Below are 55,581 nucleotides of genomic sequence, written 5' to 3' on the forward strand. Positions count from 1 at the left end.
GCTTTACGGAGGAATAAGCAATGCCATTTGTTCAGCGCGACGAATCGGGTCGCATCTGCGGCCGGTTCGCAAATAAGCAGCTCGGCTATGCCGAAGAGTTTTTGCCTGACGATGATCCTGAACTGCAGCCCACCGCAGTGGATCAGAACACTGTGACTGAGCGCGCATGGCGCGACGCTGAGCTGGCGTCGCTGGTCTGGTTGCGTGATCGCCACCGCGATCAGCTGGAAATCGGCGGTGAAACGACGCTGACCGCCGAGCAGTTCCAGGAGCTGCTGGTTTACATGCAGGCGCTACGCGACTGGCCCCAGTCGGAACTGTTCCCTGTGATCGAGCACCGACCCGTGGCGCCGCCCTGGATTGCCGAACAACACCAATAGAGCCCCGCACTGTCGGGGCTTTTTCTTTTCTGCGCCCGCCTTGAGCGGGCTCTTTATTGCCTGGAGAAAATCATGGCCAAGATTTCTGACTCTCTGGCGGGTAGCAAGAATGCGCTCGCCTTCCTCGACATGCTGGCGTGGTCGGAGGGTACCTCTACGATCAAGTCCAGTGATGACGGGTACAACGTCCTTGTGGGCGGCACATTGTTCGTGGGTTATGCAGACCATCCGCGCAAGCTGGTTCGCCTTCCGCGCTACAACATCAGCAGTACGGCTGCTGGGCGCTATCAGTTCCTGTCGCGCACCTGGGATGCGATTGTGAAGAACTACGGGTTCAAGGGGCGTTTCATCCCTGAAGCCCAAGACCTCGCCGCTATCAAGATCCTGATCGAGTGCAGGGCGCTGCCGCACATTCATGCCGGCCGGATTCAGGAGGCTATAGCAGCGGCCGCCCCGATCTGGGCGAGCTTGCCGGGTGCGGGTTATGGCCAGCGTGAGCACAAGCTGGCGCGACTGCTTGAGGTCTACTCCGAGGAGCGTAAGCAGGAGGAGGTGCCAGAGCACGACCTGCTGGCGATGTTCACAGCTTGTGGTGGGGAGATGGCGGCATGACCTGGTCGAGTGTGCTTGGTGCGCTGCTGCTGATCTGTATGGGGGCTGCCGGGGCGGTGTGGCAAGCGGAGCGGTACTACCGTCCGCTGCTTGATGGCACAAACGGGCAGTTGACCAGTTGCAATGCGGCTCGAGGAAACCTTGAGGAACTGACAAATGAGCAGGGGCTGAAATTGGGCGAACTGGTGCAGGCTGGCCAGCGTCGGCAGGACCAGGCCGAGCAAGCCCTGAAGCAAGCTGCGATCCTGGCTAAGGATGAATTTGCAGCGGCCAACCGACTGCAGCGGGAGCTTACCGGCGGAAATGAGTGCGCGGCAGCCACGGAAGTCATCGATCAGGAGCTTGGCCTATGAGGTTCGCTCTTTTAGTAGCGGCTGCGGTGCTGTCTGGATGTGCTGGAAAGGTCGAGCCAGAGATCCGCACCGTGCGCATCGAAGTGCCAGTGCAGGTGCGATGCCGGGCCCCGGATGTTGTGTTGCCACTGTGGGCTGCCGCTGGATTGAAGAAGGGTGACAACTTGGAGGTGAAGGTGAGGGCGCTGCTTGCTGAGCGTAGGCAGAGAATTGGCTATGAGAAGCAGTTGATCGCAGCAGCGAGCGCCTGTCGTTGAAATTAAAATCTATCCTCCGGCTAGACAGATGGTCACTGATGGCGTAATGCTATCCTTGGTTGAGCGCCAGAGTTTCCTAATGTCCACGATGGATGCTGATACCCCTGTGCGCTACCCCTCAAGCGGCTGTACCGCAGTGTCCAGCCTGTAGTGATTGTTGTCTCTAGCAAAGGAAGACTGATATGGCGATTCACAAAGTAGTTGGAATTGGGTTGGCTGGCAATGAAATCTCGAAACAGATCACTGGATCAGATGAGGTGAGTGCTGGCAGGACCGTTGTTGCCGCTGGATCAGGCGCCGCAATTGGAGCCGTTGCAGCCGGAACACTGGCTATTGGGGCTACCGCTGTGGGTATCGCAACAGCGCCAATCACTGTGCCGCTTGCAGTGGGTGGCGCAATCATAGCGGGCATCGCAAGCTTGTTTGATTGATCAGGCTGATGAGGGCCGCCGGTAAGCTGGTGCGCCTTCATCCTTGAGCATATCGGGCGCCATAATCGCCCGCTCTAGCACTCGAGCGGGAGAGCTGGCGAAAGCGTATGACCGAGTCCGAATAGCCGGACTGACCTGCGAGGCGTCCTATAACGCCCTAGCCAACTGACTGGGGCAGGGCTTTGAAGCGTACGATTGACGGAATGATCATGGTCGGCGAACCACTGATGCAGCAGGCCATTGATGCCATACCGCAGTATCACAAGGCCGAGGAGGTAGAGCGTCTCTGCCTGCTGGCTGAGTCATTGTTCCAGGCAGTTACCGATTACCAGTTGCAGGCGCTTGGCCGCCAGAAGCTCCCGCTGCACTGATAGGCAGGATGATATCTGGACCCTGATTCCGGGTGTTGCCCACGGCAGTACCGACCCTGTACCACTCGAATGCCTCGGCGGGCTCGCCTAGGTTCAGCACAAGTTGTTCGGCATGTTCCCTGGATGTTGCCGGGTCAATCCATTCCCGTGCCAGCGCGGGCGCCAGGACCGCCGGGCGGCGATCGTGCACGTCGACCATGCCGCCCTGGGCGTCGGCGGTGATAATCACGAAGCCGTCATGATCGCTTCCAGCGAACTGGCCGATGCTGGCGCACAGTGCTGGACGCCTGTCCCGTCGGCGGATGTAGTATGGCTGCTTCTTCGGTCCGCCTTCATCCACCCACTCGAACCACCCGTCCACCGGGGTGATGGCGCGGTTGGGCCAGATAGCTCGGAAGAATGGGCCATGCGCAACCTTCTCGGCCCGGGCATTGATTGGTGGCGCGCGATCGGTTGCCCAGTGCGGTCGCCACCCCCATTTCACCAGATCGGCGCGTAGGCCGGCATCATCCACCCGCATAACGGCCACAGGCGTGGACGGGGCGATGTTGTACCGCATAAGGGGCTGGCTGCCGACGTTGTTCCGCCAAGCGCCATCCATGTTCAGCGTGTCGGCGAACTCGTGGAGCCCGCGGTACTGTGAAATTCGTCCGCACATAATGCTCACCTCCGAGCCATGAGCATAGTCAGGCTCTTGCTGGCCCGGTGAGTTTCCGGCGCAGCCCTCGGATTTCCCTATGCAGCTCCTCGACGCGTTCCTCCAGCCTGGCGTTTTCGGCTCGGAAGTCGGTGAGGATGTACTCGGCTTGCGCCCAGCCCGCCTTCTGGCGCGCGACTTGTTCAATGGCAGAGTCAAGCAGCCGCACCAGGTGCTCAATGTCCTTCCGTGCTTTCGTCAATGCCTCTACTGCATTCTCATACTCAGCCTGCAGCAGGGTCACTTGGTGCTCCAGCATTTCTTCGCGCGATGGTATGCCAAGCTCGAAGCCGGTCGTGTCGATTTCCATGGTGGCATCTAATAATTAACTGTGTGCATATACAGTATTTCGATCAGCGCCAGTCGACCAGTGTCAGCCGACGAGGTGTCGATTGAGGGAGGGTTTTGCGGTCGGCAGAACGCTGGAGGAGGGGGCATGCGAGCAGGCCTATACTGCTCTGATCGAATGATCGGGGCGCAGTCATGGACGACCTGGAAGAGAAGATGAAAGCCTGTGAGCCGTTATGGCTGCAGGCAATGGATGCAGTGCGCCGATACAACGAAGCCAAAGGCGTTCTCCCTCGGGAAGAGGTCGAGCGCCTTAACCTGGAGGCCGAGTCGCTGATGCAGGCCGTGATTGAGTATCAGCAGCGGGTACTGGGTGGTTTGGTGAGTACGTTGCACTGAGGTGGTGTGTGCGGTCGGCAGGATGCCGAACTGGTAGCCGCTGAAGTCTCGGCCTGCGCTATCCATTGAATCGAAAGAATAGTTTCGTTTTTTCTTCGGCGGGATAGCTTCCGTACCAAAACGAAAGTTTGTTTTCGTTTGGTGGCTCACGGCCCTGAGGCTGAGTGGGCCTGATAAAACTCGGGTGGCGATGTGTTGGTTCGGCAGGACGCCGGAGAGGTAGCGTGAACAGATCGTGAATCACGCTGGTTACCAGCGTGTACTTCTATTCATCTTTTGAGACAACGTGAACGGCTGCGGGCGGCTCAACGTGTTGATTTTACTGGCTTTGCCAGTGGCTATTATGATTTAGGTTCCAGCGGCGCAAGCTGAAAGGTGAACTCGGAATAGCCTTGGCTGGCACCCTTCGGGGTAGAATTGAAGGCCATTTGCCATCAGCAAGGAGTAGCCCTGTGAAATCGCTTTATGTTGTCTATCTGATGTTAGCGCTTGGTGTTGGAGCTATCGCGTGGAATCTCGTGGGCGCAATGAACGACGCCAACGAGGGAGCTGTGGCATGTGCCGCCCTGGAGGCGACCGAACAAGATCAGTGCTTCAAGGACGTGGAGAAGAAGCTGAAAGCAGCTGCAGCTGTGGCAAAGGCGCTGACTGATCCGGCCAAGCAAGACGCAGAAAAATAGTTCCAAAACTGAAAGGCCGACCCCTTTAGAATGCGGCCTGCAGCGCGGTCATGTCTGATTTGTTTTGGAACTGAAACCATCGCCAAAGCCGCATTCGACGGGCATTCTTCTATCGGATTGCAAATCCGTCTACGCCGGTTCGATTCCGACCTCGGCCTCCATATTTGAAAGCCCCGCAGATTAACGTCTGCGGGGCTTTTTCGTTGTGGTCTGGAAAGCAAAGTGTTCCGCGACTTTGCCATGTGTTCCGCAACTCAGCCCTGCCGAGTAGGGCTGACGATCTCTCCGACGCGCCTGTAAACGTCCTTTGTGATCTTCTCTTTTGAGTGCCCCAGCAGCCTGCGGGTAGCTCCTTTCACCGAGGCCGGGGCGGTGGATATTTTGTAGTGGCCTAATGCCTTCATTCCGTATGTGAAGAGAGTGAGCAAATCAAAGCTTTAGGTCTCCGCTGGTCGTGAAGCGTGTGAGGTCTTGAGCCACAGTCCCGCCGATTCCGGTTGTTCGGCCTTACGCACCCGACTAAGTCCGTCTAACAAGTGACCGGGCTTTTAGTATTCGTCGGTATATTGAATGGCTGGTCAATAATAATGCCGCAATGTCATAATGACATGATTGCATTAGGAAATGCTCTGAGGGGAAGGATCACAAGCTAACACCGCCGCGCTTCGAGACTGGGACCATTCAGGTAGCCCCACCCAGCAGCCCATGTTCTTGACGCCAGCATTCACACATCAAGGAGCAATCCAGTGCGGTTAAGGAATATGAAAATCGGCAAACGGGCAGCGACCGTGTTTGCGCTGTTAGGTGTCCTAGTGCTAACCATGGGGCTGCTCTCGCTGTACGAGACCAAGCAGATGGACTCGGCCATGGACGAGGTCCGCGTCAACTGGATGCCAGCGGTTGTCTCGCTAGGTGATGTCAGCCGCAACCTCGGCAGAGCCCGGGCACTGACGCTGCGCAGCGTTCTCGAGGAGCAGGCCGAAGCACGGCAGGCTACGCTGGTGAAGATCGTCAAGATCAACGAGGAACTGCAAAGCAGTATTAAGGCCTATGAAGGCACCATAATCGACAAGGACAGCCGTGCGCTGTTCGATGCCTTCATCGCACTGAGCAATCGCTACCACGGTCTGCAGAAGTCAATCCGCGAAGCCGTCGCCGCCAATCAGATTGAAGAAGCCCGACGCTTGGTCAACGGCCCCTTGGCTGAATACGCTGACAGCATGATGAAGGCCCTCTCTGCGCTGATCGAATACAACGCCCAAGGCGCCGAGCAGGCCTCACAGCGTACCAGCGATGTATTTGATCAGGCGTTCTCGCTCATTATTGTCTTGCTGGTTGTGATCATGCTCGCCCTGGTCGTGATCGCGACCCTGCTGACGCGCAGCATCATCGTGCCCTTGGCCGACGCTGTGGCCGTGGCCGAGCGAGTAGCTGTCGGCGATCTGACCTGCGAGATCGCGGTCACCGGTCGCGACGAGCCAGCCTTGCTGTTACGTGCCCTGCGCCAAATGCAGGAAAGCCTGCGCACTACAATCCGCCAGATTGCCGCGACCTCCGATCAGTTGGCCTCGGCCTCGGAAGAACTGCACTCCGTCACCGAGGATACCGGTCGTGGTCTTCACCAGCAAAGCGCCGAGATTGAGCAGGCAGCTACTGCAGTCAACCAGATGACCGCTGCCGTGGAGGAAGTGGCCAATAATGCGGTAAGCACCGCCGATGCGTCCAAGGGCGCCGACCAGACGACCCAGGATGGCCGAAGCCAGGTCAACCAAGCCTTGGCCTCAATCCAGCATCTGGTCAATGATGTCACTGGTACCTCTCAGGAAATCGAACAGTTGGCCAACAGCGCCAATGAAATCAGTCACGTGCTCGACGTGATCGGTGCCATCGCTGGGCAGACCAATCTGCTGGCCCTCAACGCTGCCATCGAAGCGGCTCGCGCCGGAGAAGCCGGTCGTGGCTTCGCCGTGGTCGCCGATGAGGTCCGTGCCCTCGCTCATCGCACTCAACAATCAATCGAAGAAATCGAGCAGATGATCGGCAGCATACAATCCGGTACCGAACGTGCGGTTAGCTCGATACACGCCAGTAAGGGCCGTGTCAACGGCACCCTGGAGGTGGCCCAAGCCGCTGGGCAAGCTCTGGAGGTGATCGCCGAAGCCATCACATCGATAAACCAGCGCAACCTGGTGATCGCCAGCGCCTCGGAACAACAGGCTCAGGTGGCCCGTGAGGTGGACCGCAATCTGGTCAACATTCGTGACCTGGCCACTCAGACCTCCGCCGGCGCCAACCAGACCAGCGCTGCAGCCCAGGATCTGTCGCGCTTGGCCGTGGAGTTGAACGGTATGGTCGCCAAGTTCAAGGCCTGACTTTCACCGCTACCAAAACGGCAGGCGCGTCAGCCGTTTTGGTTTCCATATTCGCTCCAGCAGCGTACCAAGGCTGTTGTTGACCTCATCCACTGATCAGCAGCAGATGGTGTCATGCAGAAACCACCCTGTTTTTGCCCATGCCCTTGGCCTCGTACAATGCGCGATCGGCACGTTTGAGCGTGTCTTCGTATGAGCGATCATCCGGCGCTATCGTGGTGACACCAATGCTCGCCGTGACGGCGATGCCATCCACCGAAAACCGGCTCAGTTGCTCTCTAAAACACGCCTGTAAGCGCTTGGCGAACTGCACTGCTTGCTCATGGCCCGTATTGGGCAGGGCAAGCACAAACTCATCACCACCTAAGCGGCAGGCGGTATCCGTTTTTCGTAGCACTGACCGACAAATGTTGGCAGCGGCCACGATCATCTCATCCCCTGCATGGTGGCCTTTTGTGTCGTTGATTTTCTTCAGCCCATCCAGATCCAGCATCAAAATGGACGTCGGCACGGCGTACCGCACGGATGATTCGTAGTGAAGAGCGAGGTCCTGCTCCAGTTTTCTTCGATTGAAAAGGCCGGTTAGCTGATCGGTATCACTTAGCTCCCTCAGCCTGACCTCCAGGTTGTGTCTCTCTGAGATATTACTCGCGACCCAGAGCACAACCGCTTCCTCGTCAGCCAGGAAATTCAGGGCCTGGATACGACCTTCAAACCAGATCGCTTCTTTGGGGCCTTCATCGGATAGGCCTTTCACATCCTTATTGCTCAGTTCGTACTCTTCGACCAATAACGTTCGCGACGCGAGCGCCCTGTTGATCTGTTCGAGAAACCAGCTTGCCTTCTCAGGCTTGACCAGGTCTGAAATGTACTGGCCGACAAGGCCGCTGCCATCGTGGTAATAGCGATTATCACGGCCGCCGAACACGGCGACATACTTGCCGCTGCGGGACAGGATGAAAGCCGGGTCCGGCAAAGCGTCAAGAATCAAGGCCATTTGCTCAACATTGATCATGAAGCGTTTCTTCATAATTATTAGGTAATGGCACATTAATATGATTGGAGGAAATTGGCACGTGTTTGCGCTTGGTCTGTTGGGCAGATTACAGTCCAGGCCGCGAGCATCAACATACCTCGCGTCTTGATTTTACGGGCCTTTCCAAGGGCTATTCATTCAGTCCTCATGCGCGTGCTGTGGGTTTTTTCTGGGGCGCGCGTCTCGCAACGGCCATCTGGACCACATCGTGTCGACTGCAATAGTTGGTTTCAAAGCTAAATCGATGGTCCTTGTAGCGTGCAGCTTTCAGGGCAGCGGCAGTCTAAAAGTTATGGTACTGAACAGCGGCTGAAGGCCGCAGCGGGCGGGTATCTTCCTGTCGAATTGCACATCCGTCTATGCCGGTTCGACCTCGGCCTCCATATTTGAAATCCCCGCAGATTAACGTCTGCGGGGCTTTGCGTTGCGGGCTGAAAAACCGATAGTCCCAACGCTATCTCATGTTGAGGGCCTGGCTTCGGTTAAGCATGGGGTTGTCAGGCTCCAGGCTATGCCCAAGAAACATAAAAGGGTTATGCATCGGTCGGCTTTTGCTGATTATAGAGAGCTGCAAGTTTAGACAAAAAATCCAACGAAGCGTCAGTTGCTCCGCGAAGCCCGATTTTTGGATTTAGCAAGAAGGGTATGAAATCACTACCCAAACCAAGATCACCTTGAATCTTGCTTTTTATTTCATCCGCCTTGCTGGTGATAGCCTCCGGCAACTGATTTTTTGCCGCCGCAATTTTATCAGGGTCAGTCTCGCTATAATCCCAGTCGTACGGGTATATATCACCCGCTTGCAGCGTGCTTCCATAATGATTTTGAATACCTTTTCGTAGCGCTAGACCCGCTACCTCGTCGAGACTTAGTCCATTTTCCTTGGCGGTAATGTAAATGTCAGTCAAGCTGTCTAGATCGGACGTAGACAAATCAGCGTACATGTTGTTGGGTCCAAGCTTGGACGTTCGATCTTGATCGTCCAGTGTGATGCTGGCGATGTCAGCATGATCACTTTTCAGTTGAGCCAAAACATCAGCTTTATCTAGCATGATCCCATTGTCTTTCGCCGCTGCAACCATGGCTGTAGCGGCTTTATCGAATACATAGTCATTGTATTTTCCGACATTTATATAGGCGCCGACTGTGACATTGCCATTGACCGAGCCTGAATAAGCTTGCAAGTGCTCACTTTTTACGTAATCGCTCGCAGATGCATACAGCGTTGAAAGCATCTTTGCCTGGCCGGAGACTTGCGGTTCGCTCTCAATCGTAGCGGTCGTTGTCGTGTTATCGACCCTGTCTGCGTTGCCCGGGGCTTCGCCCACCTTGTGAGTGATGAGGGTAGCGGGCTGATGGGTATTTGAGGTATGTATAGTTACCATGTTGCTCTCCTTGAGCATAAAACTGCCAAACGATTTAACCGGCATTCCTTGTTTGTTAAGTTATTGCTGATAATTTACAGTGATGGTGGTGTAGTGAGTTGGATAGGTCGGATAAATTACGCCGGTCAAAATGCCTGTGATTTTGAATTTACCCTTTGCATCTAATCCTTTGAAAAAATCAGATGAAGCGACCCGGTTCGAGGATACGTCGATGCCGACGTTATCAAGGCTCCTGCGGGAACCGTGGTCGGGGTCGTGAAAAAATTGGAATTCTCTATGCCAGCACCGTAAACGTTGGGCGCCAAACTTGTTTGCGTCCAGTTGGACGTAGTCGCGAACGCTGCGTGAGCCAAGATCAGTGCAGTAATACCGATAGGCAGTGTGATGATTTTCTTCACGTGTTTTAGCCTCTTGCTAAAATCAATGTGCCTCCATGGCGCTTAAACCTCTAAATGATTGCGTATGCTGTAACACAATCGCTCATTAATCGTTGAATCAGATCATGCCTAGAGTATGTCGGCGGTTCAGCGCGCAGCTTTAAGCATCCACAGCGTCGCGGCCCAACTGCATCCTGAAAATGATCAGATCAAGGCGGGTTCTGCCGTTTTAGGTCAATGAATGCTGGCTATGATTTAGTGTAATAAAATATGTAAATTTGCGCGGAACGTGCTCTTATGGCGGTCAGCATAGCCGAGTTTAAATAGCCTTCTGCCGTGCTGAGTACGGCGTTACAGCGTCGGCTGCGCGCCTTGCCAGGCAACGCTTACTTTTTCGCGACGACCTGTGCAAGAACAATCCGCCCCTCTTGCAGGTTTCGACCTTGATTCAACGCCATCGCTTTGAAGTCAGCGCCAAGCAGCAAATGGAATCCAAGGGATGGAAAGCCTTCTTTCTGGATTTTCTCGGCCAGGGTCACAAACCATGCACGCGCCGCTTCCGTTGTGTCAGACCAGTCGATAACCGTGAATGCTGTTTCTTCGAGAAGTGTGCGCAGCTCATGTGGCGACACGAGGAAGCTCGTATCCGGTGTGCGCGCCCACGGGACGGGAAACAGGACCGGGCCAGACGGACCAGCAAGTACATCGTAGATCGCCAGCGTGCCTCCCGGCTTTAGAACGCGGTGCATCTCCTTGTACAGCCGAGTCTTGTCCGGGATGTTCATGGCCACATGTTCCGTCCATACGACATCGAATGCCTGGTCATCAAATGGCAGCTTGGTGGCGTCGCCTTGGCGATAGTCGACGAGGTGTGAGAGACCGGTCTTGGCCGAGAGCATCGCAGCAGCTCTGCAGTATTCGTCTGTGAGGTCAATGCCGGTGACGCGGCAACCGAACTCCTTCGCAAGACAACGCGAGGTTCCGCCTACGCCGCTACCAACATCGAGTACGTGCTGTGTCGCATCGAGCCCTGCAGCCTGGGCAAGCTCAAGGGTCGCCGCCCGCCCGCGGATATGAAACTGGTCGATGGGCGCCAAGTCTTCGGGCGTTAGCCGGTTTACATCCTTGCCCGCTTTCTCCAGCGCCGAGAGTATGACGTCTCCTAACTCCGAACGGGTGTAGTGCGTCTGGATCGCTTCATTGATAGGCGTCTGCATAGTCACGATCCCTCTCATATTGGCGCTGCACGTAGGTGTCATGGGCGCACCGGTTCGTTGATCCACAGCACCTGCCGCAGTGAATCCCGGTGTGGGCGTTGCTGCACTCTCGCCGCGTTCTCAAATGCCAGCTACTGGCGATGAGCTCTATTGATGATCACGTTAGGTTGGCCAACCTGTCATCTCAAGTGCCACCCGTCACGTGATAGGTGCGCCTGTACTAGGCCAAAAACCTGAAGTGTTCAACAGCGTCGGCCACTAGCTGCCGGTCATGACTGACCGATCAGAGCGACGCCGCCCGTGGGGATGACGTGGAATGCGCAGCCAGTTGTATGGCCAGGTCCTCCGCAAGGTGTTGCGCGTGCAGACGAAGTTCAGGCGCAGCGATGGCTTCCCAGTAACGGGCTTTGAGCATTGGCCCTATGTACCAAAGGCCTTGCACGGCACTTCCCTGAGCGCTGGTGACCTGATGCCGATCATTGACTTGCAAGCCCAGGCCACTCGGATCAGGCACCAACAGTCCGTCCTGAGCCAATTGTTGAAGCAAGGGTTGGGAATCCGGGCCGACGGTCATGTTGGGGCCGGTGCAATTGATGATGGCTGCCACGTTCAGGGTTTGCGTCGTCTTTTGTCCGCGAGGTTTGAACTCAAGCGCCAGGCTGTCATTGCTTGCTTTGTGAACCGCCAACAGCCTTCCTGCCAGCACCTGTACCGTTCCAGCCGCAAGCAGTGACTGCAGTCGCTCGGCCGCCTGCGGAGCGAGTCGGTGGCGGTGAATATCCCAGAAGGCTACTGCATGACGCAAAAAGCGCTGGCGCTCGGTCAACGACAGTGCTTGCCAGAGTTGCGGTGTGTGGGCGCGAAGCTGGTTGAGCACGTCGCGCCAATCTAGGCCCCGGTGCGCCTGGCGTGCCACTTCTTCTTGCAGTCGTTGCATCAGCTCGCGCGTGCGTAGTGGGGGGGCGCCCAAATAGGCGGGGCTCAGGCGGGTCGGTGGTGGATTGGTACTGAGCCTATGCGCCTGCGGCAATAGCCCGCGACGTGAAGCCATCCACACCGAGCACGGTCGGATCCGTTTCGTCAGGTGAAAGAGCACATCGACGGCGGTGTGACCTGTACCCAAAATCAGAATCGGTAGACCGCTTGGCAGGCGATTCAACCGATCGAAATCCCAGGCATCTATTATCCAATCGCGCTCCACCGGCTCGAGCGGCAATGGAAAGCGCGGTGGTTGATGCCCCAAGGCCAACACCACATGTTGCGTCGCTAGGCAGTGGCCAGACAAGAGTTTGACCGTAAAACCGCCGTTCTCTGATAGCGCCTGTACTTCACAGGCTTCGCCCACGATCGTATGCAGCCGCCCGGGGTGCGCCATCTTCGCTTCTGTCAGGCAATGTTCCAAATACTGCCCGTAAAGACGTCGCGACATGAAGCTACCCTCATTGACCGAGGGGTCGATGCATTGGCAAAACTCCATGAAATGCGAGGGTGCATTGGCAAACGCGCTCATGTTGCCGGCGGGCACATTAAGGAGTAGATCGTTATCGTTGTTGCGGTAAGCCAAACCACGGCCAAGCGTGGCTGTGGGGTTGAGCAATGTTATAGAGACACCTTGCTTCGCTGTGTAATGCAACAGATGAATCGCCGTAAGCGTGCCACTGAGCCCGCCCCCCACAATGATCACTGACGTCGAATTGCTGGCCATCCTGAGTCGCGCTCCTGCTGTTGTCTTTTCCATAGACCCTGCGGTGTCGCAACCTTGATGCTCAGGTTGCGCACGAGACAGGCTATTTGCTTTGAGTTGAAAGGCGCAGTCAGTTGATCGGTTTGGACGTGATCCGCCACTCGGGATCCAGCGGGCTGATGATTTCCAGCAACCGCTTGTAACCGGTCCGGGAGATGAGCCACTCGCCCTTCACCTTGACGTAGTGGTCTTCGTAGATTGCGCTGCCGTTAAGCAGGGTTTGTTGATCAAGGTTGATGAACACGTCATTGAGGTACCAGAGGCCAGTGGCTTCATCGCCGTTGACGGTGATTTCCGGCGTATGGCCATTGTGCATGCCGAAACGACGGTGAGTGAAGCTGGTGCGGTAGAATGCCAAGGCCTCGTCCAGACCGTTGAGTTCGAGCTGATAGGTCGGGCTGTCGAAGCGGATCTTCACTTCAGGGGCGAGTAGGGTGCGCAGCAGTTCGAGGTTGCAGGTGTCGATACCACGAAAATAGCGGGCCTTGAGTTGTTTGATGTGCTCGATGGCAATGAGGTCTAGCATGTCAGTAATCTCCAGGGCGGGGCAGGGCCATCGGTGAATAGCTGAAAGAGGGACATCCCTGTCGCCAGTGCTATTCAGTAGGGCAGGAAGTGACCGCCGTTGACGTCCAGTTGCGCGCCAGTAATGACCTTGGCGTAGTCGCTGGCGAGGTACAGGGCGGCCATGGCGCAGTCGCCGTCATCGGGTATCTTGCGCAACGCGATCTGCTGGGCGACCTGGTCGACCAGCGACGCCATTGGGACCCCCAGGCGCTTGGCTTCACCTTCGAAGTAGCTGATGACCGGTGCGCCCCACATCCAGCCCATGAAGGTGGAGTTGACGCGGATGCCGAACGGACCGAGATCCTGGGCCAGGTACTGCACGGCGGTTTTCAACGCGCCCTTGGAGACGGCATAGCCGGACTCCAACTGGTTGGGGGTGCGGGTGGCCATGGTGTTAATCATGACGATGCTGCCCGACTTCTGTTTCTTCATCTGCGTCAAGACGGCTTGAGTCATCTGCAGGGTGCCGAACAGGTTGACGTCCATCGCCTTGCGCCAGTCGTCCATTGACGACTCGGAGGCGCTGCCCCAGGCGCCATGGGCGTAGGCCGAGTTGATCAATACGTCGATCTGGCCGAAGTGCTCGATCGTCAGGTCGGCGAGCGTCTGGCACTGTTCGGCGTGGGCAATGTCGGTGGGTACCTTCAGCACCGGGGTGCTGTAGCCGGCGTCGCGGATGGCCTTTTCAGCCTGATCCAGTTTGGCGGGGGTGCGGGTGGCCAACACCACGGCCTTGGCCTGGTACTCCGCAGCACGTACGGCCAGCTTGATGCCAAGGCCTGGGCCGATACCGGAAATGATGACGACTTTATCTTTCAGCAACATGGCAACTACCTTCTTATTGTTTTGGCAGGGAATGAGGCGTTCAGGTGCGACTGGCGTGCAGTGCTTCAGCCCGTCGTTTCAGATCCAGGGCCATCTGGTCGAAGCCGATTTTTACCCAGGCACCGTGTTCGCGCATGATCGTGTCCTGGTTCAGGCCCAGGAAAATATCAGTGGTGAAGTAGCTGCAACGGTTGTCATCGATGGCCGTGATGTACTGATCGCGGCGGGCGGCGTCCATGTTTTCCGGGACGGGGCGTTGCTCCCAGGACAACAGTCGCTCGGGGTCGCAGGCCACGAGGTATTCGAACACCGGGACGGTTTCGCCGGTCTCGGGGGTGCGTACCAGCATATGCACCGGGTCGCCTATCTGCAGGCCGCACTGAATGTTCGGACAGAAGCTGTTCCACTGGTGGTAATTGTCCAGATCAATGAGCACTTCCCAGACCACTCGGGCGGGGGCGTTAATTTCCACCGTGTGGGAGGTCACTATGTTTTCTGCTCTGGCCATGACGGTCTCCTGTCGTGCATTCAGTTGATGGGTCTGGAGGTGATCTGCAGGTGTTCGCTCAACGGCTGGACAGTTTCGAGCAAGGTTTCGTAGCCCGTTTCGGCGATCATCCAGCGTTCGCCGCGCTTGATGTAGCGATCCTGGTAGATCGCGCTGCCGTGCAGGTGGGTGTTGTCCTCGAGGTTGATGAACACGTAGCTCAGGTACCACAGGGCCTTGGCCTGGTTGCCATTGACTTCGATTTCCGGGGTGTGGCCGTTGTGGGTGGCCAAGCGGGTCTTGGTGAACGAGGTGCGGTAGAAGTCCAGCGCATTGTCCAGACCGTTGACGTTGAACGCGTAGGCAGGGCTCTTGAATGACAGGACGATGTCCTCGATGAGCATGCCTTCGAGCATCTCTATGTTGCAGGTGTCGATGGCGCGGAAGTAGCGCGCCTTGAGCTGTTTGATCAGCTCGATTGCTTCTAGATCCAACATGGAAAGCCTCCTTGTGGGCCACTCACGCGCTGAGTTGGTACTCGCTGGTTTGGATGCAGTCGATCTTTTCGAAGTCGATAAACCTGCAGGTCGATTCGTACATGGCCTGTTGGCGCTGTGCGCATTTGTCCGGGTCGCCCAAGGCGGCGAAGAAACCTTGCGGATTGCCGATGGCCTCGGGCGGGAAATTTTCTTCGACGATGGCGTGCAACACCGGCGCACCGAACGAAAGCGCCCGCACTACCGTGTTCTGCCGGTAGCCGAAGATCGATTGCAGTGGATAGGCATTCGGTCCGTGGCCGTCGCGCCAGGTGTCGTGCCAGTGCTCGTAGCTCAATCGGTGCGGCTTGTGCAGTAACGCCACCTGATTCATGCCGGGCGTGCGCTGGCCGACCGGCACCCGGTATTGGGCTGCGCGGACCTCGCGCTCCTCGGGGTAGGGCTCGGACTCCACCACCAGGTAAGCCTCCAGGCGGCTGGTCAACGGTGCCACGAGCGCCTTGATGGAGGGCCATTGCGAGGCACTGTCCAGCCACAACGAAAGCAACCCATCCAGGGGCACGGCGCTGTTGGTGATGCGCTGTGCGTGCGCGGCGGCCACCGCCGCATCGACCACCATGACGCGGATGTGTTTAGCACCGGCGCCAATCAGTTCGTCGCGCAGGCCGAGCAAGTCCGCTCGCCATTGCTCGGCGTCGGGTTGCGTCGGCTTCCACAAGGTCAACATGATTTTTTCCATGATTGCTTCACTCCGTGTTCAGTGCGTGACGCTCAGGTGACGGGCGCGATATTCGCTGTAGTCCTGGACCATCTGCGCCTCGCTCAGACCGAAGCGCTCCAGGCTGTAGTCGTGGCTGGCGCGCTTTTCCCGGCTGTTTTGCGACAGCCAGACTTGCGCGTCGGCGCGGGCCTTTTCGGTAAACGGCAGATGGGCAAAGGCGTAGACCTTCTCCAGCACGTGCAGCGGCTGAGTCACGGTGTCGGCGAAGTGGATATCAAGGAAACGCTCGGGCGCGTGCTGTTCGCGGACCTGCATGGTGTGACGGATACCTCGCGCCATGCGGTTGTTCCACTGCTCGCCGGCGGCTTTCGGGTCTGGGTTGTCGCTGTACATCTGCCACAGGGTATGGGCCATGCTGGCCATCGACGGGATGGTCTGAGCCGGCTCGCGATGGGTCAAAATGACCTGCGCGTCAGGGAAAACATCCAGCAAGATATCCAGGGTGTGCAGGTGTTGCGGGGCCTTGAGCAGCCAGCGTTGACCGGCTGGCTCGCCGCGCTGGATTTTCTGCCATTGCAGGAACTGCAGCATTTTCTTCAGTTGGGTGTAGACCGGCCGCTGATCTTGCCGGTCCAGCCAGCGGGTGTAGCTGGGTACGTTGACGTAGGCGTCCATGGCGCACATGAACGAGTGCTCCATCAGCATGAACTCTTCGTCGCAGAGCATGGCATCCAGCGGGTGGATGGCCAGGATCTGCGGAATGACCTGGGCCATCAGCTCGACTTCGGCCTTGGCCTGGGCGATGCGCTTGGCCGGTAAGGCCAGGGTTTCGTCTGCCAGTGGTGCCGGGAAACGGGTCTCCCACCAGGCCGCTGAATAGAAGCGGGGATCAACCGCCAGTGTGCGTTGCAGCATGGTGGTGCCGGTGCGCGGCAGGCCGACGATGACCAGCGGATCGTCGATCGGTATTTGGGTGATTTGCGGATAGCGGCTCAGGTAATCCTCGATTACCAAACGGTTGACCAGTTGTCCCACCAGCCTTTCCTGGAGCAAATACTGGCCGCTCTGAGACAGCTTGGCTTCGCTGGCCAGGGCATCGAGCAGCGAGTGCAACGACTCGCGATAGTTGTCCTCGCCAAAATTGCTCAGGCCATTGGTGCGGGCGATTGCGCTGGTCAGCAGGTTGTCGACGCTCAGCTCTTCAATCAGGGAATGCGCATTCATAGGATGGCCTCCGCGACGGCAGATACGTTGATGACTCGAGTGGTTGGGTGGCATTGCTCCTTGGCACCGACCCAGCGCAGGCACATGGTGCCCTGGCGGATGCCGGCAGTTTGCAGCCAGTTGTTCACGCCCGGGTTCCGCTCGCTGAGGACCAGGGTCACGCCGCCGTTGTCATCGTAGTGCGCCTGATGCTTGTTGAGGCAGATTTGGTGGTAGCGGTAATCCAGCGACTCCATCCAGTAGTTGTTGATCTGCACGTTCCAGAACTCGCACGCTGGGACCTTGTCGATGTGAATGACCAGCGCCTCGTCTTCAGCCAGCGCCCAGTGCGAGTGGTAATAGAAAATGTTCGGGTCACCGCCCACTGACTGACAGAGTGCCTGGTCGGCTGGTGGCAACTGGTTGCTGTGCGGCAGGTAACTTTGGCTCCAGTCGGCGAACAATCTGGCGGTGTTCTCGACGAAACTCGACACCCGCGCCAAGCCTTGCTGGAAGGTCGCCGGGTCAAGGGCCTGCGGCTTGGAATCGGTGCCGATGCGCTCGATGCTCAGCTTGGCCGGTACTTCGTTGCGACGGTCGAGAAAGGTCTGGCGCACGATCAGGGCGTTGGTCGCGTCTTCCATCTTCAGCCAGTTGCTGGGTTGCGGCTTGCTGCTGAGGATGATTTCGAAATTGCCTTTGGCATCGACCTGCAGCTGGCTGTCGTCGATGAAGCCGGTCTGGATCAGGGTGCCGTCGGTTTCATAACCGCCTTTCTGAGTGCCGAAACTGAGGTAGGCGACACTGCCGCGCTGACCCTTGATGCGGTATTCCAGCGTGCCATCCAGACGTGAGTATTCGTAGAGGTTGTCCGGGTTGTCGGCACCGATCTTCGCGGTTTCGTGGGAGGTCTTGAAGAAGCTGGGAAATGCCGGATCGGCAAACTCGATGTGCATTTCCAAACCGATGCGCAGCAGGCGCGTCAGGTAGCGGAACCCTTCGGCACGGGTGGTTGCATCGGCTGGCGCTTCGGGTCGCAGAATCTGCTCGCCGCAGCGCTTGAGGTGATCGCAAAATGTGGCCCAGGTCTGGCCACTTAACAGCGTTTGTTCGTCAATAGAGCTTATTGTCATTGTTAGACTCTCTTGATCAGGTGAAGCCGGACCGTGAGCGCCCCCGTAGAGGCGTTCGCGCCGGACTCACCTGCCCACAATGGGTGCACGGTTATAGTTGTTGTTAAACGGCCGGCGAACCGGGCGCTGGGGCTATTCCTTATCGATGATGCCGCGCTCGATCAGTACCGTGATGATGCGATCCACTGCCTTCTCCGGCGTCAGCTTGCTGGTCTCGATATGGATGTCCGGCTTAATTGGCACTTCGTAGGGTGAGTCGATGCCTGTGAAGTTCTTCAGTTCGCCACGACGGACTTTTTTGTACAGGCCCTTGGGGTCTCGTTCCTCGGCCACAGACAGCGGCGTATCGACGAAAATCTCGATGAACTCGCCTTCCTGCAGCAACCCGCGCGCCATCTCGCGCTCGGAGCGGAACGGCGAGATGAACGCCGTCAACACAATCATCCCGGCATCCACGAACAGCTTGGACACCTCGGCCACCCGGCGGATGTTCTCCACGCGGTCGGTATCGGTGAAGCCCAGGTCGCGGTTCAGGCCGTGGCGCACGTTGTCGCCGTCGAGCAAGTAGGTGTGCCGGCCGCGGGCGTAGAGTCGGGTCTCCAGCAGGTTGGCGATGGCCGACTTGCCCGCTCCCGACAACCCGGTGAACCACAGCAGCACGGGCTGTTGGCCCATCTGTTCGGCGCGCGCTTTCTTGTTCACATCCACGTGCTGCATGTGGATGTTCTGTGAGCGACGCAGGGCGAACTCGATCAGGCCCGCGCCGACGGTGGCGTTGGTCAGGCGGTCGATGAGGATAAAACTGCCGGTTTCGCGGTTGTCCTTGTAGGCATCGAAGGCGATCGGCTGACTGGCGTAGAGGTTGCACACGCCGATCTCGTTCAGCGCCAGCTCTTTGGCCGCCAAGTGCTCCATGGTGTTGACGTTGACCTTGTACTTGGGCGCCGACAAGGTCACGGACAGGGTTTTTCCGCCGACTTTCATCAGGTAAGGACGACCGGCGAGCATGGCCTGCTCGTGCATCCATATCAGACTGACCAGGAACTGGTCGGCCACGCTGGTCGGGTCTTCTGCGGTGGACAGCACATCGCCGCGACTGCAATCGACTTCGTCGCTCAGGGTCAGGGTAATGGACTGTCCGGCCACGGCTTGTTGCAAGTCACCGTCGAGGGTGACGATGCGTGAGATATGGCTCTCTTGTCCACCCGGCAAGACACGCACGCGGTCACCGGGACGAATCACGCCGCTGGCGATGGTGCCGGTGAAGCCACGGAAATCCAGGTTGGGGCGGTTGACCCACTGCACGGGCATGCGGAACGACAGTTTCTGCTGGCGCGCCTCGTCAATCTCGACGGTTTCCAAGTAACCCATCAGCGTGGTGCCGCGGTACCACGGCATGTGCTCGCTTTGCTCGGTGATGTTTTCTCCGCGTAGCGCGGACATCGGTATGGCGGTGACGTCGTCAAGATTGATCTGCTTGGCGAAGGCGCGGTAGTCATCGACGATGGTCTTGAAGACTTTCTCCGAGTAGTCCATCAAGTCCATCTTGTTGACGGCCAGAACCACCTTGCGAATGCCGATCAGCGACGCCAGATAGCTGTGACGCTTTGACTGAGTCAGCACGCCGCGTCGTGCATCGATCATCACCACGGCCACGTCGGCTGTGGAAGCGCCAGTCACCATGTTGCGGGTGTACTGCTCATGGCCGGGCGTGTCGGCAACGATGAACTTGCGTCGGTCAGTGGAGAAAAAACGGTAGGCCACGTCGATGGTGATGCCTTGTTCGCGCTCAGCGGCCAGGCCATCGACCAACAGGGCGAAATCCAGCTCGCCGCCCTGGGTGCCGTCTTTTTTCGAGTCGACTTCCAGCGCTTCCATCTGGTCCTCGAAGAGCATTTTCGAATCGTAGAGCAGGCGCCCAATCAGCGTGCTCTTGCCATCGTCGACGCTGCCGCAGGTAATAAAACGCAGCAGGCTCTTGTGCTCGTGGGCCTTGAGATATTGCTCGATATCCTCGGCAATCAGGTCAGATACGTGTGCCATTAGAAATATCCCTCTTGCTTTTTCTTCTCCATCGATGCGGCCGAGTCGTGGTCGATCATTCGCCCCCGACGCTCGGATGTGCGGGTCAGCAGCATTTCCTGAATGATCTTGGGCAGGGTGTCGGCATCGGACTCGACGGCGCCGGTTAGCGGGTAGCAACCGAGGGTGCGGAAGCGCACGTTGCGAATCATCGGCACTTCACCCGGATTGAGCGGCATGCGTTCGTCATCGACCATGATCAGCATCCCGTCGCGTTCGACCACCGGACGCGGCGCGGCAAAGTACAGCGGTACGATTGGGATATTTTCCAGGTGGATGTACTGCCAGATGTCCAGTTCGGTCCAGTTGGACAGGGGGAACACGCGGATCGACTCACCCTTGTGTTTACGGGTGTTGTAGAGGTGCCACAGCTCCGGCCGCTGGTTCTTCGGGTCCCAGCGGTGCTGCTCGGAACGGAAGGAGAAAATCCGCTCCTTGGCGCGCGATTTCTCCTCGTCGCGGCGTGCGCCGCCGAAGGCTGCATCGAAACCGTAGTGATCCAGCGCCTGCTTCAACCCCTCGGTCTTCATGATGTCCGTATGGATTTGCGAGCCGTGCTTGAACGGGCTGATGCCCATTTCAATGCCTTCGGGGTTGGTGTGGGTCAGCAGGTCCAGATTCAGTTTGGCCACCATCTGATCCCGGAAGCGGTACATCTCCTTGAACTTCCATGTCGTGTCGACATGCAGTAAGGGGAAGGGCGGCTTGGCCGGGTAGAAGGCCTTCATCGCCAGGTGCAGCATGACCGCGCTGTCCTTGCCAATCGAGTAGAGCATGACCGGGTTTTCGGATTCGGCGACAACCTCGCGCATTGCCTGGATGCTTTCGGCTTCCAGTCGTTGTAGGTGGGTAAGCGTCATGGATTTGCCTCTCGCTTTTTGTTGTTCTCGTTTCCCAACGTACAACTGCTGCGATTCGGACTTATGCGCGACTTGATGTTTTAACATCAGGCGCAACATCAGCAACATGGGGTCTCGCGGCCGGCTGGTCGCAACTGCAGCGGGCGCGTTGTCGCGCTCATCGGCATCGCTGGCGCGGGCGACTTGCCGATTGATGAGGGTCGCCAGCTCGCGGGCGCCGTTGAGCATGTCGTTGGCTTCGGGCAGGTGGAACAGATGCAGTCGGTCGGTGCGTTCGCCGGCCCAGGTGATGAAGGTTGCGGCGCGCTGCCAGTGCATGCCCGAGAGTAGGGCGAATACTTTGCGTTCGGTGCAGCGATAGAGGCGTTCGAAGAACGCTTCCAGATGCGGTGCGCGCAACCCGTCTTCGTAAGGCATCCAGAGCACCTTGCCGCGATTGCTGACCGCTCGCAGCAAGCCGTAACTGAGCTTGCCCTGATCGTTGGGTGCGCCGTAATCATCGATCCAATAGATTTCGCCGTTCTGTGCGCGAGCCTGGTCCAGGATGTCCCCGTAGGTGCTGCGGTACCAGCGCTGAACGGCCGGCTGAGCCTTGGCGACACGTTTGGCCGGGCGCTCGGCGTTGAGCTGCCAGCGTTGTAAATAGTGGGCGGCGGTGCGCTCTGGCAAATCGACATCGTGCAGACGTTTGGCCAGTGCCTGCATGGCCTCTAACTGCCAGAGCTGGAACGGTAACTGGTGTCGTTCCGGCAGTGTACTGACCAGCAGTTGGTAGATGTTTTGTTCCTGCGGAGCAGAAAGGCTACGGCCTTCGCCTTGCTTGCGCCCGCGTTCGCGTACGGGTACCGCATCCCATCCCCCGGCTTGCCAGGCCTTGTAGGCAGCGATGATCGTCGGGGGCGAGAGGCCGGTGTCGTGACTGATGGCTTTGAGCGTGCTACCGGCGATGCGCAACTGCACGGCGCGCAGACGGAGGCTGTTGATCTGAGGCACGGATAACTGATTGCCGTGGGACACAGGAACTCCTGTTAAACATCCATTTGCTGATTGGCGGTGTTGTGGATGTCAGTACTGTTCCCGGATCCGGAAAACGGCGCATAGGCCGAATGGACCATACGAAGAACAAAAACAGGAGAACCCCCCATGAACGAGTCAATGGCTGTTCTGCTCGACGATGTCATCGGTATTGCTCGCGCTGCGGGCGAGCTGGTGATGGAGGTATATCGCACGGATTTCAACGTGCGCGGGAAGGTCGATACCTCGCCGGTCACCGAGGCTGACGAGCGTGCCGAAGGCTTGATTCTGCAGGCCCTGGCGGCGCGCACACCGCAGATCCCGGTAATTTCCGAAGAGGCCGCCGCGGCCGGCCACGTGCCGGAAGTGGGCCAGCGATTCTGGCTGGTGGATCCTTTGGACGGAACTAAGGAATTCATCAATCGCAACGGCGAGTTCACCGTCAATATCGCCCTGATTGAAAACGGTGAACCGGTGCTGGGGGTGGTGCTGGCGCCCGCGCTGGAGCGACTGTTCGCTGGTGCGCGTGGGTGTGGTGCCTTTATCGAACAGGCTGGAAAACGTCAGACCATTCACTGCCGAGCAGTGTCGGAAGAGGGGCTGGACGTGGTTGCCAGCCGCTCCCATGGCGATGCCGAGGCGTTGGACGAATTCCTCGGTGGGCGCAAGGTGCGCTCACTGAAAAGCGCAGGATCTTCGCTGAAAATTTGTCTGGTTGCTGCGGGTGAGGCGGACCTCTATCCACGGCTGGGACGTACCATGGAGTGGGATATTGCTGCGGGGCATGCGGTACTGCTCGCAGCCGGTGGACAGATCTTCACCCTGGCCGGTGATGTGCTGGGTTACGGCAAGGCCGGTCTGGACAACCCGCATTTCTACGCCCGCGGGCTGTAGCCCTATAGCCCCGTTGTCGGGCCGACCTTTCTGTTTTTTTGTGGTGGATCATTAATTGGGTTTCGTCACTGCTTTGACTCCAAGGGAGAAAAAGCAGTGGCCTTCGACGTTGTAGTGGAGGCTTCCCAAATCCGTACGGGTGTAGTGCGTCAGTGAATCCCGGTGTGGGCTTTGCTGCATTCTCGCCGCGTTCTCAAATGCTGGCTAGTGGCCGATTTCTGTCTACCATGACCTGCTGAAGCCGACCCAAGGCTGACGCAGGCAACGAGCAGAAATTGGCCAGCGGCTAAGGTTCAGCATGTTTCACCGGCACCATTCGGTGGCGCTTTGTCGCCCAGACCACTCCACTCACTAACAGCACGATTGAGATCACTTCCATCAAACCAGGCACACGCTGGCTGAACAGAAAACCGTATACACAGGCAAACAGCGTTTCGAACACGATCATCTGACCACTCAACGATGTGGCCATTCGACGCGAGCAGGCGTTCCACAGCCCATTGGCAACCCACGAACCACAGAGCGCAAGGAACAGGCAGACCCACAGCAGAGCCATCCAGCGGCTTTTTTCAATCTGAGCGGGTACCAGGTTCGGGAATAATATCAAGGCAGCAATGCCGAACACGACCGCCACGATGCCGGTCACAATGCCCAACAGCGTCGACCATTCGCTACTGTTGAAATGGCTTTGTTTGAGATAACGGGCATTGTGGGTGGCGTACCATGACCAGCAGACTACGCCGCTGAACCCGCAGGCCAGGCCTAGCAACTGGGATGATAGTGAGCTACTTGCCGCCCGCACGCCTGAATGTTCCAGACTGACCGATACGATGCCCAGGAATACCAGCACCAGGGGAAGCTTGAGCTTTGTCAGGGGTATGGATCCTGCATCGCCACGCCCTAGAAAGGTGATGGCAACCGGCATCATGCCGTTGATAAGGGCGGCCGCAGTCACCCCGCTCAGTTGTACGGATGCGCCCAACAGCGCATAGTTCAGGACATTTCCGGTCAATGATAGACGCAGCAGCAGGAATGCATCACTGCGTGTCAATCGTGATAGCAGGCGGGGTGCAATCGGTAATGCCACGAGAAGCGAGAGCAGCCCGTACATTGCAAACCGCACACTGCTGATCAGCACGGCATTGAATTCCGGCAGTAGCGAAGGGGCGATAATCACTCCTCCCCAGATGGCACCCGCCAATATCGCAAATACAATCCCGCTGTTCATCATCTCGGCTCTGACACGCTATTTGGCGGCATTCTAGCCATGGTATATAAGCAGCCACCTGCGATAAAAAGTTGGTCACCCATTCCAGAACGGAATGTCGTGCCACAGTTACCAGTTCAGGAGAGCCCACATCAACCGCTACTTGCGTACCTTGCCCCCATTGGAGACCCTGATCACGTTTGAGGCCGTGGGACGACATGCCAGCTTCACGGGTGCGGCTGGCGAGCTGTTTCTTACCCAGAGTGCCGTGAGCAAACAGATGCGCCAGCTCGAAGATAGTATGCGTGTTCCGCTTTTCGAGCGTAAACCACGGGGTATCAAGCTGACCGCCGCAGGAGATGAGCTGCTGATGACGGTCAATGTGCTGCTCGCCACGATGTACCAAAGCGTCACGCGAATTCGCAATGTCCATCAGTCCAACGCCGTCTCGGTGCTGGCGACCCATGCCCTGGCCCAGTTCTGGCTGTTCCCGAAGCTGATCGAATTCAACAAGGCGTACCCCGACATTGCTGTGCATGTTCACGCGATCAACGAGTTCGATGAGACTAGCCTCAATGATTTCGACGTGGGCATCCTCTATGGTTCTGGGGAATGGCCCTCGCTGGACAGCGATTTCCTGATGCCGGAAATCGTCTATGCGGTGGCTCATCCTTCACTGGATGTCTCGGGGATAAAGACGCTGGAACAACTGGCGCAGGCCAATCTGGTGCAGATCGACACTTGCGCCTGGCAGTGTTTGGACTGGCATCAATGGTTCGGCCACTTTGGCATCAACTACATGCCGCAGGACAAAGCCCCGGTCTTTAATCAATTGACGTTGGCGTATCGTGCCGTGCAGCAAGGTATGGGCATCGGTCTGGCGTGGACGTTCATGGCTGATGAGGCGCTGGCCAAGGGAGAGTTGCAGCGGGTTACGTCTTTCGAATGTGTGACAGGCAATGGCGAGTTCCTTGTATCGCTGAAACATCGCAAGCGTTCTGCCTCTGCCGAGATTTTTCAGCAGTGGCTCCTGGGGTCGATGGGCAACTGACGATCCAAAGCGATTCGTCGAGCGTGAAGCCGGGAATCCATACCAAGGCTAGAGCGCCTTCAGATGCCATGTTTGTCATCCTCAGGGACGTGGGGCGGTCCATCGCAGAGCGGGTCGCGCAACGTCTCGGCAACATGTGCGTACAACGCATCGACAGCACGTGAGCCTGTTGAATCTCGGCTTCTGCTCAACACGACTTCAGCCACCGGCAGTTCCGGCAGGCCATGCCGTGCATCCAACACCTTGAAATGCGCCGGTAGACTGCAGCGGGTTACCACCGCCACCGCCAGGCCACTTTCCATCGCTGCCAGCTGGCCGCTGACATTGGGGCTGTTGTACACCACCCGATACTCGCGTCCCAACCCCGAGATAGCGTCAAGTATTGCTGTGCGCAGGCGCTCGCTGAGTCCGTGCACGGCAATTGGCAGCGGGCTGCGCTTCCAGGCTTCATGTTGCTCAGCACCGCCCCATACCAACGCTTCCCTGAGTAGTAGCTCGCCCCGCGAGGGGCCGTCGCGGGTGACCAGAGCAAGATCTATCTGACCACGATCGACCTTTGCCCAGAGGCTTGCAGAGTCTTCACAGACCAACGTGACCTCGACCTCGCCGAAGCGGGTCAAGAAACTGCGCAGGGCCGGCATCAGGTAGGTCACTGCGTAGTCATCCGGGACTCCCAGGGTAACGCGTCCGGAGACCGAGCCCCCGTGCATCGCATCAACCATCGTCGAGTGGGCTTCAAGCAGCTTGCGGGCATGGGCGAGCAGGTCATATCCCGAAGGGGTCAACATCAGTTGTCTCGGTTCGCGCTTGAACAGTGGCCGACCGAGGCTGCCCTCCAGCTTCTTCAACTGCATGCTTACCGCAGACTGGGAGCGGGCGACCTGGCGCGCCGCTGCGGTCATGGAACCCGTATCGACCACGGCCAAAAACGTGCGCAACCAATCGATCTGCATATCTTTGGAATGCATTGTCGTATTCATCCATTCGAAAATCGAATGCCTTGTATAACAGATATTCGCTTTTCTGGACGAACCCTTGGTATCCACAATTACCGCCACCCGACAGCAATAACGATGCAGTGAGTAGCCGCCAATGACCCATACACACACCAGAAGCGAGATTCTGCGAGGGGCGAAGGACGCTCTTCCGATCATGTTCGCGGTCGCCCCGTATGCCATGGTCCTTGGCGCGCAAGCCTCTCAGGTCGGCCTGTCGCTGGTTGAAGTGGGGGTCATGACCGGCCTCAACTTCGCCGGCGGATCGGAATTTGCCGCTATCAAACTGTGGGCTGCAGTGCCACCAATGCTCACGATTGTGCTCATCACTCTGTTGATAAACAGCCGCCATATCGTCATGGGTGCAGCGCTGGCGCCTTATCTTCAGCACTTGCCTAAACGTAAGGTGATCCCCGCTTTGTTTTTCATGGCGGACGAGGGCTGGGCAATCAGCTATGCCGACACGGCGCGGCGATCTCTGGCGCAGCAGCAACCCGCCTTCAGTTGGCCGTACTACTGGGGCGTCTGTTTGCCCTTTTACCCCGTTTGGGTCGGCTTTGCCTTGGTCGGCGCGGCGATCGGACCAGCGCTCGGCAACATTGAAGCCTATGGGTTTGCTATGGCATTCCCGGCAGTCTTTATCGTGCTGCTCAGGAGCATGTGGAAAGGGCCGCAACTGGCCTGTTCGTGGCTGGTCAGCCTGCTGGTAGCGATCCTGGTTTATCTTACGGTGCCAGGGGCCTGGTTCGTGTTTGCCGGTGTCATCGCCGGGATGCTGTTCACGTATCTACGGGCGGTGGCGCAATGATCAGCATGGCGGCTTTAGTGACGATAGTGGGCATGGCATCTGCCACCTATACGACACGTCTGGCGGGTTACCTGCTACTGCGTAAACGCAAGCTCGGGCCGCGTGCACGCGCGGTCATGGAAGCAGCACCCGGGTGCGTGCTGATCTCGGTGATCGCTCCGCACTTCGTCTCGCCTCATCCTGAGGAGTTGATCGCGTTGGGCATCACATTGGTTGCCGCCTGGCGCTTACCGATGCTGTTCACCGTCGCTCTTGGCGTAGCGTCGTTGGCGGTGCTCCGATTGATCCTGTAGGAAATGAGTAACTTGAATCATTTCGCACCCTGGCTTTCTGTAACATTCGCTTTTTTTCTATGAGGCTAAAACCATGGACCCGAATACTGTACTGGGTTTTACCCTGGTAGCCGCAGTTGCCATTGCCAGCCCAGGGCCTGCGACATTGATGGCCATCAACAACAGCCTTGCCCATGGCCAACGCAGCGCCATTTGGTCCTCGTTGGGCAATGCCAGTGGCCTGTTCTGCCTGTCGGCAGCGGCGATGCTGGGGTTGGGGGCCTTGCTTGCCAGCTCCGAATGGTTGTTTAGCATGGTCAAGATCCTCGGTGCCGGATATCTGTTCTATCTCGGGGTGAGGCAGTTGCTTAGCAAGACTCCACTGCTGGCTGATAGCATTCACGAGGGACTGAACACGCATCGGCCCACGCGCCTAAAACTGTACAAGTCGGCGTTTTTTACCGCATTGTCCAACCCAAAGGCGACCCTGTTTTTTACGGCCCTTTTCCCACAGTTCATCGATCAAGGTGCAGCCCTGTTACCGCAGTTTCTGATCCTGACGGCGATTTTCATGGCGCTCTCGGTGTCGTCTTTGAGCCTGTATGCTGCGCTTGCCTCGCGCGCCAAAGGCATACTGAAACGGCCCGAACTGTCCTGCTGGGTGAGTCGGGTGGTGGGTGTAACCTTCATTGGATTCGGTGCTGCGATTCTCGCTATGCGCAGACAGACCGCCTAGGTTCAACATACCGTTAATTGACTGTCTGCAAGACGGGACTGCCCTCATCTCCGGGATGATGGCCCTGCTCGTTCGTGATTGCCTGGCCCGTAGCCTTCGGATTTTCCCTGATAGTGTCGCCGGTACCGGCCTGTAGCCGACAGGTGTTCACACCGCGAACCGTTAAGGAACATGTGGCGGTATTTCTGACGTAGTATGGCTACAGATGATCAGCATCCGATTTTATCGGAAATCGCGGTTGGGCCACTGAAAGGGATAACATTTGGCTACCCCATCACCTGCTCACACGCTGCGTGCACTGTCCGATCTTGATTACTATGACATCAAGTCGGTTCTGCTCCCTGTTGAAATGACCGCTCTTGACGCTTGGCACATCATGACGGCCAAATCAGGACTGCTCATGCGGTTGGCTTTTCGAGCGAGGGACGCGATTTCCTCGTTGTTCGGTGTGAGACGGATCGGCGGGTTCTCCGGCGCGAGGCGAGAAACAGTACACGCTGGCGAAAAGTTGGATTTCTTTCTGGTGGAGCACTGTGCCCCTGACATGCTGGTTCTGACCGAGCGTGACCTGCACCTGGACGTCATGATCTGCCTTTCGATAACAGATCGTGTGTTCACGATCACATCATCTGTCGTAACGCATAATGCCTACGGACGTATCTACATGGTGCCGGTAGGTCTAGCCCATAAGCTGATCGTCAATCGTCATATCAGGCGACTGAAACGAACGTTTGGAGGGCAGTAGATGTGGGTCGTTTGCGCTTGCTTACAGCGCCCGCTACTGGCCAGCTAGTCAGATTTCCTACCGGGGGCCATGAGTGAATTGGCCTCGCGGAAGCTGATGGCGTTGCTGGCGAAATTGAACGTCCCCATGGCTTTTACCTCTTCTGCCGCGCGAATGAACTCGCCCAGTGCGGCCCTGGCCAATGAGCTACCCAGGCTGATTCTTCGGACGCCAACCCCTGCGAGGTCATCCACTGTGAACGTAGAGCCTGCCAAGCCCATTACCACGTTCACTGGTTTCTGTAACGCCTCACAAACCCGCTGGATAGCCTTCAAGTCGGGCAGGCCGGGAGCGAAGAGAACGTCGGCTCCAGCCTGCTCAAATGCTATGAGTCGGCGGATTGTGTCGTCCAGATCATGCACGCCGGCACTGAAGTTCTCCGCACGCGCCACAAATACAAAAGGCAGTGGCAGACTGCGTGCAGCCTCAACTCCAGCAATAACGCGCTCTAGCGCATGGTTGAATTCGTAGATCGGCGCTTGCGGGTTACCCGTAGCGTCTTCGATTGAGCCGCCAACGAGACCAATGTCAGCAGCCATATGGATCGTTTTGGAAACCTCCTCAGGTGAGTCTCCAAATCCGTTTTCAAGGTCGGCGCTGACCGGTAAATGAGTGGCCTCGACGATGCTTTGGGCATTAGCCAGTATCTCTGCCCGCGACAGAGCGCCCTCTGCATCTCGACGACCCAGGCTGAACGCTAGACCGGCACTGGTCGTTGCCAAGGCCTCAAACCCCATGGATGTCAGAATTCTAGCGCTACCAGCGTCCCACGGGTTTGGCAGGATGAGGGGGTGTCTGCGCGAGTGAAGCGCTTGAAACGCCAACGCTTTATCCAGACTGTTCATTTAGGCTCCAGTAGTTGGTTTGAGTAACAGCCAGGTTAGCCATCCTGAACGGAGCTGCCAGGGGAGTGTTTCGCTCAGCCAGGCGTAAGCACCTGGCTGAGCCGAGCGTCAATCAGGTGCAGTTGCGCAGGGCCTGGAAGTCGAAATCTTTCATCTTTGCCCAGCCAAACACTTTACCTGCGTCGCGCTCCGGGTCCGCGGCATCGTAATCAGGAACGGTCAGGAGTTGCACGAAGCCGTTTGCTTCTGCGCCAATAGTGAACGCGCTGAACGTCTTCAGGACAGAATTGCCAGCCTGAGCATTAGGTTCGCTGAAAATCACAACCTGTTGCTTGAACGTGAGGCTTCCATCTTTGGCAACGGTCGTTTTAGGGTAAACGCACTGGCCAACATTGCTGGATGCAAAGGCCATGGCGGGTCCAAACGCTGCCAGTGCCGCAACCAGAATAAGCTTTTTCATTCTCGATCCTTGACGCTTGAAAGTGGAGTCGCCAAGGCTATCACGGTGATGTCTATTTGATATCCCTGTTGGGGATAATTGAAGTGATGATCGTTCGGCAGGACGCCGGAGAGGGCTGAAATTCAGGCATCAAGCGCCATTGCGGAACAGTCCTCTGCCGCTCACCCGGGTAGTAATTTGAAGGTGGATGGGGTATTACGGGTAACCGGCATTGGGCCGGGTCAAGGAGGTTGTTGTGAGCCTGAATCAAGCGCAAGTCGATGCGGTAGAACACCTTCTGATGGCTTTTCTGAAACACTCCGAGAATGCCCAGATTGTTGCGAAGGTGTACGAGGATGCATATTCCTCCATCATGGGTAGCGATGGCCCGGCGGGCACAGCGGAAAAGATGGCCTCCCTTGAACACTTGAACAACCTTCGGTTGCAGCTCAAGTAGTCTGCGTTTCTGGCAGATCCTCAGCACTTCGTGTTTGCACAGATGCCCACGCTTCCGCGCCACAATTGGCGATACTGTTGTTTTGTGGCGCGGAACGGCTGCTTTTCGGCAATCGCAGTGCTTTTACCAGCCTGTTTACAGGCTGATTACCCCTTCCAGATATTGCACGGCATGCCCCGATACAAACACCCGGCCTTCCTCAACACGGCAGTCCAATACACCGCGACGACGTGAGGCCTGCAATGCTGACAATCGCGTTTTTTTCAAACGATCGGCCCAAAATGGCGCCAACCCCGCATGAATGGACCCGGTGACCGGATCCTCGTCACCGCCGTTGGCGGGCCAGAAATAGCGCGAGACAAAGTCGTATTGCTCACCCGGTGCAGTGACCACCACATCACGCGGGCCCAATTCGATCAATTTGTCGAGCTGCGGTACTACGGTCTCGACCTGCTGTTGATCGGCATAGATGGCAAAGTAGGCTTGGCGGTTGACCCAGTATTCGCTGGGTATGATCGAAAGGCCTTCCCGCAACTGGGCGGGCACATCAACCAGCGGACGCGGAGCGAGCTCAGGAAAATTCAACTCGATCTCACCGCTTGGTAACTGCGTCACCGGGATCTCTCCCACCGCCTTGGCCCAGAAGGTGATGGACTTGGAAGCACCTGGTAGGTTGAACAGCACAAAAGCGCTGGCCAAGGTTGCGTGGCCGCAGAAGTCGATCTCGGTGAGTGGTGAGAACCAGCGAATCTCATACTGCCCGTGTGCGTTAAGAACAAAGAACGCAGTCTCCGGAAGCGAGTTTTCAATGGCAATGGATTGCATCACCTCTACGGGAAGCCAAGACTCAAGGGGCACTACGGCTGCCGGACTGCCGGAGAAGACTTCAGAGGTAAACGCGTCGACTTGGTAGAGTTTGAGGCGCATGGGGAGTCCATTCAAAACAGTGGAACGGTACGTTAGCAAGAGAGCCCGGTGCCCAGTAGTGACAGACCTGTGTTTTTTGGGGCATACAGCCATCAATCAGGCGGCGGGTTGACAGTGTGTTCTGTGGCTGCTGAGGCGGGCCAAGGTTGTGTCTCTCAACGTTGATCCCGTACCTGTGCAAGTGGATCGTGGCGCTCGCGCGCCACTGGATTGCAGGAGCAGCATTGGAATCACGTCAGGGCTTTTGGGCCTACAGTCTTAAATGTCTGCCACTGGAAGGAATTCAAATGAACGTATTGTCGCTGACCTCGCCGCCAAGGCATGTCGCTTTACTGGGGTATGGCGGCTTGCTGCCGTTTATTGGTCTGGCACTGCTGATCCTGGGCTTTTCTGAGCATCGGCTCTTGTGGGCGACGGCGTTGGTCACGTATGGCGCGGTCATCCTGAGTTTTGTGGGTGCTTTGCATTGGGGGTTTGCCATGACCGCGCAAGGCATGAGTATCGAGCAGCGCCGTGATCGGTTCATCTGGAGCATCATTCCGGCCCTCATCGCTTGGGCTGCCACGTTGCTGCCACTGTCATGGGGGTGTTTGTTGTTGGTCGTCGGGTTTGTCGTCCACTTCTGGCAGGACCGGCACCTGCTGCAGGTTGTGAGTTTGCCTGCCTGGTACCTGCCGATGCGATTGCGGCTAACCAGCGTCGCGAGCGTCTGTCTCCTGCTTGGCGCGGTTGTCATGGCGATCAACTCGTGAAACCGCGGGAGCCCGGCTCGTCTCCTGTGCCGGGCAGTCGCTTGTCGCGGCTGATGCGTTTTGGCAGTTTGGCCTCGGGTGTCGCGAGCGGTATGTTGGCTGAAGGTGCTCGGCAGTTGGCGCAAGGCAAACGTCCGGCGTTCAGTGATCTGCTGTTGACGCCAGGCAATGTGCGGCGGGTGGTCGAGCAGTTGTCGCAACTGCGTGGCGCAGCCATGAAGGTCGGGCAGTTGTTATCGATGGATGCAGGTGATTTGCTGCCGCGTGAGCTCAGCGAAATCCTTTCTCGTTTACGCTCCGACGCGCATCCGATGCCCATGAGCCAGTTGGTGGCAGTGCTCAACGAAAGCTGGGGCAAGGGGTGGGAAGGGCGTTTCGAACGTTTTTCCTTCACCCCTCTGGCGGCGGCGTCCATCGGCCAGGTTCATGCTGCGCAAAGCAAAGATGGCCAACGCCTGGCGATCAAGGTGCAGTATCCAGGTGTGCGTGAGAGTATTGCCAGCGATGTCGATAACGTCGCCACGTTGCTGAGTATCTCCGGGTTGCTACCTAAAGGCAGTGACGTTGCACCTCTGCTCGAAGAGGCCAAGCGTCAGCTACAGGATGAAGCGGATTACCTCAAGGAGGCCGAGCATTTACGGCACTTTCATCAGTTGCTGGCCGACAGCCCTGAGTTTCTGGTTCCTTGCGCGTATGCCGAGTTCAGCTCGTCAACCATTCTGGTGATGTCCTTCATCGACGGGGTCGCGGTGGAGTCACTTGAACACGCGCCTCAGGCCGAGCGTGACCGGGTCATCACGTTGTTGTTTGGCCTGCTGCTGCGCGAGGTGTTCGAGTTCCAGTGCGTGCAGACCGATCCTAACTTTGCCAACTACCGTTATCAGCGAGACACCCGCCAGATGGTGTTGCTCGACTTCGGCGCTACACGCCGTTATGTCCGCAGCAGCACTGAGGCTTATCGCCGCTTGCTGATTGCAGGCTTGCGTGAGGACCGCGCCGCCATTGGCGAGGCCGCGCTGGACGTCGGTTACTTTCGACCTGAAACCCTGCCCAAACACAGAGTGTTGCTGACGGACCTGATCGCCCAAGCCTGCGAGCCACTGCGGCATCAAGGTGTCTATGACTTTGCGACCTCTGACCTCGCCTTGCGTTTGCGTGATGCGGGGTGGCAACTGGGTACTGACCGCGACTTCTGGGGCGCCCCCCCAGTGGATGTACTGTTTCTGCATCGCAAGGTGGGAGGGTTGTATCTGTTGGCCGCGAAGCTGAAGGCACGTGTGGATGTGCGACGTCTGTTCGAGCCTTACTTGATTTGAGCGTTTTGCGTGCAACAATACCCCTGACAGGCCTGATGCCTCTATTACGTTCAAGGATGATTACCGTGTTTCCACTCGATACCTGGCTTGCCTATACCGCTGCCTGCTTGCTGTTAGTGGCATCCCCCGGCCCGGATAACCTGCTGGCCATTGGCCGCGGGCTCAGCCAAGGCCGTATGGCTGCCATCGTTTCGGGTCTGGCTTCTGGTGCGGGGATTCTGTTCCACGTGACCGCCGCCTCGTTGGGGTTGACCCTGCTTATGCAGACCTCGGAGGTCGCGTTCTGGTTCATCAAGCTCCTAGGCGCAGGTTACTTGCTCTGGCTCGGTATCAAGGTATTGCGTTCTCGCAGCCTGATCAGTTTTCGACCGGCCGCCCGGCAATCGCTGCCGAGCATTTTCCTCACAGGTTTTCTCTCTGCTGCACTCAATCCCAAACCGGGTTTGTTCGTGCTGGCATTCATCCCGCAGTTCGTCGATCCGCAACGTGGTTCAGTGACCGTACAGATGTTGGTGTACGGCATATGGTTCGCTGCGCTGACGGCGGTGGGTTTTGCGCTCATGGGGGTGTTTGCCACTACGCTATCCCAGTGTCTGCGTCAGCGACCACGACTCGTCAATGGGCTGAACGTGGGGGCGGGTTTGACCTTTGTGGCGTCAGGCGTGTCGATTGCGGCGCTCAGCCAGAAGTAGCGTTCGATAGGCCGGGCAGGCTGGGTGGGCTATCCGGTCTACGGGTGGTCAATGCCCGTGCGTTTCAATAGACGGATGGTGCATGTGTACGGGTCCAAGTGGCAGGCATGAAAACCCGCCACAAAGTAGGGCTTAACTTTATAATCGCGGGCTATGTCCAACGATGGCTATTGTGGGGTTGCCTCCTATGGCGTCCGTTGTCTGGTTATTTCTTGAGGCATGCCATGAATGATTTTGAGAGTGTGTCGATAAGAGCACTGGCCTTTTTACGCCGAATACTTGGCTTCCAGCTGTGCATGGTGACCCGAACCGAGGGTAACGATTGGACGGTCTTACACAGTGACGATCAAGGTTATGGCGTCGTTCCTGGCGATGTATTCAATTGGGACGACTCCTTCTGCAGTGAAATGGTCAAAGGGTTTGGGCCGAATGTTGCTTCGGACTCACGTCAGATACCCGCGTATGCGGCGGCTGAAATTGGTCGAAAAATACCAATCGGTGCCTACATCGGCGTGCCACTCCTGCTGTCCGATGGACGCCTGTTTGGGACCTTGTGTGGCATCGACCCTGAGTCCAAGCCGGATAGCATTTCCGAACATCAGGAGCTGATTGAGTTGGTGGGCGAGATGCTCAGCACCATTCTGCAGATGGAACTGAGGGTCGACGAGGAAGAGCGACGGGCTGAGCGGTATCAGGCTCAAGCGCTTACCGATGCATTGACGGGGGTCTACAACCGCGCGGGATGGGTCCAGCTTCTTGCCAAGGAAGAGGCGCGTTACCAGCGTTACCGCCAGTCCTCCGTTGTGATAGTCGTCGATCTGGACGAACTGAAGGCTGTTAACGATAGCCATGGCCATGCAGCCGGCGATGCGCTGATCAAGCGTGCAGCTTCTGCCCTGCAAAAGGCGTCCAGGGCTGACGACATCGTTGCCCGACTGGGCGGTGATGAGTTCGGCATCATTGGCGTCAATTGCGACTTGTCTGGCGGTCAAGCGCTGTGCGAGAGAATTAAAGAAGCGCTTGAGGAGGAGGGGATCAAGGCTTCCTGTGGGCTTGCTGTTACCAACAAGGCAGTCCGTATCTCCGAGGCCCTGACTATTGCAGACCGGGCAATGTATGAGCAAAAGCGCCAGAGGAAATCCGGTGAAGTCGAAGGCGCTGCGTCGTAGTCGTTGATCCTCGCGCCCAAGAAAAAGCCCGCTAACCACACTGCACGGGTTCTTTGGTCAAGAACAATGCACATGCAACGGCCTGTGCATTTCCTGTGGGATGCAGGCTTGCCTGCGATGGAATGCTCATGGAGCCAAAATCATCTGGAGCGTCTACATTCCTGAGGAACATCATTTTCTGAGAGTACGGATATGTTCAGATCTTGCTCGTTGATTGCAGTTGTTACCTGTGTTGCGCTGGTATCCGGTTCAGCGACTGCATTGGCCGATCCCGGTAACGGGAAGGGGCAAGGAGGTGGTAAGGGAAATCCGCACAGCAGCCAGGACTATGACCATTCAGGTGGTCATGGAAACAAAGGGAAGAATTCAGGCGGCGACTGGGATAATGGTCCCCGCATCAATCGGCTGAGCATTGCAGTGTGCTGCTTGAGTTTCAGGCTTCAAGAGCCCCGCAGGCTAACGTCTGCGGGGCTTTTTCGTAGAGGGGCGGGTTTTTTCTTGTCTATGCGCTAGCACTGGGTGAGGGCGCGGTTTTCAGTCTGCGCGGATAAATTGAGGACAAGCGGGGCCGTTTGATCGCGCATGGGTATCATGCACTTCCCTGTGAGGGATAGCCGTTGTCGAGGTACCACTGCAAGGTGTCACGCAGGGTGTGCGCTACGGGACGGAATTGGCAGCCGAGCTCGCGCTGGCTTTTCTCATGGCTGAAGTGGGTGCGGTCCTGTTCCTCGGCAATGAGTTTGACGGTGGAGCGACTGAGCAGTATCGGCTTCCCAGTCAAGCGGTAGTAACCTTCGTAGAGCAGTGCAATCAGGCGCAGCATGAACAGTGGCACCTTGCGCGTTGGTGCCTGGACGCCGCTGATGGCAGCCACCTCTTCGACGAGACGGGCCATTTCCATGTGCACGCCAGCGGCCAGGTAACGTTCACCGCTGCGTCCGTGGGTGATCGCTGCGATTTGGTGTTCGGCGACGTCCCTTGCATCGACCACGGAGAAGCTGCCCGGAGGTGTGCCCGGCAGTTTCTGAGCGATGAAGTCGAGCAGGAACTGCCCTGACGAAGTCGGACCGATGTCGCCGGGACCGAACATCCAGCCGGGTAGGACCATGGCGATGAACATGTCTGGATGACTGGCAAGAAACGTGCGCACGACTGCTTCGCTGAGGATCTTGCTGCGGTAGTAGTCGTCGGCTTCCTGCTCGGGGCGGGACATGCTCTCGTCGATCAGCTCACCCTTTTCGCCCTTGAGCACGGCAATTGATGAGACATGTACGGCACGGCGGATGCCCGCGTCATAAGCGGCTTGCAGCAGGCGTTCGGTGCCCAGGACGTTGGTGTCGTATAACCGCTGCCAGTGCTTTCCGCCTTTGTAGCTGTCGCGAAAATAGGCGGCGGTATGGAAGAGGGCGTCACAGCCCTGCAGATGCTGGCGAAACGTGTCGATGTTCAGCAGGTCGCCTTCGACCCATTCGACTGGCAAGTCGCCAAACTGCACCCGCGCTTTGGTTGCCGAGCGGACCAGGGCTTTTACGTTGATGTGGCGGTTTAGAAGGGCGCGAACAGTATTGTTGCCCAACAAGCCCGTTGCACCGGTGACAAATGCACATTCCATGGTGATGTCCTGCTTCCTGCATGTTCTGGATGATCCCGCCATGGTACTGGCCAGTGGACGGGAGCTAGGTCGTCGCCTGTGAAGGTGGTCGATGGTGGCTATTGGATACCAGTTGGTATCTGAATATCAATCGGTTTTTGTAACCCGCGGTTCCAGGGGCTGCACGACTGCGCTATTGATCAATGCGTTATCATGCGCGGCGAAAGGGCCGGTTCCACGCTATTGGGTGAGGTGCCGAGCGTTCCTGGCACATGTGCAGTGCCCCGGGGGTTGGGGCTGGAGTTCAAGCGTGATCAAAAAAAGGATGGGGCGGGAAGAGAAGCAGCACATCACGCGCGAGAAGCTTTTTGAGGCGGCTCTTGAATTGATGGTCAGCAAAGGCTTTCACGCTGCAAGTGTCAGCGATATTGCCGAAACAGCCGGCTTTTCCAAAGGTGCTTTTTTTTCGAACTTTTCCAGCAAGGCGGATTTGTTGCTGTGCCTGGCCCAGCGGTTCAAGGGGGCGGAAATCGAGCGTTTGAGCGCGACGGTCAATGCCAGCGAGAGCGCAGAAGCGCTTGAACATGGCCTGAGCCTGTATATAGACAGCCTCAAGCACAACAAAGCCTGCGTGATCATTGATGTCGAGCTGCAATTGCTCGCGGCCCGGGACACAACGTTCGCACCGCATTATCACGCGCTGCACAAGCAGCACAGCGAAGCGCTAGGTGTGCTGATCGAGCGTATCTTCAACCAGGCCGGCAAGCAGGTGCCATTGGAACGCAGCATGCTGGCCAGGGTATTCACCTCACTGGTCGAAGGACTGATTCTGCAGTGCCATGAGGACCCCGCTCAGGAGATCAAGTTGGTCTGGAGCGCCTTGATGCAGAGCGCTCCAGCGCTTTGACAGCACTGCCGCAGCCGGTCACCCCTGGCGCTGAGCGGCCCAGTAGTCATGCAGGGCACAGGCAGCCGGTTCGATTGCCGCTACGAGCAGGCGGTGTTGAGCCACATCCAGGTCCACCGGTAGTTCAAAGTTGTCTTGTTCGGCACAGGTGCTGATTGCTTGGAACAGTGTGGCTTGAGGTGCTGGCAGCTCGGGCCAGTTGCCCACCGCTACCCCGCGCAGGTAACCAAAGCACCATTCTTCAGCCAGGGTGAGTGCCTCGCCCTGGTGTTCGGTCTGTTCAAAGCGTGCCTTGAAGGCCTGCACGTCGAGGGCCAATTGGGTGGCCAGCGTGTTCATGTGGCGTACGCTCAATTCAATGAACTGCCTGCATTCCTCAGGGCTTTCCCAGTCCGGGTTTTGCCCGCCCCAGATGGCTGGGAACCATTCGGCGATATCCACCTGCACAGGGCTGGAGACCAGCGCGGTGAAGTAACCGTCGAGCTCGGAGGGGTTGAGCACCGAGTGATCGTCGCCGTACTTCAGCAAGGTGTCTTCGATAAACGTGAAGTCAGCGGCATCGAGGGGTTGGGTGTGCATGGGGCTGTTCCTTGGTATACGCGCGTAACGCGAGGGCGGCGCTTGAAAAGGCGTGGAGGATGGCGCTTCTTGCGGTTTTTATCCAGCCCGGCTTGTTCAGGCTTCGCTGGCCTGCAGCGTGCCCCGCCCGCTTGAAGCAACCACCGCTCGATGGACGCGGTGGTCATGTGATGTGGGCCGTTAGAACGGAACGGCCACGGTGAGCTGGCTGTAGACGTTGGTGCCGTTGCCGCCCACCTGGTTGCCGCCGTTGGTCTCATCCTTCTTGGGTTGGTAGAGGCCAACCAGAGGGCTGATGACCAGGTGTTCGTTGACTGCCCATTCGACGTACAGGTCCAGCTCGCGTGCGTCCAGGTTCAGGGCGTTGCGTGTGTGCAGGGTGTTGAAGTCGAAGTACAGTGCGCCGACGGTGACGTTCTCCAGCGGGTTGGCCTTCAGGCCCACGTGGTGCACGTCGGTGTTGCTGTTGAACGGGCCGGAGTAGTTGGCGGCCACTTCACCCTGGAACCACGTGCCGTAGCCGGTGCTCAGGCCGTTGAACAGTGGGTCCCAACCTTCGGAGTAACGGCTGTAGCGGTAGGTCAACTTCGGTGCCCAGGCGACATCGGCAAAGGTGTAGCCGGCTTCGGCGTACCAGGCTTTTTCGGCGCCTGCGTCCTTGTCCTCCCAGGCGTATTCAAACGCGAAGCTGGCGTTTTCGATACCTGCGTTGCCTTCGCCCCGCAGGCTGTAGACATCCATGCCATCACGCTGCTTCTGGAAGTCGCTGGCCCATTGATCAGTGACACCCAGGCCATGAATCCAGGTCAGGCCCAGGGTGCCGACGTCAGCGGTGTAGTCCAGGGTGCCGGCGGCCAGTTCGGTCTCGGCTTGTGCGCGGTTGTTGGACTTGAGCCAGAGCATGCTGCCATGCAGGCCGTCCTTGCCACCCAGGCGCAGTACGGCGGTGCGGTCAAAGGCATGGCGGGCGGCGAGGTAGTAGGCTCCGCCACGGTTCAGCGCGCCGTCAGCCGGGCCGTTGCCCAGGTTCGGGCCGTCGTCGTTAATCAAGAAGCCGCTGCCGATCTTGACCACCTGGCGGCCAGCGGAGACATCGACGCCGTCCTTGCCCAGCACAGGGAACAGATCGGCCGAACGCCAGCCCAGGTACGCGTCTTCAATCTTGGTGGTGCGTTCGGAGCCGTCGGTGTTGCCGGCCGCGTCGCCGTCACCCCACGTGCCAGAGCTGACCCAGTTGAGTGCGCCGTAGGCCGTACCGTTGCCGCCCAGCCCTTGATCGCCGCTGACGCCGTACTTGATGAAGCCTTCACGCCAGGTGGAGCCACCCGATGTGCCGTCGTAGTTCTTTCGGCTGTTGAACAGGCCATAGACCGCGAGAAAGTCGGCGTTCAGGTGCGTGTCGTCGTCGGCATACAGTGCGTAAGCCGTGGCGGTCTGGCTGGCGGCGAGTGTGGCGACGCCTAGGCCGATGGCCTGTATTAACGGCAACAGGTGAACTTTTCTTCCCATGAGACTCTCCCTCGTTTTTTCTTCGTAGCACGGACGGCTGCGTTTTTTGTTCAGACAAGATCGTCGTCGCTTGCTGGCTGGCGACGGGCTATTAGCGCGTTGTTGTGGGGGGCAAGTCTTGTTCGTGGCTGCCAGTGCCCTTGATCCCGGCGGCCAGTGCCGGCAGTTGTTCGTCTGCCGACATGGCCGCGCGTCGCTCAGGGTTGTTGTGGGGCGGTGGCCTGGGTTTCAGGCAGCGTTGCACCGCCGTCGACGATCAGGGTTTGCCCGGTGATGTAGCCGGCGCGCTCCGAGGCCAGAAACAACATGGCATTGGCGATGTCCTGCGGTTCGCCCAGGCGGCCCAGGGGAACACCTTGGGCAATGCGCGCATTGAGGGATTCGTCGCCCAGGTTGGTCATAGCGGGTGTACGCACCATGCCCGGCTCGACCCCGTTGACTCGCACGTTGAAGGTGGCCAGCTCCAATGCCGCGCTGCGAATGAAACCGTTGACCCCAGCCTTGGACGCAGCGTAGTGGCTCAACCCTGGAAAGGCGACCCGTGGGCCGGTGACCGATGAGGTCACCAGGACCGTGCCGGCGCCTTGGCGCTGGAACAGCGGCAGGGCGCCCTGGGTCAGCCAGAACAATGCCGAGAGGTTCACCGCCAGTGTGCGCTGGAGAACCTCTGGGGTGATCTGGTTGAACGGTGTCAGCGGAAAGTAGCCCGCGTTATGCACCAGCACATCCAGCCGCTCAAGGCCCGCGAGCAGGCTGAAGATTGCGTCAGGGTTTGCCAGGTCGATGCCGATTGCGTCGACCATTCGGCCTTCGGCCTGCAATGAAGCCGCCAGGGCTTGTGCCTGAACCAGGTTGAGATCAGCGATCACCACCTTGGCACCACTGGCGGCGAAGCCCTCGACGATGCTGCGGCCAATGCCTTGGGCGCCACCGGTGACCAGCACGGTTTGCCCCTTGAAGTCGAAGTGAGTGCTCATCAGGCGCCCTCCAGATGGGTGTAGGCCAGCGTCGGCACATCGACGATGCTTGAGCCGCCGTCTGCAGGGATAACCGCCCCAGTGATGATCGAGGCTTGCTCGCTGATCAGAAACTGGCAGAGGCTGGCGATTTCGTCGGCACTGGCCGGGCGTCGCAGCGGCACATCGGCGGTCACCCGGCGGTAGGCAGCTTCCAGGTCTTCGCGGTAGTGCTGCATCAGGGGCTGCATTTCTTCATCGGCCATGGGGGTGCGCACCCAGCCAGGGCAGATGCAATTGACTCGCACGCCCAGCGGGCCGTAGTCACGCGCCAGTGACCGGTTGAGGCCGATAAGCGCGTGCTTGCTGGTGGTGTAGCCGCACACCTGCGGGCCGGCCGAGAGGGCCGCAATCGATCCCATCAGGACGATGCTGCCGCGTCGCTCGATCAACAGCGGCAGGCAGGCGCGAGCGCTGTGGAAGGCACTGTCGAGGTTGCTGCGCAGTGCTGCATGCCAGGCGTCATCGTGGGTGTCCAGGGCCGCGCCGAGGCCGTGCCCACCGGCGCAGGCGATCAGTGCGTCGAGGCCACCGAAGCGCTTGCGGATCTGTTCGATGAAACCGACCCACGCCTGGCTGCTGGCAGCATCGCCGACCAGTACCTGTGCGCCGGTTGCGGCCGCGACCTGTTCCAGCGCTTCCCGGCGACGGCCGACCAGCACCAGATTGGCGCCCTGGTCGGCCAGGCGTCGGGCGCAGGCAGCACCGATCCCGGTTCCACCACCGGTAATCAGGATCGTCTTAGTCATGCGCGTGAACCGTGATGTTGATCAGGTTGCAGTAGGAGGACACCGGAAAGTTCGACAGTTCGTCGAAACTGCCACCTGCATAGCCAAAGATCTTGCCGTCGCTGCGGTGGTTTTTCAGGTCGATCATCACCAGCCCCAGTGTTGGCACGATCTTCTCGCGCCAGACGAACAGGTAGAGTTCATCGGCGATCTTGTAGTAGTGAGCGCGGTCGGTGTCGCACAGACCCTGCTCGACACCTTCAAGGCACTGCCAAGCGTAGTAGTGCTCATTCAGATAGATGTGTTCGTAGACTTCGGTCGGGCTATAGCGGTAGCGGTTGCGGATACCGACCAGCTCTTGTGTCGGGGCATGCGGGCAGCCGCCATCGCGCCACGGCGTGTCCAGGCTGCCGTGGAAAAACTGTGCGTCCACGCGGGTCAGGCTCTTGCCGGCCAGGGCCAGGTGGTAAAGGCCCTCATGGGTTTCCGATTCGCGGGGCAGGCGACCGATAACGGCGGTGAAGGAGTGTGTCAGGGTGTCCAGTACCAGTGAGATCGACCTGTCCTGGCCGTGCTCATGTTTCAGGAAATCCACCAGGTAGATCCCCGGGCGTATGGAGGTCGCGCGGTAGTTGGCACTGCCACTGGAGTGGCCGTCGGCGGCGCTCCAGTGCACCTGTTCGGCATCGAAACGGTGGGTGATTTCCCAGCCATTGGCGAAGAACAGGTTGAATTGCTTGCCGGCCAGTTCGGCGAGCTGCGGCAGGATAAATGCTTCGGGGGCAAAACCCTCGGCCAGGGCGCCTACGGTGATCCATTCGGCGTGTGGAGTAGTCATGGCGGTTGCTCGTGCGATGGAAGATGCAGTGATGGTGCATCCCGCTGGCGCACGGCGGTATCAACCAGAGGGTTGAGTCCTGGCGTTTTCTGGGAGGAACAGTGCCCCGACCAGCTCGGTACGGTTTTTCACGCCGACCTTGCGGAACAGGTTGATCAGGTGGGTTTTCACCGTTGGCAGGCCAAGGTCGAGGTGGCGTGCCAGTTGTTTGTTGCTCACGCCTTCCCGCAACAGCACGGCGATCTCGCGTTCGCGTGGGGTCAACCGTTGCAGGCGATCATCCCTTGGTGCGCTGGGCAGCTGATGCGCCGCCAGTTGCATCAGGCCGTGCAGCGGCAACAGGCTTTGCAGCTCGTGCGCCTGAAACAGCCCCAGGCCGCTACAGCGCAACAGCGACAGGCCGGCGGCGGGGCGTCCTTCGACGTGGGCAATCACCTCGACCACATCCACCACCTGATGCTGGTTTAGGAAACGTTGGTACAGGCGACCGCTGGCCTCACTGTGGTGAGCCAGGCCCTGGCGCAGCGACACCACCGGCAGGCCGATGGCCAGGCAGTTGCTGGGTTGCAGTGGGTCGAGGTGACGGTAGTGTTCCAGGTAGGTGTGGTGCATGGGCGCTTGCATGCCCAGCAACTGGAAGTCACAGGCCTGCAGCTGCGCGTCGATGCGATAGAACGCACCCAGTGACGCCGGGACCTGCTGGCTGAAGGCGTGCAGGCAGTGTTGGCCGAGTGCTTTGGTGCAGGCAGGCATGGTGCGGTTATCGTCCAAGGCGGGGGTTAACGGCGGCCAGACCAGAAGCCTGACAGTTGGTGCCAGCTCTTACCGGCACTGAGCAGCAGCGGCCGAAAATGATCCTTGCCGTACACCTGAGTGCGTTTGACCGAGCTGATCAAATCGTAGCGCGCCGAGCCTTCGCTCATGCCCTCGGCCAACACCTTGCAGATGATGTGGCTGGGGGTGACGCCGAAGCCTGAGTAGCCTTGTACGAAGAACGCATTGGCACGGCCGGGCAGGGTGCCGATTTGCGGGAACAGGTTCGGGCTGCACGCCATTGGGCCGCCCCAGGCCAGGTCGATGTTGACGTCCTTCAAGTACGGAAAGATCTTGAGCATCAGCCTGCGGTTCCAGGCTTTCAGGTCAAGCGGGATGTGCTCGATGAACGGTGTGGCCGAACCGAACAGCAGGCGGTTTTCGCGGGTTACGCGGTAGTAGTCGATGATCGGCCGAATGTCGCTGTAGGCACCACGGATGGGGCTGATACGCTGGATCAGTGCGTCTGGCAGCGGCTCGGTCATCATCTGGAACGCATAGGTGTTGATCGTGCTCTTGTGCAGCTCCGGTTCCAGTTTGTTGAGAAAGCTGTCGCAGGCCCAGAGCAGTTTGCTTGCCCTGACCGACCCCTTGGCGGTGCGCACGGTGATCCGTTCGCCGTATGACACCTCCAGGGCCGGGCTGTATTCGAAGATCTTTACGCCATGACTGGCCAGCGCCTGGGCTTCACCCAGCAACAGGTTCAAGGAGTGCACGTGGCCACCGCCCATGTGCAGCAGGGCGCTGCTGTAGGCCTTCGAACCGATGATCTGCTGGACATCGGAACCGTCCAGAAAGCGGATTTCGTGTTTTGAACCGAGGGATTTGAACGCCGTTTCCCAGCTGCGCAGGGTGGCGGCCTGACGGCGGTTGAAACCCATGTAACCGTAGCCGTGGCAGAAGTCTGCATCGATGCCGTACTTGGCAATACGCGCCTTGATGATGTCGGCACCGAGGTCGCTGATTTCGAAAATCGAGCGCAGGCCCGCTTCGCCGACATCCTGCTTGATCTTCTCCAGGTCGTGACCAATGCCCGCCATGATCTGCCCGCCGTTGCGACCGGTGCCGCCAAAGCCCAGGTAGCGCGCTTCCAGCACGACGGTGTTGGTGATGCCTTTTTCGGCCAGCTCCAACGCCGTGTTGATACCGGAAAAGCCACCGCCGATGACCACGACATCCGCTTCCAGGTCGGCTTGCAGGTCGGGGAAGTGCAGGTCGTACTTCTTGGTCGCCGTGTAGTAGGTTGGCGTTTCGATGTTGATCATGGCTGCCACCTGGAACAAAGGGTGTGAGGCAAGACAGGATGCACCCCGCGAAGCGACCGTGCTGGCCTTGGCCATCAAGCGGACTACAAGGGGAACCGTCGACGTTCAGTCTAGTGGCCGAGCAGCGTGCGGACACGTTCGACGGCGGCTTCGGCACAGCGGCCATCGACAGCCTCGGAGGCACCGGAGACGCCAATGGCGCCGATCACCAGCCCTTCATGCAGGAAAGGCGCGCCGCCACCAAACAGGGCCATGTTGCGTTGCAGCGGTAAGCCTTGGCGGACGCCTTCGGAGCATTTTTCCAGGCGGGCTTGCCAGCCCTGTGTGGCGATGCCGAAGCCCACGGCGGTCAGGGCTTTGTTCAGGGCAATGTCCTGCGATGGCCGGGGAGCCCTGTCCATGTGGGCGCAGTGAATCGGAAGACCGCTTGCGTCGACCACTACCAGGCTGACTCGCACCTGTTCTTCTTCGGCTTTTTCCAGGGCCGCTTGCAGTGCCTGCATGGCCATGCGCAGGGTGATGGTGGGTTGCTGGCGTAGAAGTTCGTTCATCTCGCGACCTTGTCTGTTCAGTGATCTGTTGAAGCGGCCTGATGTGCGTTCAATGCGTTTCGCTGCCCTGGGCCCGGGTCGCTTGTCGAGCGGTTCTGCGTTGCGCCAGCAGTTGCCAGGCGCAGTAGAGCAGGAGCAAGGCGCCGGCGACCTGCATGGCCCATGGGCCGCCAAAGCGCGCCGCAAGCAGGCCGGCGAGCAGGCCGCCGATGGCGTCAAAGCCAAAGCGGGTCGAGGTGTAGAGCGATACCACCCGGCCACGCAGCACTTCAGGCGCCTGGCTCTGCAGCAGGATGTTGGTGCCGACGTTGTTGATCGTCACTCCGAAGCCCAGCACCGCCATTGCCGCCAACGACAGTGCCAACTGGGTGCTGGCCGCAAACACCAGCAAGGCGACAGCGCTGGCACCGGCCGTAGTGATGATCAAACGCTGCAGCTGTTCGGCGGATCGGTGGCCGGCGAGCAACAGGGTCGAAAGCAGCGAACCAAACCCGGCCGCGCCCCAGAGCCAGCCCAGCGTCCTGGCATCACCGGCGAAGATATCCCGGGCGAACACCGGCAGCAGTACCGCGTAGCTGGAGGCGGTGATGTTGACGATCAGTACACCGAGGATCAGGCCGCGTACCGAGGGCGTTTGCAAGGCGTAGGTCAGGCCTTCGCGGAAGACGCTACCCATGCTGCCATTAGCCCGCACACCGACGCTCATTCGCACCGCCAGCAGGCCGATGATCAGTGCGCCGTAGGACAGCGCGTTCAGGGCGAAGCACACCGCCTCGCCGGTCATGCCGAGCAGCAGTCCGGCCAGCGGCGGGCCGACGAAGCGTGAGCAGGTAAACAGTGAGGCGTTCAAGGCCAGGGCATTTGGCAAGTCGTCGACATCATCGACGAAACGGCTGAGCAGCGATTGGCGTAGCGGGGTGTCCACGGCATTCAGCACGCCCAGGACGAACGACATGAGCACGATCAGGTTGGCGCCAATGTGACCGCTGTAGGTCAGCAGTGCCAGTAACAGAGCCTGCAGGCCCAGCAGGCTCTGGGTGAGCACCAGCAACCGGCGTTTGTCGTGGCGATCGATCCAGGCCCCGGCAATCGGCCCGACAAACAGTTGGGGCAACAGGCTGGCACAGGTTGTGATACCCAGCAGCGCAGCGGAATCAGTCAACCGGTAGACCAGCCAGGACAACGCCACCATCTGTACCCAAGTGCCCAGCGTGGAAATCGCGTGGCCGATGAAATACAGGCGAAAGTTACGGTGGCGCAGCGCCCGGATCGAGGAGGGCCAGCGAGACGACGTGGTAGGTTGGGGGTGATTCACGACACAGAACCCGTCAGCGGCGAATAATGTTCACATCTTAACTTAATGTTTCGTCCTGTCGTGCGCCTGTGCCAACAGATTGTGCGTCTCGCACGGGGTTCAGTAGCGAATCATCACCGATTTCAGTTCAGTGAAGTCGTCGATGAAGGCCCCACCGAATTCACGGCCGATCCCCGAGCACTTGGTGCCGCCAAAGGGGACGGCGGGGTCGAGCAGGGTGTGCATGTTGACCCACACCGTACCGGCCTCGATCTCCGGCACCAGGCGGAGCGCTTTGGACAGGTCGTTGGTCCACAGGCTGGCGCTCAGGCCGTAGGCGGTGTTGTTCATCAGCGCCAGCAGTTCGTCTTCGGTGTCGTAAGGGTAAAACGTCGCGACGGGGCCGAAGGTTTCCTCATTGAGCAGGGTGTCATTGACCGAATTGGCCAGAATGATCGTTGGCTCTACGTAGCAGCCTGGGCCTTCGCTGATCTGGCCGCCATGAATGATGGTGCTGTTTTCGGCGCGGGCGGTGGCGAAGAACCGGGCCAGCTTCTGCTGGTGTTGCTTGTTCGCGACCGGGCCAAACTGGGTGCTCTCGTCCAGCGGCGAGCCGACTTTCAGGTGTGCCAGGCGCTTGGACAGCGCGTCCATCATCGGCTCGATCTGCGAGCGGTGGGCGAAGAAGCGTTCTGCCGCAGCGCAAATCTGCCCTGAATGCAGGAAACCGGCCTCGATCATGCCATCGACGGCTTTGTCTAGATGGACGTCAGGCAGGAAACCGACCGAGTTCTTGCCGCCCAGTTCCAGGGTGGCACGGGTCAGTTTGGCGCCCATCGCGCCCTGGCCTACGGCAATGCCGGTGGGGACCGAGCCGGTGAAGGAGACCTTGTCGGTGCCTGGGTGTTCGATCAGCGCCTTGCCGACACTGCCGCTGCCGGTCAGCACGTTGAGCGCGCCGGCAGGCAGGCCCGCTTCAGTGGCCAGTTCGGCGATGCGCAGGATGGTCAGTGGGGTGAACTCGCTCGGCTTGATGATGATGCTGCAACCGGTGGTCAAGGCCGAGGCCAGTTTCCAGATGGCGATCATGGTGGAGAAGTTCCACGGCACAATACCGACCACTACGCCAATCGGCTCGCGCAGGGTGAAGGCGCTGTAGCGCTCGCCAGCAAAGGAGGGCAGTGACGGGGTGATTGTTTCACCGGTGATCTTGGTTGCCCAGCCGGCGTAGTAACGCAGAAAGTGGGCCGCCTGGTCGACTTCGAAGGCCCGTGAAATCTGGATGATCTTGCCCGACTGGCAGGTTTCGATCTGTGCCAGTTCCTCGCGATGGCGCTCCAGCAGGTCGGCGAGCTTGAACAGTACGCTGGCGCGTGCCGCCGGGCTGGTGCGTGACCAGACCTTGAAGCCACGATTGGCCGAATCGACGGCACGCTCGACATCGGCCTGGGTCGCATCGCTGACCTGCGCAATGGCCTCGCCAGTGGCCGGGTTCAGCACCGTGAGTGTGTTCTGTGAGCTGCTGGCGACATAGCCGCCATCGATGTACAGGCTATGGTCGCGCTCAAGGAAGGCGTTGACCGAGGGAAGCAGTGCGATATCGCTCATGCTGGGCAGACTCCAGGCAAGGAAGCAGGCGGCGGTTTGCCGCGCTGAAATAGACGTATGGCACGAGCTTACCGGGCGCTGGCCGGGCGATCTTGACTCTGCCTGTCAACGGCATGTCTGTGCCTGCCATCGGTCAGCCAACGCCAAGCTCCCAGGGAGAGAGGCGGGCATGGGGTGCGAACTATGAAAAGTACAATCTTCCATCTGGAACGTGCATTTTCCAGCGCAAGATGGCCTCGCATACTGGCCCGGCATTCGTAAGTGAGCCGCGCCTGGTCTAGTGCGTCCAGCGTTCAATGCCGCAGCCGAAAGGGCTTCGGCAGCGGCAGGTCACTTGGGTCCAATAATAATGAGCCAGACCATGAAAAAGCCAAACTCCTTGCTGGAAGATCTCAAATCCATTCTGCCAACCATCGCTGCTAACGCGGACGAGGCCGAGAAGGCGCGTACCGTGCCTGCCGAAAACATTGCGCTGCTCAAAGGCACCGGCCTGCACCGCGCATTTCTGCCCAAGAAGTTCGGTGGCCTGGAAATTTCCCTGCCTGAATTTGCCGAGTGCATCGCACTGGTGGCTGGCTCCTGTGCCAGCACCGCCTGGGCCATGAGCCTGCTGTGCACCCACAGCCATCAGTTGGCGATGTTCCCGGCCAAGCTGCAGGAGGAAATCTGGGGCAGCAACCCTGATGCCACCGCCAGCAGCAGTATTGCCCCGTTCGGGCGTACCGAAGAGGTTGAAGGCGGTGTCACCTTCAGCGGTGAAATGGGGTGGAGCAGTGGTTGCGATCACGCCGAGTGGGCGATTGTCGGCTTTCGCCGTAAAAACGCCGAGGGCACTCAGGACTACTGCTTTGCCGTGCTGCCGCGCAGTGACTACCAGATCCGTGACGACTGGTACGCTGTCGGCATGCGCGCCAGTGGCAGCCGCACCTTGATCATCGACAACGCCTTCGTGCCTGAGCACCGGATCCAGAAGGCCAAGGACATGATGGAAGGCAAGTCCGCCGGCTTTGGTCTGTACCCGGACAGCAAGATTTTCTACGCGCCTTACCGTCCGTATTTCGCCAGTGGTTTCTCCACGGTGAGCCTGGGCATTGCCGAACGCATGCTTGAGGTGTTCCGTGAGAAAACCCGCAATCGCGTGCGTGCCTATACCGGTGCTGCCGTGGGGGCCGCCACCCCGGCGCTGATGCGTCTTGCCGAGTCCACTCACCAGGTCGCCGCCGCCCGCGCCTTGCTGGAAAAAAGCTGGCAGGACATCGCCGAGCACAGCGAGCGCCACGAATACCCAAGCCGCGGCACCCTGGCGTTCTGGCGGACCAATCAGGGCTATGCTGTGAAGATGTGCATTCAAGCCGTTGATCGCTTGATGGAAGCGTCTGGCGGCGGCGCGTGGTTCGAGAGCAATGAAAGTCAGCGCCTGTTCCGTGACGCGCACCTGACCGGTGCTCACGCCTACACCGACTACGATGTCTGCGCGCAGATCCTCGGCCGTGAACTGATGGGCCTTGAGCCTGATCCTTCGATGGTCTGATTCAGCGGTTCTTCTCGTCACGCGTATCGAATAACAACAAACGAGGCTGTCGTCGCGACAGCCCGGGAGCCTTGCATGTCCACCCTTACTGAAACCACCTTCGACGCACGGGCCTTCCGCCGGGCGCTGGGCAACTTTGCCACGGGCGTCACCGTGGTGACGGCTGCCGATGCCAGCGGCCGCAAAGTTGGCGTGACCGCCAACAGCTTCAACTCGGTTTCCCTGGACCCGCCACTCATTCTGTGGAGCATCGACAAGCGCTCCAGTAGCCTTGAGGTGTTCGAGGAAGCCAGCCACTTTGCGGTCAACATTCTGGCGGCTGACCAGATCGACGTCTCCAACAACTTTGCCCGGCCCAAGGATGATCGCTTCGCCGGGATCCTGTACGAGGCGGGAGAAGGTGGCGCGCCGTTGCTCGCCGATTGCTCGGCGCGTTTCAGTTGCGAGAAATACCAGCAACTGGATGGCGGTGACCATTGGATTCTGGTCGGCAAGGTCGTGGCGTTCGATGATTGCGGGCGTTCGCCACTGCTGTATCACCAAGGTGCCTACTCCATGGTGTTGCCGCACACGCGCATGACCAAGCGTGAGGAAGGGCAGCCGCCGAGCAGCAACTTCCAGGGCCGTCTGAGCCATAACCTGTACTACCTGATGACTCAGGCCTTGCGTGCCTACCAGACCAGCTATCAGCCTCGGCAACTCTCCACCGGCTTGCGCACCAGCGAGGCGCGCATGCTGATGGTATTGGAGAACGATGCGGGCCTGGGCCTTGGCGACCTGCTGCGTGAAGTGGCGATGCCCGAGCGCGAGATCGTCGAGGCTGTTGCCAACCTCAAGCGCAAAGGGCTGGTGTCCGATGACAATGAGCGGGTGGTGTTGACCGGTAAAGGCATCGAAGAAACCGAAGCCCTGTGGGCGATTGCCCGTGAACAGCAGGACAAGGTGTTCGGTCAGTTCAGCGAAGAGCAGATCGAAACCTTCAAGACGGTGCTCAAGGCGGTGATCAAGAGCTGATGCCCTGGCAGGGGCGAGCAATTACCTTGGCAAGGCGGCACAAGACGGCAATTTGCAAATAGGTTCAACTCACACTCCCCCCGACTGGATAGCCAAACGGTGCGCTGATGTTTTTCAAACGCAATCATTGGGTAGGTGAGTTGACCGAGGTCTTGCAGCACATAAATGCCGGCCAGCCCGGTGCGGCGTATCAGGCGCCGCTGCTGGCCAGCCATCCGCAGTTGCGGGCGCCGCTGGAAGCCCTCATCGTTGAGCGCCAGCACGTCGACCAGCAGTTGGCGCAGGCGCAAGCCATGGCGGCAGAGCTGGCAACCCGGCTCGATCATGACCAACGCGATCTTCAGAGCGCACAGGCGCAGCAGGCGCTTCTTCAACAGCGTTGCGAGGCGCTGCAGGTCGCGTTACTGGATCAGCAGCACGAGACCCAGGCGCTTGTTCAACAGGCGCAGATCTGGGAGTTGTTGCAGTCGACCCTCACCGAAGGCACCTGGGACATCTCGGTTGCCCATGGCGATGTACGCCATCCCTCCAGTTCAATGCGAATTTCGAACCCGTTCCGCGCGCTGATGGGCTACCTGCCACAGGAGCTGCCCGATGGTTGGGATGCGCAGGTCAGCATCACGCACCCGGATGACCTGGCAGACATCATGGCGGTTTTCGACCGGGAGATTCTCAAGCCCGGCGGTAGCGGCGAGTATGTGTTTGAGTACCGGATGCAGCACAAGACCCGTGGTTTTATCTGGTGCCGCGAGCGTGGTCGTGCGGTACGTAATGAACAGGGCGTGCTGACCCGTGTGTTGGGCGCGGTGCGAGACATCAGTGATGAGCGCAGTGTGCAGGCCAGTCACGAACAGATGCTGAGCCAGAATCAGGCGACCTACGGGCAGATCGCGACTGTCGTCGGGGTCATCAAGAGCATCGCTGAGCAGACCAACCTACTGGCCTTGAATGCCGCGATCGAGGCGGCACGTGCCGGTGAGGTGGGGCGCGGCTTCTCGGTGGTCGCCGATGAAGTGAAGAAGCTTGCCGAAAGCACGCGTCAGGCCACCCAGCAGATCCAGGCCATGTTGCACCGGCAGTAAAGGCGACGAGGTCGTTTGCAGGCATGCGCTCGGCCTCTACATGTGGCAGGCTGCAACAAAGACGACGGCAGCCACGGGCAAGACGATGACTGGAGGCGGAGCGCACAGTGGACGTACACGGTGACAACCAGTACCTGCAAGGGGCGTTGCAGGTTGAAGGGTTTGTCGCCATCTATGTCACACACTGAAGTCAGGGGCATTATCCAGATGTCAATCAATAAAAAGCTCACCGAGCATCTGAATCGCGGCACCGTCGGATTTCCCACGGCACTGGCCAGTACGGTTGGTCTGATCATGGCCAGCCCGGTCATCCTGACCGCGACCATGGGCTTCGGGATTGGTGGCAGTGCCTTCGCTGTGGCCATGGTGATTGCCGCCGTCATGATGCTGGCCCAGTCGACGACGTTCGCCGAAGCGGCCTCGATCCTGCCGACCACTGGCTCGGTCTACGACTACATCAACTGCGGCATGGGACGCTTTTTCGCTATTACCGGTACGCTTTCGGCCTACCTGATCGTCCATGTGTTCGCCGGTACCGCCGAGACCATCCTTTCAGGGGTGATGGCCCTGGTGAATTTTGAACACCTCAATACCCTGGCCGAGTCCGCCGGCGGCTCCTGGTTGCTGGGGGTGGCGTTCGTCATCGTGTTCGGCATTCTCAATGCCTTTGGCGTCAGTGCTTTCGGTCGTGCGGAGATCATCTTGACGTTCGGCATGTGGACCACCCTGATGGTGTTTGGCGTGCTTGGCCTGATTTCCGCGCCGGCGGTAGAGCTGGACGGCCTGTTCGGTGAGTCGTTGGTGGGCACCGACCTGATCACTATCCTGTCGCTGGTCGGCATGGCGATGTTCATGTTTGTCGGTTGCGAGTTCGTCACGCCGTTGGCCCCGGACCTGCGCAAGTCCGCCTCGGTGATGCCCAAGGCCATGGCCCTGGGGCTACTGGGTGTAGCCTCGTGCATGTTCATCTATGGTGCAGCGATGAAGCGTCAGGTCGAGAACATCGTGCTTGATCCAGCCACCGGGCTGCACCTGCTGGATACACCAATGGCAATTCCGAAGTTTGCTGCTCAGGTGATGGGTGACATGGGTCCGCTGTGGCTGGGTATCGGCTTTCTGTTCGCCGGCGCTGCAACCATCAACACCTTGATGGCCGGTGTGCCGCGGATTCTCTATGGCATGGCGGTGGACGGTGCATTGCCCAAGGTATTCACCTACCTGCATCCGCGCTTCAAGACACCGTTGCTGTGCATCCTTGTCGCGGTACTGATTCCTTGCCTGCACGCCTGGTACCTGGGCGGTAATGCAGACAACATCCTGCACCTGGTGCTGGCTGCGGTCTGCGCCTGGAGCACGGCCTACCTGCTGGTGACCCTGTCGGTCGTCATGCTGCGCATTCGCCGGCCTGACCTGCCACGCGCTTATCGCTCACCGTTCTTCCCGTTGCCACAGATCCTCTCCAGTGTCGGTATCTTGCTGGGGATGTGGTTCATTACCCCGCCGGGCATGAACCCCGCTGACATCTACGTTCCATTCGGCATCATGCTGGCGGCCACCGCAGCCTATGCGCTGTTCTGGACCCTGTGTGTGCAGAAGGTCAATCCGTTTACCCCGGCACGGGTCGAAGACGTCCTGGCGGTGGAATTCGCCAACGAGCCTGGCATTCACGTTAGCGGTCATGTTCATCATGCTAGCAAAGCTGTTTGACCTGTTCAGCGCCCAGCGTGCCCCGGCCGGTTACCGGCCAGGGGTCACCCTGGAGTTGCTGCGACGTAACCTGGGGATGGACAGCTTTCACCTGCTGGAGGCGGGCCATGCCGAGTTCGATCTGGGCGCGGCCGGGCTGCGGGTGCAGGTCAGCGAGCGTACTCAAGCGCAGTTGCTGATGCATGTGGTCATGACCGAGTTCCGCCTCCAGGTGCCTGCCTCTGAACAGGGCGAGGTCCGCTTTGATCTGCACCATACTGGCTCGCTCAAGCGTACGGGTATTCGCTGCCGCTACCGCAGTGGCGACAAGGCACTGTTCGAGGTCGTGTCGAAGCGGCTGCTGGGCGACGCCAGGCTCAATGCTGCGCTGATGCCACTGGATTTCAAGCATTTGAGCATCGAATGCGGGCACAACGGCTGGACAGTTACCCTGGAGCACATGGGCGGCAGTGAAGTGGTCAACCGTATGCCTGCCTTTCGTCGCTATATAAAACTCAGCGGTGAACAAAAAGCGCTGCTTGAAAACACGTTGATGGCTCTGCAGCGCGTATTGCTGGCTGGTTAGTCAAAGGGTGGCATGAATACTGCTCCACGTTACGTGATGGATTATGGTTGTGCGCTCATTGATAACATGTTAACAATTGAGTCATAAAAATAAGTTCGCGTGTGGAGGTATTCATGAGCATCCCCCAGCTTGATTGCAACAGACTGGAGCGTTGGACCGCAGCCATGCAACGTGTTTGCGGTCGTTTCGAGACTGAGTTGGCCTTTAACCGGTCGCTGTTCATCGGTGAAATATCGACCAGCCTGCGTGCTGGTCTGCAGTTGTCCAACCTGCGAACCAATGCGGGCAACATCAAGCGCTTTGGTGACAACCCTGACCGTGACGATGACCAGCATTGCTTCCTGGTCAGCCAGCGTACCGGTTATTCGCAGATCACTCAGGGGGGCGTCAAAATCCAGCTTGCGCCGGGTGAGATGCTGTTGATGGACTCCGTCGGTCCCTGTGAAATCACCCCGTTCGGTTTGATCGAACACACTTCGTTGTCATTATCGCGGGCCGAGGTGCGCAAGCACTTGAAAGGCCAGGGTGAGACCTTTGGCAAGATTTCGTCCAGCAACGCCTGTGGTCGCATGCTGCACCTGTTGATGGATGAATTGTGCAAGGACACCGATGAGCAGTCCTCTGCCGATGCGCAAGGTGATGCACTGCAGAGCGCATTCATTTCCTTGCTCAGCCCAGGCTTCGAGCGCGCCGATGCCAGCAGCAGCGCCGCGCTGACCGTCAATGGCGTCAACCTGCGCAGCTACGTGCAGAAGGTGATTGATGAGTCACTGACCCAGCCAGGCTTGAGCCCGGCGAGCCTGGCCAGTCGCCTGAATATATCGGTACGCCACCTGTACCGTCTGTTTGAGGAGGAGGGCGACAGCGTTTGCCGCTACATTCAGCGTGCCCGCCTCAAGCGCAGCGCCGACGACCTTTCCAACCCGTTCCTGAAGACCGAATCGATTACCGCCATTGCTTACAAATGGGGCTTTACCGACTCGGCGCACTTCAGTCGCTCGTTCAAGAAACAGTTCGAACAATCGCCGAAAGATTTCCGTGCCCACGTACTCAACGCCGCCACGGCTGGCGCGGCGTAGCCGATAACCTGATCACTCGATAACCCGTTTTGCCCAGGACGTCCGTATGTCGTCGGCAAGCTCGGTGCTCACTACCTACCTTTCGGTCGGTAGTGTTATCGAGGTGAGCCGGTGGGGCAGTCATTGCGCGGTGCCTGCATCGTTGGCAAGCCAACTCCCACAGACCATGCTTCAGTCTGTGAAAGCCAGTACAGTGCATGGGGTGGCAGGCGTTTGCGAGTGCCCTGCTTGTCAGTACGCGGAATGTCAGGCGCCGCAGGACGTCCCTTCAGTAGGCTGAGTGGAGTCATCGCGTAGTGGGGGGCTAGGCAGGGATATGTTCACGAGGTGAGTGCCAATAGCCACAAACATGCGTCGCCCCTGATGACGGCAGGCATATCCGTTCGCGATGTCGGGCCTGATAGCCCGTTCCGCCATTACGGTGTGTCACTTTCCTTTAAGTGAACAACACCCCCGCTGAAAAGCGGGGGTTTGTGGGTGAAGGGAAAACGGTGAAGTGGGGATCAGACGACCGCGAAGTAGTGTTTCACAAAACTCTCGCTGACGATTTCCCAGAGCACCGGGGTGCCCTT

The 55,581-nt window shown here is 58.7% G+C and carries 59 protein-coding genes and 5 pseudogenes (2 of these 64 only partly in view); 31 read left to right on the top strand and 33 right to left on the bottom strand.

Annotated elements, in window-relative coordinates; all coding sequences use genetic code 11:
* From IE038_RS25180 to IE038_RS04320, 8 genes and pseudogenes are all read left to right on the top strand, one after another.
* A protein-coding gene (locus tag IE038_RS25180) for a hypothetical protein (RefSeq protein WP_438810746.1) crosses the window boundary here: on the top strand, nt 1-17 show its 3' portion. It extends 790 nt beyond the left edge of the window; only the last 17 of its 807 coding nucleotides appear in the window; the start codon falls outside the window, past its left edge; it ends in the stop codon at nt 15-17.
* 3 nt (nt 18-20) lie between these two features.
* Entirely contained in the window at nt 21-380 is a 360-nt protein-coding gene (locus IE038_RS04290; protein ID WP_163937430.1) for a phage tail assembly chaperone, read from the top strand.
* A gap of 72 nt (nt 381-452) precedes the next feature.
* The gene (locus IE038_RS04295; RefSeq protein ID WP_163937427.1) at nt 453-992 is read left to right on the top strand and encodes a glycoside hydrolase family 24 protein; all 540 of its coding nucleotides are present in this window, start codon (nt 453-455) and stop codon (nt 990-992) included.
* Nucleotides 989-1,345: a hypothetical protein gene (locus IE038_RS04300; protein WP_163937424.1), complete on the top strand. Its 357-nt coding sequence runs from the start codon at nt 989-991 to the stop codon at nt 1,343-1,345. Before IE038_RS04295 ends, IE038_RS04300 begins: the two co-directional genes overlap by 4 nt.
* A complete protein-coding gene (locus IE038_RS04305; protein WP_189395203.1) occupies nt 1,342-1,602 on the top strand; it encodes a hypothetical protein in 261 nt (86 codons plus the stop codon). Before IE038_RS04300 ends, IE038_RS04305 begins: the two co-directional genes overlap by 4 nt.
* A 182-nt stretch (nt 1,603-1,784) precedes the next feature.
* Complete coding sequence (locus tag IE038_RS04310) at nt 1,785-2,033, top strand: hypothetical protein (RefSeq protein WP_163937421.1); 249 nt, start codon at nt 1,785-1,787, stop codon at nt 2,031-2,033.
* 70 nt (nt 2,034-2,103) lie between these two features.
* Nucleotides 2,104-2,202 (top strand): annotated as a pseudogene (locus tag IE038_RS04315) (DUF2514 family protein); the annotation flags it as partial.
* Between the two features lie 13 nt (nt 2,203-2,215).
* Nucleotides 2,216-2,404, top strand: a complete 189-nt coding sequence (locus IE038_RS04320; RefSeq protein WP_163937407.1) for a hypothetical protein — start codon at nt 2,216-2,218, stop codon at nt 2,402-2,404.
* Here the strand turns inward: IE038_RS04320 and IE038_RS04325 are convergent.
* On the bottom strand, nt 2,352-3,062 hold the full coding sequence (locus IE038_RS04325; protein WP_163937416.1) for an SOS response-associated peptidase: 711 nt from the start codon (nt 3,060-3,062) through the stop codon (nt 2,352-2,354). The two genes, IE038_RS04320 and IE038_RS04325, sit on opposite strands and share 53 nt — an antisense overlap.
* Nucleotides 3,063-3,090: 28 nt before the next feature.
* The gene (locus IE038_RS04330) at nt 3,091-3,411 is read right to left on the bottom strand and encodes a hypothetical protein (RefSeq protein ID WP_163937413.1); all 321 of its coding nucleotides are present in this window, start codon (nt 3,409-3,411) and stop codon (nt 3,091-3,093) included.
* A gap of 173 nt (nt 3,412-3,584) precedes the next feature.
* Between IE038_RS04330 and IE038_RS04335 the strand changes: the two genes are divergently transcribed.
* Nucleotides 3,585-3,788 carry a hypothetical protein gene (locus tag IE038_RS04335; RefSeq protein WP_189395204.1) on the top strand — a complete coding sequence of 68 codons (204 nt, stop codon included), beginning with the start codon at nt 3,585-3,587 and terminating at the stop codon, nt 3,786-3,788.
* 452 nt (nt 3,789-4,240) lie between these two features.
* Nucleotides 4,241-4,468, top strand: a complete 228-nt coding sequence (locus IE038_RS04340; protein WP_189395205.1) for a hypothetical protein — start codon at nt 4,241-4,243, stop codon at nt 4,466-4,468.
* Between the two features lie 254 nt (nt 4,469-4,722).
* Here IE038_RS04340 and IE038_RS24755 read toward each other — a convergent pair.
* Nucleotides 4,723-4,809, bottom strand: a pseudogene (locus tag IE038_RS24755) (integrase); the annotation flags it as partial.
* A gap of 405 nt (nt 4,810-5,214) precedes the next feature.
* Between IE038_RS24755 and IE038_RS04345 the strand changes: the two are divergent.
* Complete coding sequence (locus IE038_RS04345; RefSeq protein WP_189395206.1) at nt 5,215-6,840, top strand: methyl-accepting chemotaxis protein; 1,626 nt, start codon at nt 5,215-5,217, stop codon at nt 6,838-6,840.
* A gap of 112 nt (nt 6,841-6,952) precedes the next feature.
* On the opposite strand, the gene IE038_RS04350 is transcribed toward IE038_RS04345, so the two are convergent.
* From IE038_RS04350 to cysD, 13 genes are all read right to left on the bottom strand, one after another.
* Nucleotides 6,953-7,855, bottom strand: a complete 903-nt coding sequence (locus tag IE038_RS04350) for a GGDEF domain-containing protein (protein WP_163932536.1) — start codon at nt 7,853-7,855, stop codon at nt 6,953-6,955.
* A 554-nt stretch (nt 7,856-8,409) separates the two neighbouring features.
* Nucleotides 8,410-9,261, bottom strand: a complete 852-nt coding sequence (locus IE038_RS04355) for a hypothetical protein (protein WP_189395207.1) — start codon at nt 9,259-9,261, stop codon at nt 8,410-8,412.
* A gap of 763 nt (nt 9,262-10,024) precedes the next feature.
* Nucleotides 10,025-10,855 carry a class I SAM-dependent methyltransferase gene (locus tag IE038_RS04360; RefSeq protein ID WP_189395208.1) on the bottom strand — a complete coding sequence of 277 codons (831 nt, stop codon included), beginning with the start codon at nt 10,853-10,855 and terminating at the stop codon, nt 10,025-10,027.
* 283 nt (nt 10,856-11,138) lie between these two features.
* The gene (locus IE038_RS04365) at nt 11,139-12,560 is read right to left on the bottom strand and encodes an FAD/NAD(P)-binding protein (RefSeq protein ID WP_189395209.1); all 1,422 of its coding nucleotides are present in this window, start codon (nt 12,558-12,560) and stop codon (nt 11,139-11,141) included.
* Nucleotides 12,561-12,669: 109 nt separating this feature from the next.
* Entirely contained in the window at nt 12,670-13,125 is a 456-nt protein-coding gene (locus IE038_RS04370; RefSeq protein WP_163932526.1) for a nuclear transport factor 2 family protein, read from the bottom strand.
* A 74-nt stretch (nt 13,126-13,199) separates the two neighbouring features.
* Entirely contained in the window at nt 13,200-13,991 is a 792-nt protein-coding gene (locus IE038_RS04375) for an SDR family oxidoreductase (RefSeq protein WP_163932523.1), read from the bottom strand.
* 40 nt (nt 13,992-14,031) lie between these two features.
* Nucleotides 14,032-14,499, bottom strand: coding sequence for an SRPBCC domain-containing protein (locus tag IE038_RS04380; RefSeq protein ID WP_163932520.1), 468 nt, complete (start codon nt 14,497-14,499; stop codon nt 14,032-14,034).
* A gap of 20 nt (nt 14,500-14,519) precedes the next feature.
* Nucleotides 14,520-14,975 carry a nuclear transport factor 2 family protein gene (locus tag IE038_RS04385; RefSeq protein WP_163932518.1) on the bottom strand — a complete coding sequence of 152 codons (456 nt, stop codon included), beginning with the start codon at nt 14,973-14,975 and terminating at the stop codon, nt 14,520-14,522.
* A 22-nt stretch (nt 14,976-14,997) separates the two neighbouring features.
* Nucleotides 14,998-15,702 carry a hypothetical protein gene (locus tag IE038_RS04390; protein ID WP_229775618.1) on the bottom strand — a complete coding sequence of 235 codons (705 nt, stop codon included), beginning with the start codon at nt 15,700-15,702 and terminating at the stop codon, nt 14,998-15,000.
* A gap of 30 nt (nt 15,703-15,732) precedes the next feature.
* Entirely contained in the window at nt 15,733-16,920 is a 1,188-nt protein-coding gene (locus tag IE038_RS04395; RefSeq protein WP_189395210.1) for a sulfotransferase family protein, read from the bottom strand.
* Complete coding sequence (locus tag IE038_RS04400) at nt 16,917-18,032, bottom strand: DUF1214 domain-containing protein (protein WP_189395211.1); 1,116 nt, start codon at nt 18,030-18,032, stop codon at nt 16,917-16,919. The genes IE038_RS04395 and IE038_RS04400 overlap by 4 nt, the downstream gene beginning before the upstream one ends.
* 132 nt (nt 18,033-18,164) lie before the next feature.
* On the bottom strand, nt 18,165-20,075 hold the full coding sequence (cysN, locus tag IE038_RS04405) for a sulfate adenylyltransferase subunit CysN (protein ID WP_163932512.1): 1,911 nt from the start codon (nt 20,073-20,075) through the stop codon (nt 18,165-18,167).
* Nucleotides 20,075-21,679: a sulfate adenylyltransferase subunit CysD gene (gene cysD, locus IE038_RS24760; RefSeq protein ID WP_308425257.1), complete on the bottom strand. Its 1,605-nt coding sequence runs from the start codon at nt 21,677-21,679 to the stop codon at nt 20,075-20,077. The genes cysN and cysD overlap by 1 nt, the downstream gene beginning before the upstream one ends.
* A 438-nt stretch (nt 21,680-22,117) precedes the next feature.
* Between cysD and cysQ the strand changes: the two genes are divergently transcribed.
* Nucleotides 22,118-22,882, top strand: coding sequence for a 3'(2'),5'-bisphosphate nucleotidase CysQ (gene cysQ / locus IE038_RS04415; RefSeq protein WP_163932506.1), 765 nt, complete (start codon nt 22,118-22,120; stop codon nt 22,880-22,882).
* 286 nt (nt 22,883-23,168) lie between these two features.
* Here the strand turns inward: cysQ and IE038_RS04420 are convergent, their stop codons facing one another.
* On the bottom strand, nt 23,169-24,113 hold the full coding sequence (locus IE038_RS04420) for a DMT family transporter (protein ID WP_163932504.1): 945 nt from the start codon (nt 24,111-24,113) through the stop codon (nt 23,169-23,171).
* A gap of 91 nt (nt 24,114-24,204) precedes the next feature.
* On the opposite strand from IE038_RS04420, the gene IE038_RS04425 reads away from it, so the two are divergent.
* Entirely contained in the window at nt 24,205-25,140 is a 936-nt protein-coding gene (locus IE038_RS04425) for a LysR substrate-binding domain-containing protein (RefSeq protein WP_163932501.1), read from the top strand.
* 59 nt (nt 25,141-25,199) lie between these two features.
* Here IE038_RS04425 and IE038_RS04430 read toward each other — a convergent pair whose 3' ends face one another.
* Complete coding sequence (locus tag IE038_RS04430) at nt 25,200-26,108, bottom strand: LysR family transcriptional regulator (RefSeq protein ID WP_189395212.1); 909 nt, start codon at nt 26,106-26,108, stop codon at nt 25,200-25,202.
* A 124-nt stretch (nt 26,109-26,232) separates the two neighbouring features.
* On the opposite strand from IE038_RS04430, the gene IE038_RS04435 reads away from it, so the two are divergent.
* The 4 genes from IE038_RS04435 (at nt 26,233) to IE038_RS04450 (ending at nt 28,696) form a co-directional block, all read left to right on the top strand.
* Nucleotides 26,233-26,943, top strand: a complete 711-nt coding sequence (locus tag IE038_RS04435; RefSeq protein ID WP_163932498.1) for an AzlC family ABC transporter permease — start codon at nt 26,233-26,235, stop codon at nt 26,941-26,943.
* Complete coding sequence (locus tag IE038_RS04440; protein WP_163932495.1) at nt 26,940-27,236, top strand: AzlD family protein; 297 nt, start codon at nt 26,940-26,942, stop codon at nt 27,234-27,236. The genes IE038_RS04435 and IE038_RS04440 overlap by 4 nt, the downstream gene beginning before the upstream one ends.
* 73 nt (nt 27,237-27,309) lie before the next feature.
* Entirely contained in the window at nt 27,310-27,951 is a 642-nt protein-coding gene (locus tag IE038_RS04445; protein ID WP_163932493.1) for a LysE family translocator, read from the top strand.
* 262 nt (nt 27,952-28,213) lie between these two features.
* Nucleotides 28,214-28,696, top strand: coding sequence for a DUF2867 domain-containing protein (locus IE038_RS04450; RefSeq protein ID WP_163932490.1), 483 nt, complete (start codon nt 28,214-28,216; stop codon nt 28,694-28,696).
* Nucleotides 28,697-28,740: 44 nt separating this feature from the next.
* Here IE038_RS04450 and IE038_RS04455 read toward each other — a convergent pair whose 3' ends face one another.
* A complete protein-coding gene (locus IE038_RS04455; protein WP_163932487.1) occupies nt 28,741-29,580 on the bottom strand; it encodes an isocitrate lyase/PEP mutase family protein in 840 nt (279 codons plus the stop codon).
* A gap of 112 nt (nt 29,581-29,692) precedes the next feature.
* On the bottom strand, nt 29,693-30,040 hold the full coding sequence (locus IE038_RS04460; protein ID WP_163932484.1) for a hypothetical protein: 348 nt from the start codon (nt 30,038-30,040) through the stop codon (nt 29,693-29,695).
* Between the two features lie 235 nt (nt 30,041-30,275).
* Between IE038_RS04460 and IE038_RS04465 the strand changes: the two genes are divergently transcribed.
* A complete protein-coding gene (locus IE038_RS04465; RefSeq protein WP_163932478.1) occupies nt 30,276-30,476 on the top strand; it encodes a hypothetical protein in 201 nt (66 codons plus the stop codon).
* A gap of 135 nt (nt 30,477-30,611) precedes the next feature.
* On the opposite strand, the gene IE038_RS04470 is transcribed toward IE038_RS04465, so the two are convergent.
* On the bottom strand, nt 30,612-31,403 hold the full coding sequence (locus IE038_RS04470) for a PhzF family phenazine biosynthesis protein (RefSeq protein WP_163932481.1): 792 nt from the start codon (nt 31,401-31,403) through the stop codon (nt 30,612-30,614).
* A gap of 287 nt (nt 31,404-31,690) precedes the next feature.
* Here IE038_RS04470 and IE038_RS04475 point away from each other — a divergent pair, with 287 nt between their 5' ends.
* From IE038_RS04475 to IE038_RS24415, 5 genes and pseudogenes are all read left to right on the top strand, one after another.
* Entirely contained in the window at nt 31,691-32,155 is a 465-nt protein-coding gene (locus tag IE038_RS04475) for a DUF3429 domain-containing protein (RefSeq protein WP_189395213.1), read from the top strand.
* The gene (locus IE038_RS04480; protein ID WP_229775619.1) at nt 32,152-33,471 is read left to right on the top strand and encodes an ABC1 kinase family protein; all 1,320 of its coding nucleotides are present in this window, start codon (nt 32,152-32,154) and stop codon (nt 33,469-33,471) included. Before IE038_RS04475 ends, IE038_RS04480 begins: the two co-directional genes overlap by 4 nt.
* Nucleotides 33,472-33,536: 65 nt before the next feature.
* Complete coding sequence (locus IE038_RS04485; protein ID WP_163939596.1) at nt 33,537-34,163, top strand: LysE family translocator; 627 nt, start codon at nt 33,537-33,539, stop codon at nt 34,161-34,163.
* Between the two features lie 224 nt (nt 34,164-34,387).
* Complete coding sequence (locus IE038_RS04490; RefSeq protein ID WP_189395214.1) at nt 34,388-35,332, top strand: sensor domain-containing diguanylate cyclase; 945 nt, start codon at nt 34,388-34,390, stop codon at nt 35,330-35,332.
* Nucleotides 35,333-35,524: 192 nt separating this feature from the next.
* Nucleotides 35,525-35,746 (top strand): annotated as a pseudogene (locus IE038_RS24415) (anti-virulence regulator CigR family protein); the annotation flags it as partial.
* A 175-nt stretch (nt 35,747-35,921) separates the two neighbouring features.
* Here the strand turns inward: IE038_RS24415 and IE038_RS04495 are convergent.
* Nucleotides 35,922-36,944, bottom strand: coding sequence for an SDR family oxidoreductase (locus tag IE038_RS04495; protein ID WP_163938714.1), 1,023 nt, complete (start codon nt 36,942-36,944; stop codon nt 35,922-35,924).
* A 289-nt stretch (nt 36,945-37,233) separates the two neighbouring features.
* On the opposite strand from IE038_RS04495, the gene IE038_RS04500 reads away from it, so the two are divergent.
* Nucleotides 37,234-37,830, top strand: coding sequence for a TetR/AcrR family transcriptional regulator (locus IE038_RS04500; protein WP_163938710.1), 597 nt, complete (start codon nt 37,234-37,236; stop codon nt 37,828-37,830).
* Nucleotides 37,831-37,848: 18 nt separating this feature from the next.
* Here IE038_RS04500 and IE038_RS04505 read toward each other — a convergent pair whose 3' ends face one another.
* From IE038_RS04505 to IE038_RS04550, 10 genes are all read right to left on the bottom strand, one after another.
* On the bottom strand, nt 37,849-38,409 hold the full coding sequence (locus IE038_RS04505) for a UPF0149 family protein (RefSeq protein ID WP_163938707.1): 561 nt from the start codon (nt 38,407-38,409) through the stop codon (nt 37,849-37,851).
* A gap of 180 nt (nt 38,410-38,589) precedes the next feature.
* Complete coding sequence (locus tag IE038_RS04510; protein ID WP_163938705.1) at nt 38,590-39,918, bottom strand: alginate export family protein; 1,329 nt, start codon at nt 39,916-39,918, stop codon at nt 38,590-38,592.
* Nucleotides 39,919-40,115: 197 nt separating this feature from the next.
* On the bottom strand, nt 40,116-40,895 hold the full coding sequence (locus tag IE038_RS04515) for an SDR family oxidoreductase (protein ID WP_189395215.1): 780 nt from the start codon (nt 40,893-40,895) through the stop codon (nt 40,116-40,118).
* Nucleotides 40,895-41,683 carry an SDR family NAD(P)-dependent oxidoreductase gene (locus IE038_RS04520; RefSeq protein WP_189395216.1) on the bottom strand — a complete coding sequence of 263 codons (789 nt, stop codon included), beginning with the start codon at nt 41,681-41,683 and terminating at the stop codon, nt 40,895-40,897. Before IE038_RS04520 ends, IE038_RS04515 begins: the two co-directional genes overlap by 1 nt.
* The gene (locus IE038_RS04525) at nt 41,676-42,500 is read right to left on the bottom strand and encodes a molybdenum cofactor biosynthesis F family protein (protein ID WP_163938702.1); all 825 of its coding nucleotides are present in this window, start codon (nt 42,498-42,500) and stop codon (nt 41,676-41,678) included. Before IE038_RS04525 ends, IE038_RS04520 begins: the two co-directional genes overlap by 8 nt.
* Nucleotides 42,501-42,560: 60 nt before the next feature.
* Complete coding sequence (locus IE038_RS04530) at nt 42,561-43,253, bottom strand: helix-turn-helix transcriptional regulator (protein WP_163938699.1); 693 nt, start codon at nt 43,251-43,253, stop codon at nt 42,561-42,563.
* 26 nt (nt 43,254-43,279) lie between these two features.
* A complete protein-coding gene (locus IE038_RS04535; RefSeq protein ID WP_189395217.1) occupies nt 43,280-44,578 on the bottom strand; it encodes an NAD(P)/FAD-dependent oxidoreductase in 1,299 nt (432 codons plus the stop codon).
* A gap of 110 nt (nt 44,579-44,688) precedes the next feature.
* Nucleotides 44,689-45,129 (bottom strand): GlcG/HbpS family heme-binding protein, encoded by a 441-nt coding sequence (locus tag IE038_RS04540; protein WP_189395218.1) that lies wholly within the window; start codon nt 45,127-45,129, stop codon nt 44,689-44,691.
* A 49-nt stretch (nt 45,130-45,178) separates the two neighbouring features.
* Nucleotides 45,179-46,444, bottom strand: coding sequence for an MFS transporter (locus IE038_RS04545; RefSeq protein ID WP_229775620.1), 1,266 nt, complete (start codon nt 46,442-46,444; stop codon nt 45,179-45,181).
* Nucleotides 46,445-46,543: 99 nt separating this feature from the next.
* The gene (locus IE038_RS04550; RefSeq protein WP_163937042.1) at nt 46,544-48,031 is read right to left on the bottom strand and encodes an aldehyde dehydrogenase family protein; all 1,488 of its coding nucleotides are present in this window, start codon (nt 48,029-48,031) and stop codon (nt 46,544-46,546) included.
* 361 nt (nt 48,032-48,392) lie between these two features.
* Here IE038_RS04550 and IE038_RS04555 point away from each other — a divergent pair, with 361 nt between their 5' ends.
* From IE038_RS04555 to feaR, 7 genes and pseudogenes are all read left to right on the top strand, one after another.
* Nucleotides 48,393-49,562 carry a p-hydroxyphenylacetate 3-hydroxylase oxygenase component gene (locus IE038_RS04555; RefSeq protein ID WP_163937039.1) on the top strand — a complete coding sequence of 390 codons (1,170 nt, stop codon included), beginning with the start codon at nt 48,393-48,395 and terminating at the stop codon, nt 49,560-49,562.
* 75 nt (nt 49,563-49,637) lie between these two features.
* Nucleotides 49,638-50,576, top strand: coding sequence for a p-hydroxyphenylacetate 3-hydroxylase reductase component (locus IE038_RS04560; RefSeq protein WP_189395219.1), 939 nt, complete (start codon nt 49,638-49,640; stop codon nt 50,574-50,576).
* A gap of 566 nt (nt 50,577-51,142) precedes the next feature.
* A pseudogene (locus tag IE038_RS25185) lies at nt 51,143-51,322 on the top strand (PAS domain-containing protein); the annotation flags it as partial.
* Between the two features lie 87 nt (nt 51,323-51,409).
* Nucleotides 51,410-51,652: pseudogene (locus tag IE038_RS25190) on the top strand (methyl-accepting chemotaxis protein); the annotation flags it as partial.
* 213 nt (nt 51,653-51,865) lie between these two features.
* Entirely contained in the window at nt 51,866-53,365 is a 1,500-nt protein-coding gene (locus IE038_RS04570; RefSeq protein WP_163937033.1) for an APC family permease, read from the top strand.
* A complete protein-coding gene (locus IE038_RS04575) occupies nt 53,346-53,930 on the top strand; it encodes a DUF3156 family protein (protein WP_189395275.1) in 585 nt (194 codons plus the stop codon). Before IE038_RS04570 ends, IE038_RS04575 begins: the two co-directional genes overlap by 20 nt.
* A gap of 113 nt (nt 53,931-54,043) precedes the next feature.
* Complete coding sequence (gene feaR / locus IE038_RS04580) at nt 54,044-55,009, top strand: transcriptional regulator FeaR (protein ID WP_163937029.1); 966 nt, start codon at nt 54,044-54,046, stop codon at nt 55,007-55,009.
* A gap of 503 nt (nt 55,010-55,512) precedes the next feature.
* On the opposite strand, the gene IE038_RS04585 is transcribed toward feaR, so the two are convergent.
* On the bottom strand, nt 55,513-55,581 hold the 3' end of the coding sequence (locus tag IE038_RS04585; protein WP_163937026.1) for a cupin domain-containing protein. 297 nt of this gene lie beyond the right edge of the window; the window shows 69 of its 366 coding nt (coding positions 298-366); its start codon lies off the right edge, out of view — the gene reads right to left on this strand; it ends in the stop codon at nt 55,513-55,515.

The organism is Pseudomonas laurentiana, from assembly GCF_014648275.1.
Classification (GTDB): Bacteria; Pseudomonadota; Gammaproteobacteria; order Pseudomonadales; family Pseudomonadaceae; genus Aquipseudomonas; species Aquipseudomonas laurentiana.

Coding starts and splice junctions, on each gene's coding strand:
- IE038_RS04455 (WP_163932487.1), bottom strand. CDS start 29,580: ATGAACAGTCTGGATAAAGCGTTGGCGTTTCAAGCGCTTCACTCGCGC.
- IE038_RS04440 (WP_163932495.1), top strand. CDS start 26,940: ATGATCAGCATGGCGGCTTTAGTGACGATAGTGGGCATGGCATCTGCC.
- IE038_RS04365 (WP_189395209.1), bottom strand. CDS start 12,560: ATGGCCAGCAATTCGACGTCAGTGATCATTGTGGGGGGCGGGCTCAGT.
- IE038_RS04525 (WP_163938702.1), bottom strand. CDS start 42,500: ATGACTACTCCACACGCCGAATGGATCACCGTAGGCGCCCTGGCCGAG.
- IE038_RS04425 (WP_163932501.1), top strand. CDS start 24,205: ATGTCGTGCCACAGTTACCAGTTCAGGAGAGCCCACATCAACCGCTAC.
- IE038_RS04395 (WP_189395210.1), bottom strand. CDS start 16,920: ATGAATGCGCATTCCCTGATTGAAGAGCTGAGCGTCGACAACCTGCTG.
- IE038_RS04300 (WP_163937424.1), top strand. CDS start 989: ATGACCTGGTCGAGTGTGCTTGGTGCGCTGCTGCTGATCTGTATGGGG.
- IE038_RS04510 (WP_163938705.1), bottom strand. CDS start 39,918: ATGGGAAGAAAAGTTCACCTGTTGCCGTTAATACAGGCCATCGGCCTA.
- IE038_RS04530 (WP_163938699.1), bottom strand. CDS start 43,253: ATGCCTGCCTGCACCAAAGCACTCGGCCAACACTGCCTGCACGCCTTC.
- IE038_RS04445 (WP_163932493.1), top strand. CDS start 27,310: ATGGACCCGAATACTGTACTGGGTTTTACCCTGGTAGCCGCAGTTGCC.
- IE038_RS04570 (WP_163937033.1), top strand. CDS start 51,866: ATGTCAATCAATAAAAAGCTCACCGAGCATCTGAATCGCGGCACCGTC.
- cysD (WP_308425257.1), bottom strand. CDS start 21,679: ATGCAGGCACTGGCCAAACGTCTGCACGATGTCGATTTGCCAGAGCGC.
- IE038_RS04475 (WP_189395213.1), top strand. CDS start 31,691: ATGAACGTATTGTCGCTGACCTCGCCGCCAAGGCATGTCGCTTTACTG.
- IE038_RS04295 (WP_163937427.1), top strand. CDS start 453: ATGGCCAAGATTTCTGACTCTCTGGCGGGTAGCAAGAATGCGCTCGCC.
- IE038_RS04575 (WP_189395275.1), top strand. CDS start 53,346: ATGCTAGCAAAGCTGTTTGACCTGTTCAGCGCCCAGCGTGCCCCGGCC.
- IE038_RS04520 (WP_189395216.1), bottom strand. CDS start 41,683: ATGACTAAGACGATCCTGATTACCGGTGGTGGAACCGGGATCGGTGCT.
- IE038_RS04385 (WP_163932518.1), bottom strand. CDS start 14,975: ATGTTGGATCTAGAAGCAATCGAGCTGATCAAACAGCTCAAGGCGCGC.
- IE038_RS04355 (WP_189395207.1), bottom strand. CDS start 9,261: ATGGTAACTATACATACCTCAAATACCCATCAGCCCGCTACCCTCATC.
- IE038_RS04460 (WP_163932484.1), bottom strand. CDS start 30,040: ATGAAAAAGCTTATTCTGGTTGCGGCACTGGCAGCGTTTGGACCCGCC.
- IE038_RS04560 (WP_189395219.1), top strand. CDS start 49,638: ATGTCCACCCTTACTGAAACCACCTTCGACGCACGGGCCTTCCGCCGG.
- IE038_RS04325 (WP_163937416.1), bottom strand. CDS start 3,062: ATGTGCGGACGAATTTCACAGTACCGCGGGCTCCACGAGTTCGCCGAC.
- IE038_RS04380 (WP_163932520.1), bottom strand. CDS start 14,499: ATGGCCAGAGCAGAAAACATAGTGACCTCCCACACGGTGGAAATTAAC.
- IE038_RS04550 (WP_163937042.1), bottom strand. CDS start 48,031: ATGAGCGATATCGCACTGCTTCCCTCGGTCAACGCCTTCCTTGAGCGC.
- IE038_RS04305 (WP_189395203.1), top strand. CDS start 1,342: ATGAGGTTCGCTCTTTTAGTAGCGGCTGCGGTGCTGTCTGGATGTGCT.
- IE038_RS04360 (WP_189395208.1), bottom strand. CDS start 10,855: ATGCAGACGCCTATCAATGAAGCGATCCAGACGCACTACACCCGTTCG.
- IE038_RS04540 (WP_189395218.1), bottom strand. CDS start 45,129: ATGAACGAACTTCTACGCCAGCAACCCACCATCACCCTGCGCATGGCC.
- IE038_RS04350 (WP_163932536.1), bottom strand. CDS start 7,855: ATGATCAATGTTGAGCAAATGGCCTTGATTCTTGACGCTTTGCCGGAC.
- IE038_RS04375 (WP_163932523.1), bottom strand. CDS start 13,991: ATGTTGCTGAAAGATAAAGTCGTCATCATTTCCGGTATCGGCCCAGGC.
- feaR (WP_163937029.1), top strand. CDS start 54,044: ATGAGCATCCCCCAGCTTGATTGCAACAGACTGGAGCGTTGGACCGCA.
- IE038_RS04400 (WP_189395211.1), bottom strand. CDS start 18,032: ATGACAATAAGCTCTATTGACGAACAAACGCTGTTAAGTGGCCAGACC.
- IE038_RS04515 (WP_189395215.1), bottom strand. CDS start 40,895: ATGAGCACTCACTTCGACTTCAAGGGGCAAACCGTGCTGGTCACCGGT.
- IE038_RS04290 (WP_163937430.1), top strand. CDS start 21: ATGCCATTTGTTCAGCGCGACGAATCGGGTCGCATCTGCGGCCGGTTC.
- IE038_RS04490 (WP_189395214.1), top strand. CDS start 34,388: ATGAATGATTTTGAGAGTGTGTCGATAAGAGCACTGGCCTTTTTACGC.
- IE038_RS04535 (WP_189395217.1), bottom strand. CDS start 44,578: ATGATCAACATCGAAACGCCAACCTACTACACGGCGACCAAGAAGTAC.
- IE038_RS04330 (WP_163937413.1), bottom strand. CDS start 3,411: ATGGAAATCGACACGACCGGCTTCGAGCTTGGCATACCATCGCGCGAA.
- IE038_RS04310 (WP_163937421.1), top strand. CDS start 1,785: ATGGCGATTCACAAAGTAGTTGGAATTGGGTTGGCTGGCAATGAAATC.
- IE038_RS04495 (WP_163938714.1), bottom strand. CDS start 36,944: ATGGAATGTGCATTTGTCACCGGTGCAACGGGCTTGTTGGGCAACAAT.
- IE038_RS04505 (WP_163938707.1), bottom strand. CDS start 38,409: ATGCACACCCAACCCCTCGATGCCGCTGACTTCACGTTTATCGAAGAC.
- IE038_RS04335 (WP_189395204.1), top strand. CDS start 3,585: ATGGACGACCTGGAAGAGAAGATGAAAGCCTGTGAGCCGTTATGGCTG.
- cysQ (WP_163932506.1), top strand. CDS start 22,118: ATGAACGAGTCAATGGCTGTTCTGCTCGACGATGTCATCGGTATTGCT.
- IE038_RS04420 (WP_163932504.1), bottom strand. CDS start 24,113: ATGATGAACAGCGGGATTGTATTTGCGATATTGGCGGGTGCCATCTGG.
- IE038_RS04470 (WP_163932481.1), bottom strand. CDS start 31,403: ATGCGCCTCAAACTCTACCAAGTCGACGCGTTTACCTCTGAAGTCTTC.
- IE038_RS04430 (WP_189395212.1), bottom strand. CDS start 26,108: ATGCATTCCAAAGATATGCAGATCGATTGGTTGCGCACGTTTTTGGCC.
- IE038_RS04435 (WP_163932498.1), top strand. CDS start 26,233: ATGACCCATACACACACCAGAAGCGAGATTCTGCGAGGGGCGAAGGAC.
- IE038_RS04555 (WP_163937039.1), top strand. CDS start 48,393: ATGAAAAAGCCAAACTCCTTGCTGGAAGATCTCAAATCCATTCTGCCA.
- IE038_RS04370 (WP_163932526.1), bottom strand. CDS start 13,125: ATGCTAGACCTCATTGCCATCGAGCACATCAAACAACTCAAGGCCCGC.
- IE038_RS04390 (WP_229775618.1), bottom strand. CDS start 15,702: ATGTTGACCTTGTGGAAGCCGACGCAACCCGACGCCGAGCAATGGCGA.
- cysN (WP_163932512.1), bottom strand. CDS start 20,075: ATGGCACACGTATCTGACCTGATTGCCGAGGATATCGAGCAATATCTC.